Annotated in this window: 39 protein-coding genes and 1 riboswitch; of the genes, 15 read left to right on the top strand and 24 right to left on the bottom strand. The window is 45.4% G+C overall.

Annotated features, from left to right (window positions below; all coding sequences use genetic code 11):
- Nucleotides 1-80: 80 nt before the first annotated feature.
- Both IQQ51_RS25230 and IQQ51_RS25235 read right to left on the bottom strand, forming a co-directional pair.
- Nucleotides 81-575, bottom strand: coding sequence for a DUF2780 domain-containing protein (locus IQQ51_RS25230; RefSeq protein WP_017058875.1), 495 nt, complete (start codon nt 573-575; stop codon nt 81-83).
- Nucleotides 576-709: 134 nt separating this feature from the next.
- Nucleotides 710-1330 carry an FKBP-type peptidyl-prolyl cis-trans isomerase gene (locus IQQ51_RS25235; protein WP_008220519.1) on the bottom strand — a complete coding sequence of 207 codons (621 nt, stop codon included), beginning with the start codon at nt 1328-1330 and terminating at the stop codon, nt 710-712.
- 213 nt (nt 1331-1543) lie between these two features.
- On the opposite strand from IQQ51_RS25235, the gene IQQ51_RS25240 reads away from it, so the two are divergent.
- Nucleotides 1544-2128: a LysM-like peptidoglycan-binding domain-containing protein gene (locus IQQ51_RS25240; protein WP_048605967.1), complete on the top strand. Its 585-nt coding sequence runs from the start codon at nt 1544-1546 to the stop codon at nt 2126-2128.
- A 59-nt stretch (nt 2129-2187) separates the two neighbouring features.
- Here IQQ51_RS25240 and IQQ51_RS25245 read toward each other — a convergent pair whose 3' ends face one another.
- The 11 genes from IQQ51_RS25245 to IQQ51_RS25295 form a co-directional block, all read right to left on the bottom strand.
- Nucleotides 2188-3036: a DMT family transporter gene (locus IQQ51_RS25245; RefSeq protein ID WP_193842467.1), complete on the bottom strand. Its 849-nt coding sequence runs from the start codon at nt 3034-3036 to the stop codon at nt 2188-2190.
- A complete protein-coding gene (locus IQQ51_RS25250; protein ID WP_193842468.1) occupies nt 3036-3488 on the bottom strand; it encodes a GNAT family N-acetyltransferase in 453 nt (150 codons plus the stop codon). Before IQQ51_RS25250 ends, IQQ51_RS25245 begins: the two co-directional genes overlap by 1 nt.
- Nucleotides 3489-3545: 57 nt before the next feature.
- Nucleotides 3546-4112: a Crp/Fnr family transcriptional regulator gene (locus tag IQQ51_RS25255; protein WP_193842469.1), complete on the bottom strand. Its 567-nt coding sequence runs from the start codon at nt 4110-4112 to the stop codon at nt 3546-3548.
- A 71-nt stretch (nt 4113-4183) separates the two neighbouring features.
- On the bottom strand, nt 4184-5938 hold the full coding sequence (locus IQQ51_RS25260; protein ID WP_050643265.1) for a lysophospholipid acyltransferase family protein: 1755 nt from the start codon (nt 5936-5938) through the stop codon (nt 4184-4186).
- 12 nt (nt 5939-5950) lie between these two features.
- A complete protein-coding gene (locus IQQ51_RS25265) occupies nt 5951-6394 on the bottom strand; it encodes a hypothetical protein (protein WP_193842470.1) in 444 nt (147 codons plus the stop codon).
- 10 nt (nt 6395-6404) lie between these two features.
- On the bottom strand, nt 6405-6842 hold the full coding sequence (locus IQQ51_RS25270) for a YHS domain-containing (seleno)protein (RefSeq protein ID WP_048618618.1): 438 nt from the start codon (nt 6840-6842) through the stop codon (nt 6405-6407).
- A 12-nt stretch (nt 6843-6854) separates the two neighbouring features.
- Complete coding sequence (locus IQQ51_RS25275; RefSeq protein WP_193842471.1) at nt 6855-7604, bottom strand: NRDE family protein; 750 nt, start codon at nt 7602-7604, stop codon at nt 6855-6857.
- Nucleotides 7605-7606: 2 nt separating this feature from the next.
- Complete coding sequence (locus tag IQQ51_RS25280; RefSeq protein WP_048618622.1) at nt 7607-8149, bottom strand: hypothetical protein; 543 nt, start codon at nt 8147-8149, stop codon at nt 7607-7609.
- Between the two features lie 19 nt (nt 8150-8168).
- On the bottom strand, nt 8169-9302 hold the full coding sequence (locus IQQ51_RS25285) for an ATP-grasp domain-containing protein (protein ID WP_193842472.1): 1134 nt from the start codon (nt 9300-9302) through the stop codon (nt 8169-8171).
- Nucleotides 9299-9886 carry a DedA family protein gene (locus tag IQQ51_RS25290; RefSeq protein WP_193842473.1) on the bottom strand — a complete coding sequence of 196 codons (588 nt, stop codon included), beginning with the start codon at nt 9884-9886 and terminating at the stop codon, nt 9299-9301. Before IQQ51_RS25290 ends, IQQ51_RS25285 begins: the two co-directional genes overlap by 4 nt.
- Before the next feature lie 284 nt (nt 9887-10170).
- Nucleotides 10171-12147: a bifunctional 2',3'-cyclic-nucleotide 2'-phosphodiesterase/3'-nucleotidase gene (locus tag IQQ51_RS25295; RefSeq protein WP_048618628.1), complete on the bottom strand. Its 1977-nt coding sequence runs from the start codon at nt 12145-12147 to the stop codon at nt 10171-10173.
- A 414-nt stretch (nt 12148-12561) separates the two neighbouring features.
- On the opposite strand from IQQ51_RS25295, the gene cysD reads away from it, so the two are divergent.
- The 4 genes from cysD to cysC all read left to right on the top strand — a co-directional run bounded on the left by cysD (nt 12562) and on the right by cysC (nt 17390).
- On the top strand, nt 12562-13506 hold the full coding sequence (gene cysD / locus IQQ51_RS25300; RefSeq protein ID WP_258954156.1) for a sulfate adenylyltransferase subunit CysD: 945 nt from the start codon (nt 12562-12564) through the stop codon (nt 13504-13506).
- An 18-nt stretch (nt 13507-13524) separates the two neighbouring features.
- The gene (gene cysN, locus IQQ51_RS25305; protein ID WP_048605942.1) at nt 13525-14955 is read left to right on the top strand and encodes a sulfate adenylyltransferase subunit CysN; all 1431 of its coding nucleotides are present in this window, start codon (nt 13525-13527) and stop codon (nt 14953-14955) included.
- A gap of 65 nt (nt 14956-15020) precedes the next feature.
- Nucleotides 15021-16745, top strand: coding sequence for an SLC13 family permease (locus IQQ51_RS25310; protein ID WP_017067554.1), 1725 nt, complete (start codon nt 15021-15023; stop codon nt 16743-16745).
- A 24-nt stretch (nt 16746-16769) separates the two neighbouring features.
- Nucleotides 16770-17390 (top strand): adenylyl-sulfate kinase, encoded by a 621-nt coding sequence (gene cysC, locus IQQ51_RS25315; RefSeq protein WP_193842474.1) that lies wholly within the window; start codon nt 16770-16772, stop codon nt 17388-17390.
- A gap of 165 nt (nt 17391-17555) precedes the next feature.
- Here the strand turns inward: cysC and IQQ51_RS25320 are convergent, their stop codons facing one another.
- The 7 genes from IQQ51_RS25320 to IQQ51_RS25350 all read right to left on the bottom strand — a co-directional run bounded on the left by IQQ51_RS25320 (nt 17556) and on the right by IQQ51_RS25350 (nt 23373).
- Complete coding sequence (locus IQQ51_RS25320) at nt 17556-18464, bottom strand: TIGR03899 family protein (protein ID WP_193842475.1); 909 nt, start codon at nt 18462-18464, stop codon at nt 17556-17558.
- A gap of 514 nt (nt 18465-18978) precedes the next feature.
- The gene (locus IQQ51_RS25325; RefSeq protein WP_017058892.1) at nt 18979-19494 is read right to left on the bottom strand and encodes a DUF3299 domain-containing protein; all 516 of its coding nucleotides are present in this window, start codon (nt 19492-19494) and stop codon (nt 18979-18981) included.
- 14 nt (nt 19495-19508) lie between these two features.
- Complete coding sequence (locus IQQ51_RS25330) at nt 19509-20768, bottom strand: ABC transporter permease (RefSeq protein WP_193842476.1); 1260 nt, start codon at nt 20766-20768, stop codon at nt 19509-19511.
- The gene (locus IQQ51_RS25335) at nt 20765-21481 is read right to left on the bottom strand and encodes an ABC transporter ATP-binding protein (RefSeq protein ID WP_017058894.1); all 717 of its coding nucleotides are present in this window, start codon (nt 21479-21481) and stop codon (nt 20765-20767) included. The genes IQQ51_RS25330 and IQQ51_RS25335 overlap by 4 nt, the downstream gene beginning before the upstream one ends.
- A 140-nt stretch (nt 21482-21621) precedes the next feature.
- A complete protein-coding gene (zrgA, locus tag IQQ51_RS25340; RefSeq protein WP_193842477.1) occupies nt 21622-22398 on the bottom strand; it encodes a zinc uptake protein ZrgA in 777 nt (258 codons plus the stop codon).
- A 41-nt stretch (nt 22399-22439) separates the two neighbouring features.
- Nucleotides 22440-22730, bottom strand: a complete 291-nt coding sequence (locus IQQ51_RS25345) for a DUF2607 family protein (protein WP_017063722.1) — start codon at nt 22728-22730, stop codon at nt 22440-22442.
- Between the two features lie 91 nt (nt 22731-22821).
- Complete coding sequence (locus IQQ51_RS25350; RefSeq protein WP_048605931.1) at nt 22822-23373, bottom strand: YtfJ family protein; 552 nt, start codon at nt 23371-23373, stop codon at nt 22822-22824.
- Nucleotides 23374-23626: 253 nt separating this feature from the next.
- Here IQQ51_RS25350 and IQQ51_RS25355 point away from each other — a divergent pair, with 253 nt between their 5' ends.
- The gene (locus IQQ51_RS25355; RefSeq protein WP_048612597.1) at nt 23627-23827 is read left to right on the top strand and encodes a DUF1107 family protein; all 201 of its coding nucleotides are present in this window, start codon (nt 23627-23629) and stop codon (nt 23825-23827) included.
- 110 nt (nt 23828-23937) lie between these two features.
- Here the strand turns inward: IQQ51_RS25355 and msrA are convergent, their stop codons facing one another.
- Complete coding sequence (gene msrA, locus IQQ51_RS25360; RefSeq protein ID WP_193842478.1) at nt 23938-24567, bottom strand: peptide-methionine (S)-S-oxide reductase MsrA; 630 nt, start codon at nt 24565-24567, stop codon at nt 23938-23940.
- A 195-nt stretch (nt 24568-24762) separates the two neighbouring features.
- Between msrA and IQQ51_RS25365 the strand changes: the two genes are divergently transcribed.
- The 3 genes from IQQ51_RS25365 to IQQ51_RS25375 are packed head-to-tail and all read left to right on the top strand — an operon-like array spanning nt 24763 to nt 30601.
- The gene (locus IQQ51_RS25365) at nt 24763-26475 is read left to right on the top strand and encodes an autotransporter assembly complex protein TamA (RefSeq protein WP_193842479.1); all 1713 of its coding nucleotides are present in this window, start codon (nt 24763-24765) and stop codon (nt 26473-26475) included.
- Nucleotides 26472-30230 carry a translocation/assembly module TamB domain-containing protein gene (locus tag IQQ51_RS25370; protein ID WP_193842480.1) on the top strand — a complete coding sequence of 1253 codons (3759 nt, stop codon included), beginning with the start codon at nt 26472-26474 and terminating at the stop codon, nt 30228-30230. Before IQQ51_RS25365 ends, IQQ51_RS25370 begins: the two co-directional genes overlap by 4 nt.
- A gap of 17 nt (nt 30231-30247) precedes the next feature.
- Complete coding sequence (locus tag IQQ51_RS25375; RefSeq protein ID WP_017058902.1) at nt 30248-30601, top strand: gamma-glutamylcyclotransferase family protein; 354 nt, start codon at nt 30248-30250, stop codon at nt 30599-30601.
- A gap of 89 nt (nt 30602-30690) precedes the next feature.
- On the opposite strand, the gene fbp is transcribed toward IQQ51_RS25375, so the two are convergent.
- Nucleotides 30691-31701 carry a class 1 fructose-bisphosphatase gene (fbp, locus tag IQQ51_RS25380; protein WP_017097551.1) on the bottom strand — a complete coding sequence of 337 codons (1011 nt, stop codon included), beginning with the start codon at nt 31699-31701 and terminating at the stop codon, nt 30691-30693.
- Nucleotides 31702-31972: 271 nt separating this feature from the next.
- Here fbp and mpl point away from each other — a divergent pair, with 271 nt between their 5' ends.
- The 5 genes from mpl (at nt 31973) to thiQ (ending at nt 37603) form a co-directional block, all read left to right on the top strand.
- Nucleotides 31973-33331 carry a UDP-N-acetylmuramate:L-alanyl-gamma-D-glutamyl-meso-diaminopimelate ligase gene (gene mpl / locus IQQ51_RS25385; protein WP_193842481.1) on the top strand — a complete coding sequence of 453 codons (1359 nt, stop codon included), beginning with the start codon at nt 31973-31975 and terminating at the stop codon, nt 33329-33331.
- 38 nt (nt 33332-33369) lie between these two features.
- A complete protein-coding gene (locus tag IQQ51_RS25390) occupies nt 33370-33993 on the top strand; it encodes a flavin prenyltransferase UbiX (protein WP_016787846.1) in 624 nt (207 codons plus the stop codon).
- Between the two features lie 43 nt (nt 33994-34036).
- Nucleotides 34037-34156: riboswitch (TPP riboswitch) on the top strand.
- A 53-nt stretch (nt 34157-34209) separates the two neighbouring features.
- Complete coding sequence (thiB, locus tag IQQ51_RS25395; protein ID WP_048618648.1) at nt 34210-35202, top strand: thiamine ABC transporter substrate binding subunit; 993 nt, start codon at nt 34210-34212, stop codon at nt 35200-35202.
- Between the two features lie 83 nt (nt 35203-35285).
- Nucleotides 35286-36899, top strand: coding sequence for a thiamine/thiamine pyrophosphate ABC transporter permease ThiP (thiP, locus tag IQQ51_RS25400; protein WP_193842482.1), 1614 nt, complete (start codon nt 35286-35288; stop codon nt 36897-36899).
- Complete coding sequence (gene thiQ / locus IQQ51_RS25405) at nt 36899-37603, top strand: thiamine ABC transporter ATP-binding protein (protein WP_193842483.1); 705 nt, start codon at nt 36899-36901, stop codon at nt 37601-37603. Before thiP ends, thiQ begins: the two co-directional genes overlap by 1 nt.
- Before the next feature lie 125 nt (nt 37604-37728).
- On the opposite strand, the gene yjgA is transcribed toward thiQ, so the two are convergent.
- Complete coding sequence (gene yjgA / locus IQQ51_RS25410) at nt 37729-38253, bottom strand: ribosome biogenesis factor YjgA (protein ID WP_017058909.1); 525 nt, start codon at nt 38251-38253, stop codon at nt 37729-37731.
- A gap of 118 nt (nt 38254-38371) precedes the next feature.
- On the opposite strand from yjgA, the gene pmbA reads away from it, so the two are divergent.
- A complete protein-coding gene (gene pmbA / locus IQQ51_RS25415; protein WP_017058910.1) occupies nt 38372-39715 on the top strand; it encodes a metalloprotease PmbA in 1344 nt (447 codons plus the stop codon).
- Between the two features lie 128 nt (nt 39716-39843).
- On the opposite strand, the gene IQQ51_RS27665 is transcribed toward pmbA, so the two are convergent.
- On the bottom strand, nt 39844-40470 hold a 627-nt coding region (locus tag IQQ51_RS27665), incomplete at its 5' end, for a magnesium transporter (RefSeq protein WP_228013249.1).

Raw genomic sequence — 40470 nt, forward strand, 5'->3', positions numbered from 1 at the left:
AAATATCTTTTCTTCCACGCAAAAAAAAAGAGCACCGAAGTGCCCTTATCAAATTTTAAGCTAGCTATTAATACTAACGATTATTGCCATATAGCTGAAAGTGAATCCATCAGGCCGCTCGTTGCACCTTGTGACTGCAGTGCTTGAAGAATAATTGGCGCAAATGTTGTAACCATTGATGGATCCATACCTAATCCAGAAAATGCACTTTCAACGGCACCTTGTGAGCTTAGTAGCGATGATAGACCCGTAGACTCAAGGCTCGACATACCCGGAATTAGTGTCGCGAGTTCTTTGTTGTCGGCTGTGCCAAGTGAGTTTTGTGCAAGGGCCAACATTGAACCAATACCGCCAACTGCTTGGTCGCTGGTAACAGAAGCTTGGTCAGCTACCGTATCCACTAGTGGCGTTGTTTCGTTCTGCTGAGACCACATATTCACTGCTGCCATTAGTGCAGTTTGTGATAGTTGGGAATAGTTGGTATCTGATGATGAACTGGTTTGTTCAGAGTCGCTAGTGCTAGCGCAAGAAACAACAGCTAGGCTGCTTAAAACTGTGATGAGTACTTTCTTCATTATTCGTCCTTAAGTAATAAAGTAATTTACTCTTTCACTATAAACGAAAAACGGCGATGTAGTGACATCGCCGTTGGATTATTTCAATTTTATTTGCCTATAGTATTTTGTTTTACTAAAGGTTTTTATAAAAATTAAAGAATTGCTAGAAGTTCTACTTCAAATACTAGAGCAGCAAATGGTGGGATTGCAGCACCTGCGCCACGCTCACCGTATGCTAGATCTTGAGGGATGTATAGCTTCCACTTAGAGCCAACAGGCATCATTTGTAGAGCTTGTACCCAACCTTGAATTACGCCAGTTACTGGGAATTCAGCAGGTTGACCGCGAGATACAGAGCTGTCGAAAACAGTACCGTCAGTTAGTTCGCCGTGGTAGTGAACACGTACTTGCTTGTCTGCAGTTGGGATTTCGCCAGTACCTTCAGTTAGTACTTCGTACTGAAGACCAGACTCAAGAACCGTTACTTCTGAACGAAGAGCGTTGTCAGCTAGGAAAGCTTCGCCGTCAGCAGCAGCAGCTTTAGCTAGTTCTTGACGTGCAGCTTCACCACGAGTGTGTAGCTCTTGTAGTGCGTTGTTGATTTCGTCAACTTCGATAGCTGGCATGTCGCCAACTAGAGCTGTTGCGATACCAGCAGCGATTGCGTCAACGTTTAGGCCTTCAAGACCAGAACCAGCAAGTTGTTGGCCCATTTGTAGACCGATACCGTAGCTAGCTTTTTGCTCTACAGTTTCAAATTTTACTTCAGACATGAAAAGTCACTCTTTTTGTCAGTACGAAAAGGGTAAGAATACCAGTATTAGCAGCGTGAAGAAACGGCTAGTCCCTGATCACTTGCGCTTTACCGTGCCCAAATCACAGCCATGTCAATTTTCTCGCTTTGGGCCTTGTTGTGACGGAAAGATCTATACTGTTGGTACTTTGGTTTTTATACTGTAGTTATTCAATGTATAGGACGCAGTGGTATGAATCGTCGTCAAAAGAAAAAACAGAAAGTTGACCACTTAGCAGAATTCAAGGATCGACTGAATCAGGTCAAAGAGAAATTGAGTTCGATCGATGTGAAGAAAATGAAAACCTCGACAGCGCAAACTTGGGGTTCATTGCCGAAGTTACACCAAAGACTGTTGATGGTGATTTCTCCGATCGTACTGATATTACTTTTTGTGCCACTACCAGAACCTAAAGTAGACACAGCTCCAACAACATCGCGCGTTGAGCTTGAAATAAACACCGTCGGCTTAAGCGAACAGCAAAATGCCAAGAGCAGTTCATCAGAACCGAGTAACAAAAATTGGCAGGAGTACCTTGTTAAGCAAGGGGATACGTTAGCGCAGGTTTTTCGAAACAACGATTTGCCATTGTCTGACTTGAATGCGTTAGTGCGTATTGAAGGTGCAGATAAGCCACTTAGTCAGATTCGTAAAGGCCAGCTGGTTCGTTTCAAACTTGCTGAAACTGGGCAGTTGGACATTCTTCAGCTAGAGAAAGGCGACACTTCGGTGATGTTCTTCCGCTTATCCGATGGTGGCTTCGGTCGCAGTAAGTAGATGAACAGTAAGCCTGAGTTAGAGCACTTCACCAGACACAGATAAACGATAGAAAAGAGCTAAGCATTAGCTCTTTTTTTTGGTCGCTTGAAAGGGGCGAGTGGCAAGATGATAAGCATGATACCGATAAAGGTTAATGTATCTGGAATCTCATCGAACCATATTGCACCTATTAGCGCGACAAACACCAATCCTGAATACTCAGCCAAGGCAATTTGGCTAGAGTGTGCTTTTTGATAGGCAGCAACCGCAAGGCCGTTGTAGCTTAAGATTAGTGTCGCACTTAATGCTATGTACCCCAAATGCTCCACAGACACCGGCTGCCAGTATAAGAAGCACAGTACTAATGAGGCTGGAATAGAGAATAAGGTTGTCCACCACAGCGTAGTGACCACCGTTTGCTCACTAGGAAGCCTTCTTACGAGTACATTAAATAGCGCGAGAGTGAGTGCTGTCCCCAAAGCAAACAATGCTGCCCAATGAAATTGCGATGGTCTCAAGACAATCAATGCACCAATAAAACCTATGGTTGTGGCGATAACCTTGCCGAGTGCCGGTTGCTCTTTCAATAGCAACATTGAGAGCGGCAACATCAGTAAAGGCGCGACATAAAATACTGCGTTGGCGGTTGCCAAAGACAAGTGAGTGATCGCGACCACCATACATCCACTGCCGATTAGAATTAACTGACCTCGAATGAAGGTTACCTTAGCCTGCTGTAAGCGCCGTTGTTCTTTTTTCTGTTGTAGCCACAAAGGGGTGATGATGAGCAGAGATATCAACTGTCGGAAAAAAATATACTGCAAGGGCGGTACTTCGCCATTTAACAGCTTTACCGCTACGTCGGAAAGCGAGGCAAACAAGTTACCTGCAACCAACAATAGAATACCGGCAGTGATATTCGTCATTATTTTTCTAATCTCATGTCTACATGAGGAATGTCATCTTCGAGGTACATATCCGAGATGGTCTTGAAGCCGTGGCTCGCATAGAAGTTTTCTAGGTGCTGCTGCGCGCCAATATCAATGGCCGTATTTGGCCAAAGAGCCTCGCAGCGTGTTAATGCTTCTTTGACTAATTGATGCCCCAAGCCATCACCTCTTGCTGATTGCTTGGTTGCGACTCGGCCGATGCTGGTGTTGTCGTAAGAGGTACCTGGTGGTAATAAACGTGCACACGCTACCAACTCTTCATCAGAATAGCCAAGCAGGTGCTCAACACCTGCGAGTGTATCTTTACCGTCGAGTTCTGGATAAGGACAAGTTTGCTCCACCACAAATACATCGACTCTTAATTTAAGTAGTTGATAAAGCTGTTGTGTTGAGAGTTCAGAAAACGGAATTGAGTGCCAAGTGATCATGTTTACATCCAGAGGTTATCGATGCTCTGAATGTACTATGCGCGATGATTGTTGGCATTAACTATTGTTAATTCGACCTTTAATTCTGCTAAGGCTGATTGCAGTTATTCCTAGGTAGGCTGCAATTTGATTGTCGTTCAAGCGCTGCTCAAGGTCGGGATAGTGCTCGCAGAACAGCTGATAGCGTTGCTCTGGTGTATAGAGCAGCATGAAGCGTTCTTTATTTTCCTTATGCATCAGCTGTGTTTCTAACAGCTTTAAATACAAAGGATTATTTGATGCTCGCCACTCGATAACCGCATTCATTGGCAGCTCTAACATGGTGATAGGGGTGAGGGTTTCAAGCAGGTAAGGAGAAGCTTGGTTCTTTATCAGACTCTCAAAACCGATGATCCAATCTTGTTCCCAATAGAACTCTTTGCTGTATTGCTTACCGTCATTGGTGAGGTAGCAGGCGTGGCACAAGCCTTCAAGTACAAAGTAGATTGAACTCGCCATCTCACCTTGATTGATCAAGATGTGTCTTGTTGGCAGTTCAAGTGGCTTGGCGACAGCAACTAGAGATTCAATCTGGCTTTCTGAGAAGTCGAAGTTTTGTAGTTGTTCGATAAAAGAGGTGTGCATGAAAATAACCTAACCCAAATAAGTGTCGAAATCATCGCACTTATTTGAGTGTAGGTACAGAGTAGGCGAAATCAGCGTTGAGCATGTTGCTCTAGATAGTCTTGAGCAAGCTCTCTGCCCATGTATTTACCCAGGGTTTTCAGTGGTACCTTTTTAAGGTTTACCACAATCAAGCCATCCAAGGCATCATTAAATGATGGGTCAACGTTAAAACACACCAGTTTACCGTTCATCCCTAGATATTGGCGCAGCAGTACTGGCAGGCCTTTACCTTGCTCCATACGTGCTAACACTTTAGAGAGCAGGGGCACACTCGCCAGTGAAGAGAGCAGGTGATTCTGCCAGAACACATGACTGCTGGTATTGAGTGGTGATGAAGGTGAAACCAAATTCGCCTTTTCCTCGTCGTAGTGATGGATTGATAAGGTGGTCGCGATCAACAGACGCGCATTGTGGCTGTAATCATTACTGATACTGACAGGGCCGAACAGATGGGTGTATTGAGGGTGACGAGACACAAAGGTCGCGATGCCTTTCCACAATAGTAACAGTGAGTTCAGGCTCTTTTGGTAAGGCTTACTTACCACTGATCGCCCAAGCTCAATGCTGTTTTCTAGAGTATCAATGAATTCTTGGTTGTAGTTAAACAGGCTACGAGAGTAGAGCTGATCAAGCCCGTGCTCAGCGATGAGTTTGTCGACCATACCGAGTCGATACGCGCCAACCAGTTCTGCCTTGGTTTTATTCCACACAAACAGTTGATGGTAGTAAAGGTCATACTCATCTAAATCACAGGCAAGTCCGCTGCCTTCTCCGACTTCTCTAAAGCTCTCTTCTCTTACTCGACCAATCTCGCGCATTAAGTTAGGAATAGATTGGCTTGGCGTGCAGTAGACCTCAAAGTCCCCTTGCTCAAGTAACTTCATCTCTTCCGGAAGAGAGTCGACCTCTATTGCCAACACTTCTGGTGGAATAGGCGCAATCACTTGGGTATCAAAAGAGGGGGCGTGGATGGGCGTGTTCGGGCTGTCTTGTTGACTCATTAGGTAGGTATTGAGTCGTAGGTAGTTGACGATATCCATCTCTTTTTCAAACGATTTGATCTCTGAATACGGAATCGATGAGCCAATCGAGATAGAGATAGTCGTCGCCTGTTTATTAAGAAGTTCACGGCCGAGTAGAGCGGTTCTTAATAGTGGATGAACCCGTCCTGCTTGGTAGAACAGCTCGCTATTTTTACCATTGATAAAGATAGGCACCGTGGTGGCTTGGTGACGTTTGACGAATTTCGCTACCGACTTGCTCCACTCGATGTCTGTCAGTGTTTTTGCCCCTTTACGGTAGCTCGATACTTCACCTGCTGGGAATACAATCAATAGCCCACCATCAGCCAAATGACGATTGGCATCTCGAATCGCTTTGGCATTGGTGCGTTTCGATTCTTTACTGTTAAAGACATCGACACCGATGAAAAGATCATCCAGTTCAGGCAGGCGTTTAAGTAGTTCATTGGCCAACACCTTCACATCCTTCCTTACTGATCCTACTAGATCGGCAAGGATCACGCCTTCAATAGCACCAAGTGGATGGTTAGCCACAATCACCACTGGCCCTTCTTCCGGGATATTCTCTGTGGTGCCAGATGAAACCGAGTAGTCGATATTGAGCGCCGACAGGGTGTGATGCATGAATTCAAAGCTAGATAACTCGTTTGGTCGATCTTGATAGAGTCGGTCTAGCTTAGATAGCCCAGTTGCCCACTCGACAACAGACTCACCTAAGCCAAAAGGCGTGTAACGTGGTAAACGAAAAGGACTATCAATCATAATGAAGCTACCTTATTGACTAAAGTTGTTTAGGAAACCGTCTTGATTCTTGAAATCTTTCACACTTAAAAACGCACCGCATAACCACACTAGGCATGCCATGCCAAACAATAATCCGCCGTCGTAACCGATAATTTCACCCGCTGCATTGAACTCAGGCATCTGAATACCGAGCGGCGTAAACAGGTGGAAAAATATCGCGCCGCTCATAATCCCCACGCTCATAATGGCACCCAGGCCATGCCAACGAGTGAACAGAAAAATGGCTGCAATCAATTCAGCGAATCCAATCAAGTAGCCGCCAAACGAGCCGAACCAACTGAGCCCTGACCATGCCGCGAGCGTGCCAAAGATATGCTCTGTCTCGTATGAGCCAGTGAACTTAAAGAACAGCGACTGAATAAACACAAACGCGATAAATGCCGCAGGGATATGTTTGGCTGGAGTGAATATCATCGTTATTCCCTTACTTAATCAGTTGCGGCCAAACTTTATCGGCTTGTTGAATGTGCTGTGCTTGGTCTTGTTCCCAACGCTGCTTAATCTCTTGGTCGTAGTTGAGGTAAAGCTTGTTATCAACAATCGTCCATTGATGTGGGTCACCCGGTGCAAAGTCACTCTTCGCTGATACTGCCCAAGCGCAATAGCCACCATATTGAGGGGCATATTTTTCAGGATTATTAACAAATAAAGTCAGATTCTTTTCAGAAGAGAAATACCAATCCGCCCCTTTGTACTCAGTGCTGAATTTTTTACTACCTTCAATGGGCTTACCGGAAGTGAAATATGCGACGGTATCGTAGCCATCGAGCGCCTTACTGCTAAAGAACCCAGTGTAGATTTCATCGGCGGCAAATACGTATGGGCTAACAAGTAGCAGAACCATGGTGAATAGTTTTCTCATGATGGACTCCATCTATAGATTGATTGCGGGTGATAAATCAAAAGTAAAGCGTTGCTGATTTATCTGGCATGGTTTAATGGGTTCGCATGGTGAGCCGGGTGCATAAAACATAGAGGCTTGGTCATGCAGATTACGTAAGTGTGTAAAGCTCACGGTATGTGCGTCTTCGCGATGCATACAGGTTGCTAAATGAGGTTGTTCGTTGTAATGGTGAGAGTGAAACTTAAGTAAGTTCTGTTGATTCTTACCTGTTGCCATAAGCTGATCGTATTTTGCTTGTCGGTAGGCTTGCACTCGCTCTAAATCAACACCGGATGAGAAGAGTGGAGAATCAGTGTCGACTATTTGATGTTGAATACCATCCCACATGTAGGCGATAACCAGACCATTGTGTTGGGTTAGATTGGGCGCGAAAGCCAGCAAGGTAAATGGGGCAAAAGAGTGTAGGTCTAGCTTGTGAAATGCTTCAGAGAGCTGACTGATATTACGACTCGATGATAGGTTTTTAAGTAGCAAACCGCGGCTGACTAAAGGCCCAACGGGCACTGTGCCTTGATAGTTATTGAGTAGGCATAGCGAAAGCCCGAACTCATTAATACTTATCCAGCTACCGCCGCCAGTTGGGTCGAGTGGCATGATGATATCGACACCGTTAACTCGATATTGTTTAGGCGGCATCGCTAGCGCCCGTGTCTTCTGTTCATCACGATTAAAAAAGACCTGATAGCCATTGTCTTCAAGCAGCCAAGATACTGAACACATGATTATTGTTCCCTCAGATAGCTGTTGGTGGTTGGGGCATAACCAAAGGTGTTGCAGGTCTCGACGTCTAGGAAGGTGGTGATCACCTTGATCATCGCGTAATGATGATTGGCATGCAGTGCGGCAAAGGTGACCTCTCTTTCGAGCGTTGAAGGCAGGCTTGCGAACACTTGAGCGTCCATCGAAACTTCGGTTTGGATCATGATAGGCGCTTCGAGATCTCGACGGTCTAATCGTTCAAGCCAGTTGATCACATAGTGGATCTCTTTGACTGCAATAGAGCGGTCGTATTCGACGGGATGACCACGACGACGAGTGTTGTAATCAACGGTCTCATCCTCTTTTAAAATCAAGGCGTGAAAAAGATCCAGTGTGTGACGAGTATGTTCACCGATAGAGCTTGTAACGTGTGGCTTTGCTCGTGTTAGGTAATCGCTGTCAGAAATCGCTAACAAAAACTCTAGACCCTGATTCAATATCTCTACCGCTCCCTTGATGCTAGGAGAGAAAGAAGTAAGGGCGCTCGGTTGGGCTATGGGGTTCATTCATGATCCTCGTGCAAAGTTAGTCGGTAGTCGGATATTGTTGAACAAGACGTCGCTCTTCTTGCCACGCCGCAAATAAGCTCTTGAAAGGAGGGGATTGGTGACCTCGTTGTTTTTGCTGAGCGCCAATATCAAAAAGAATGCGGTATTGCAGGAGTAGCGTAGAAAATATCTCTCGTAATGGGGTGTCGCGATCCCAGATATGTCCAGCCTCACTGCTTGCGCCATTGACCTCAAGAATCGTGAAATCCTCACCGTTCATTAGGCTGTACATGTCTTTAAACTTGACGTCGAGTCGACCAAAGTGAAAGCCATCGAAGTCGTCGAATATCTCGTCTAAGCGTTCTGTTAAAGCCTGAGTGATGTATTGATTACCGTCTCGGAAGATACAGCCACGGCTATGGCTGCCTGCAAACGCGAGTTGGAACTCTTCGTCCTCTGCGAGCACTTGATCCAATTTATCTTGATGTCTCGGTAGATACAGGTGACTAAGCTGCCCAGCACGCGGGCTATTTTCAATTAACTGCTTGAGTGTCGACTTGCCATCACCCATCACCATTGGCGCATATTTGAGTGTGATCGAGATGATCTCACCTTGCTTTTTGTTTGGGTAACGAACGTAGAAAACACCCGCTTCGGCTTGATAAGGCGCCTTTTTCTGCAGTAGAAAGCGAGCATTATTTGGGAAAGATTCAACATACTGCTCAAGTTGATCTTGTGTGTTGATCAGCTTAACTCCGACACCTCGACAGCCAAGATCCGGCTTCGCCACGATTGGGAAATCAAGATCTGATTGTATGAGTGCGCTGCGTGCGTCTTCGGCTTGTTTTTTACTGCTGAGATCCGTTTTGGTTAGGGTAATAAACGGAGAGATCCAACGCTGACTTGAAGATCCGGCAAGGCTCAATATCTCGTGCTTTGATTCGCCGACCATGCCACTAAGTTTGATGCTTGGATTGGCGATGAGTGGCAGCGCCCAGTCAAAGTGCCGTAACCCTTGCATCAGGCTTTGAATGACCACTGGCGTGTAGAAGAACCAAGTCGGAAGAAACTCATAAGGAGAGACACTGCGCACGGTATCTTTTTCAAGCAGAGGCATACCTGCATTAATTTGATGTGCGGGAATGATGCGAATATCTTGCGGTGAACTCATGATAGCCCTCTAGAGTAGGTTTTATTCATTAATCGATTGCCGATAAACAGCAAAACGATGGCACACGGAATGACGATCCATTGATATTCAGAGGCTTGCAGCCACGCTGATGTCCCTAAATAGTAGATGGCAGAGAAGACAATGCCAGTCCAGAGCGCAGTTGCGCTGATGACGGCAAATAAGAAAGTAGGCAGTGGGATGGCGAAAAAGCCACTCAGGGTAAAACCAACGGTGCGTAGCCCAGGAATAAAGCGGATAACAAAAAGGCTGCTGAATGCGTTTTGGCGTAATTTGGTACGAAGCGAACGAAAGTACTTATTGGTGAGGGCTTTATATCGAACGCCTCGGAAGTAACGTCCTGATTTTCCAAGGTAGTAGAGGCCCAAGTCACCTGTGGCAATACCGATGAAAATGGCAAGCAGCGCATATTGAGGAGGAATGAGCCCTTGAGTGGCTAAACCGGCAGCGGTAACAATCGCAAGATCTTCAAGCAGGTAAGAAAGCGCGATAATGCCAAGCATCAGCCATAGCAGCGACTCCTCCCCTGAATGTAACCATGCTTGAATGCTCTCGACCGTGCTCATCAAATGTCCTTTTCTATCCTATAGATGAATGGCTTAATGACCATTCATTGAGTGTAGTAAATTAAATAGACACGAGGAGCAGAGAAAAACTTACAGACAATTAGCGCTTTTTTGTGCTGATTGAATGCAATGAGTGGTTTGAGGTATGCGGTTTCGGTGCAGCATCAGAGGATGTTAAAGGGTTAGAAACGTAAGGTTTTGGAGTGAATATTGAGAAGAAAAGAAAAAGGCTGAGTCGTTAAACTCAGCCTTTTAGAAGGTTAACTATGGATTACTGAAGCAATCTATTTAGTTAGATCAATCTGGTAAACAGCGAAACCAACATCGTCAGTCGCAACACGTTTCATCGGGTATTGACCCTTCTCTTTGATGAACTCTGCTGCTTTCTCGCTTGGCGACGTTTCAAAGCGGATATCTAGTTTGTTATCTGTTTTGATTGGTGCAAATGACCAGTTGTTGTCAGCCGTTGGGCTTACTTGACCTTGCTCTTTGCTTACGCGAGAGATGTAGTTTGCAAGAACAGTACGGTTCTCATCTGGTGCATCAAATGCGATGAAATCTTCACCTGTACCTGGGAATTTAGCACTGTATGCACGGTAGTTGTTGGTTGCGATCAGGAAGTCTTGCTTCATGTCGATTGGCTTACCTTGGTAAGTTAGGCCAACAATACGCTGTGAATCAGGGTTAACCACTTTACAGTTTGCATCGTATTTCGCAGGTTGAGTTACGTCGATTTGGTAATCAACACCGTCGATAACATCGAAGTTGTAAGTACGGAAGTTATCCCACTCGATCAACTGTTGTGGTGCCGTTGAGTTAACATCCACTTGGTTGAACTGACCAGCAGAACACTCAAGCCACTCTTTTACTTCGTGACCTGTTACCTTCATTGCAACTAGCGTGTTCGGGTAAAGATACAAGTCAGCTGCGTTACGGAATGTCAGTTGGCCAGATTCAACTTCAGTGAAGTTCGCTGGGTCATTCTTACGACCACCCGCTTTGAATGGTGCAGCGGCTGAAAGTACTGGCGTACCATCTAGGTCAGGGTCACCTTGGATGAACTGCTCAACGTAATCTTTCTGTGCAAGGTTAACGATTTGAACTGTTGGATCGTCTTGTACTAGAGACAGGAAGCTGTACATCACGTCGTCTGCTTTACCAATCGGTTGGTTAACAAACTCACGAGTACCTGCGTGGTCTTTTTCTAGTGCTGTTACGATGCCTTCATCAGCTGCAGCAAGCGATTTCTTCTCGATCTTGTCGTAGATAGGGCGCGCTTCTGATTGGCCTTTCACCACTTCCCATTTACCGTCTTTTTGTGCAAGTGTTAGATCCATAACACCAACGTGGCTACCCCAACGACCTGGCATTACTGCCGCAACGCCGTTCATTGTACCCGTTTCGTTGTCGATGCCTTGGATGTCATCAAAACCTTTACCTGGGAACACGGCGTGAGAGTGGCCGAATGCGATTGCATCGATGCCGTCTACTTCAGATAGGTAGAACGTTGAGTTCTCTTCGCCATTTTTGTATGGGTCCGTTGATACACCTGAGTGAGGGATAGCAACGATAACTTCAGCGCCTTCCGCTTTCATTTGAGGCACTAACTCGTTAGCTGTCTCAATGATATCGCGAGCGATTACTTTACCTTCAAGGTTCTTCTTATCCCACGTCATGATTTGTGGTGGAACGAAACCGATGTAGCCGACTTTTACTTCATGCTCTACGCCTGCAGTATCTTCAAACGTGTGCGTCTTGATGATGTAAGGCGTGAAGTAGTGTTCTTTGGTTTTTGCGTCGTAAACATTAGCACTGATGTACGGGAAATCAGCATCGTTGATTGACTCTTCTAAGAACTCAAGACCGTAGTTGAATTCGTGGTTACCTAGGTTTGCAGCGTCGTAGCTTAGCTGGTTCATAGCTTTGTATGCAGGGTGAACCTCACCAGCTTCGATGCCTTTGTCTGCCATGTAGTCACCCATTGGGCTACCTTGCAGCAAGTCACCGTTATCAACTAATACGCTGTTGGTTACTTCGTTTTGAGCTTCTTTTACTAGAGTTGCAGTACGTGCTAAGCCGATTTTTTTCGATGGCTTGTCTTTGTAGTAATCGTAATCCATTAGGTTGGTATGGATGTCCGTTGTCTCTACGACACGTAGTTTAATCACTTCATCGGTATCTGGTGTTGTTGTACAGCCTGCTAGAGTCAAACCAAGACCTGCAAGTACAGCCAATGACAAAGGTTTCATTGCAACTTTCATTTTGTAGCTCCAAAGTGGATAGTAGAAAATTCGTTGCGTAATGTAACAAAATGGAATGAAACAATGATTACAACGAATGTGAATTCGTGACTTAGATCGATTACTTTATGGTGTTCTGCAAGACGCCTCCCAAACCTGCTTAATCGATGCGCAACTGATATCGATAATATTAGTCCATTCATTTCACCTGCTTATCGATAAATTAAATCCCTTATCAGCTTTTCGAATAAAAAATGAAATTTTAGAATTTCCAGTAATATGAGAGGCTCGTCATAATGCTTATATCAAGGACGTATCAGGCAGACGAATAGCAAGGATAGCTCAACACGAAGCTTCTGTTTTCTTCTAGTGCCAATACTCCCATTCACTCAAGTGGATGAGTTAAATCCCATGCTTGGCAAGACCAAGTAATGAATTGCTCGTAACGCGAGCCTTAAAGGAAGCACTGAAATGGACCAAGAACGTTTAACCCACCTAAAACAGCTCGAAGCGGAAAGTATTCATATTATCCGTGAAGTGGCGGCTGAGTTTGATAACCCAGTGATGATGTACTCCATCGGTAAAGATTCTTCTGTGATGCTTCATTTAGCTCGCAAAGCGTTTTACCCAGGCAAGATTCCATTCCCACTATTACACGTTGATACAGATTGGAAATTCCGCGAGATGATTGAGTTTCGTGACCGCACTGCAGAAAAGTACGGTTTTGACCTTTTGGTACATAAGAACCCTGAAGGTATCGAGATGGGTTGTAGCCCATTCGTACATGGTTCTTCGAAACACACAGACATCATGAAAACTCAGGGCCTTAAGCAGGCGTTAAACAAGTATGGGTTCGATGCGGCTTTCGGTGGCGCGCGTCGTGATGAAGAGAAATCTCGAGCGAAAGAGCGTGTTTACTCTTTCCGCGATAAGAACCACACATGGGATCCAAAAAACCAACGTCCAGAGTTGTGGCACACCTACAACGGTCAGGTGAATAAGGGCGAAAGTATTCGTGTATTCCCTTTATCAAACTGGACTGAACTGGATATTTGGCAATACATCTATCTAGAGAGCATCGATATTGTTCCGCTTTACCTTTCTGATAAACGCCCAGTTGTTGAGCGTGATGGCATGCTGATCATGGTTGATGATGACCGTATGGAGCTGCAAGAAGGTGAAGTGATTGAAGAGAAAAGCGTTCGTTTTCGTACTTTAGGCTGTTACCCACTAACCGGAGCGGTTGAATCTGAGGCGAATACGCTAACAGGCATTATTGAAGAGATGCTGGTGGCGACGTCTAGTGAGCGTCAAGGTCGAGCGATTGACCATGATCAGTCGGGCTCTATGGAGCTGAAAAAGCGCCAAGGTTATTTCTAAGAATCTAAGGAAAGAAAAATGAATAGTGCAGTAGAAGCCGAATTGGCTGAACTAGGGATTGAAGGTTATCTAAGTCAGCATCAGCATAAATCTATGCTTAGATTTTTAACTTGTGGCTCGGTAGATGATGGTAAAAGTACGCTGATCGGTCGCTTGCTCCATGATACAAAACAGATTTATGAAGATCAGCTAGCAGCGGTTCACTCAGATAGCCAACGAGTGGGTACCACAGGTGAGAAGCCTGATTTGGCACTGCTTGTTGATGGTCTGCAGGCTGAGCGTGAGCAAGGCATCACGATCGATGTAGCTTACCGCTACTTCTCGACTCAAAAACGTAAGTTCATTATTGCTGATACTCCAGGGCATGAGCAGTACACGCGCAACATGGCGACAGGCGCTTCAACGTGTGATCTAGCGGTGATCTTGATTGATGCTCGTAAGGGCGTTCTGGATCAAACCCGTCGTCACTCGTTTATCTCTAACCTACTTGGTTTGAAGCATTTCATCGTCGCTGTAAATAAGATGGATCTCGTGGATTACGCACAAGATCGTTTTGAAGAGATTCGCGATGAATACCTAGAGTTTGCAGAAAACCTAGAAGGAGAAACTAACATTCAGATCTTGCCAGTATCGGCGCTTGAAGGCATCAACGTTGCTGCACCAAGTAAAGAGCTTGCATGGTTCGACGGCCCATCTCTACTCGAAGTGTTAGAGAACGTCGACATTGACCAAAAGCGTTCTGCGGGTGAATTCCGATTCCCAGTTCAGTACGTCAATCGTCCTAACTTAGACTTCCGCGGTTTTGCTGGCACCGTTGCTTCTGGCCGTGTCAGTGTCGGTGATGAAATCAAGGCGCTGCCGTCAGGCAAAACTTCTAAGGTTGCACGTATTGTGACTTTTGATGGTGATTTGGAATCTGCGCAAGCGGGCTTGGCGGTAACACTGACCCTTGAAGATGAGATTGATATCAGCCGTGGTGATTTAATTGTGCTAGAAAACGCGCAGATTGAATCCACTAACCACGTATTGGCTGACATCGTGTGGATGACAGAGCAACCATTGCAACCGGGCAAAGCTTACGACATCAAGATCGCAGGCAAGAAAACCGTTGGCCAGGTTGAAACCGTTCGTCACCAATACGACATCAACAACCTATCGACTCACGCTGTCGATGAGTTGCCATTGAATGGCATTGGCTTGTGTGAATGGTCACTGAATGAGACTGTCGCGCTGGATAAATACCGTGAGAGTGCGGATACCGGTGGCTTTATCGTGATCGACCGACTAACCAACGTGACGGTTGGCGCGGGTTTGATTCGAGACCGTTTGGACTCTGTTGAACAACAAGTCGGTAACTTCTCTGCATTTGAACTTGAGTTCAACGCATTGGTCCGCAAACATTTCCCTCATTGGGATGCCAAAGATCTAAGCCAATTACTGAAGTCATAAACGACCAAGTAACAGCTTATTGAATCAGGCGGAAACCCATCGTTTCCGCCATAAAGGACGGGTATATGTGGCAACAAGGATTTGTATTAGCGATTTTGCTCGGCATCATTACTTGCCTGCTCGTTACCCGTATTAAGCCAAGCTTTATCTTTGCTGGCGCGGCGTTTATTGCTTTTATGGCTGGCATGATCGACTTGTCGAGCTTAGCTAATAACTTCACTAACTCCTCGTTACTGACTTTAATTCTTCTGATCCTCGCATCAAGTGCGTTGGAGAAAACTCGCTTAATCAGCTGGGTTAGCCGCAATATCTCTGAAGGTAGGCTAGGAACCGTGGTTGCGAAGTTGGGTATTTCCACAGCGTTACTTTCTTCTTTTACCAATAACACGGCAGTAGTTGTCTCTTTGATCGGGGCGATCAAACGTAATCAACAGCATGCGCCATCTAAGTTACTTATTCCTTTGTCATACGCTGCCATTTTAGGTGGCACCCTGACATTGATCGGCACCTCTACCAACTTGATCATCAATAGCTTTGTTGAAGATGCAGGACTACCGAGCTTAAACTTTTTCACACCTACCTTGATCGGTTTAGCCGTTTTGGTCGGCGGTGTGTTGATCCTGATTCCTCTAAGCTACTTTCTACCTAGTTACGATGATGGATCGCAGGACGATCTGCCTTACTTTTTAGAAGCAAGAGTGGAGCCGGGTTCACCTTTAGTTGGCCGCAGTGTTAGTGAGAATAACCTCAGAGCATTGAGAAAACTGTTCTTAGCGGAAGTGATTCGTGACGGTAAAACCACGGCTTCGATTGACCCTGATTTTATTCTTCAAGCTCGTGACCGATTGCTGTTTTGTGGTGATGTCGAGAGCGTGGCGACACTGCAAGAAATCCAAGGACTGACTCTATTTGGTCAGCACCATTTGAACGGTCAGAGCTTCGTTGAAGTTGTGGTGAGTTCATCGGCAAGCTTCTGTAACAAAACTCTGAAAACCAGCCAATTTAGAGACCGTTTCGATGCGGTTGTGGTTGCTATTCGTCGTGGCCATGAACGCCTTGAAGGTGGCCTTGGAAACATCACATTAACCGCTGGTGATACCCTAATTTTGGTTCCCGGCAAACGCTTTGAAGAACAGCGCCAACAACACAACAAAGAGTTTGTGTTGATGAATGACTTAGATTCGAGTGCCAAGCTTGATGCCGATAAATCGACATTTGTGTTGCTTGGTTTTGCCAGTGTGATTGGCCTCGCTCTTATCGATGCAGTACCAATTATCAAAGGCTTAGCAGGTTTTCTACTGTTGCTGGTGGCATTTGGCGTGGTGCAGCTGGGTGAGCTCCGTCGCCGTTTTCCGGTTGATATTGTGGTGATCGTGGGCTCTGCACTTTCTATTGCTCAACTGATGATTTCATCGGGTTTGTCTGAGCGCATGGGGCTGATGTTCATGGAGGCGTTTAATGGTTGGGGCGTATTCGGTGCGTTAGTTGCTACCTACTTTATGACTTTGGTTTTGACAGAGCTGGTGACCAATAATGCGGCCGCAGCACTCTCATTTCCGATTGGCTACAGTATGGCAGTAGGTTATGGCGTTGACCCTATGCCGTTCATCATGGCGGTACTGTTTGGTGCCAGTGCCAGTTTTATCTCTCCATACGGCTACCAAACCAACTTACTTGTTTATAGCGTAGGTAATTACCATTTAACGGATTATCTGCGTATCGGCATTCCAATCTCGATTGTTTATTCGGGTTTGGTATTGACCCTAATTCCTTATTTTTTCCCATTTTAATGCTGTTTATTTAAAGGACTAATTATGACCGCAGTACTCAAACCCAAAGATGAGAATGTTGTGTGGCATCAACACTCGATTGATAAAACATTTCGCGCGGATCTGAAATCACAAAAGCCAGCAGTGCTCTGGTTCACGGGGCTGTCTGGTTCTGGTAAATCAACAGTCGCTGGCGCATTAGAACATCGCTTGGCACAGCTTGGTTACCATACTTATTTACTGGATGGCGACAATGTGCGTCATGGATTATGTAGTGACCTTGGCTTCTCTGAGCAAGATCGTCGAGAGAACATCCGTCGTATTGGTGAGCTTGCTAAATTGATGGCAGATGCAGGCTTGATCGTGTTGTCTGCTTTTATCTCCCCTCATCAAGCGGAGAGACAGTTGGTGCGAGACTTATTGCCGGAAGGTGAGTTTCTTGAGGTGTTCGTCAATACACCGTTAGAGGTTTGCGAACAGCGTGATCCCAAAGGTCTGTATAAGAAAGCACGTGCCGGAGAGATCCCGAACTTCACAGGTATTAGTTCAGTGTACGAAGCGCCTCAGAACCCTGAGATTGATCTACCTGCAGGTGAGAAGACACTCGATGAATTGGTCGAACTGTGTATTGATGCGTTGGAGAAGCGAAATATTTTAGCCAATTGAGATCGTTGGTATGACTAAGGCTGTTCACTTACTTATCGACTTATTCATGACTGATAAGTAGTACAGCCTTGGTTTACCGAGACAAGAAACCTATCCTCTAGATTCTCTTTATTCCTCTCAATACTCTTCACTTTTTACACCGTCTATTTTAGCTCCGTAGAGTGTCTAGACGGTGTAATTTACGCTGCTTTTCACTTCGGTCTGTACCGTAAATTTCTGGCTCAATAGTGCAATCAGTTGGTCGTAATACTGCGTGTTTGGCTTGTTGCCAAGCAAGGTACAAAGCTCATTGCCTGTAGGGCTGAATCGATAGTAAACCAGCTTCACGCCTTTTGATAACGGTGCCAGCGACATGCTCTTACCTTGATAGGTTAGGTGCAGGGCTGGATCGAAATCAATCTCTCCGGATTCTAATTCTGTACCCAGAATAATCCCGAGCTCTATCAAGTGGAGCAGGCTAGAGTAGGGCAGGTTGTGCCCACCAAGGTTGATGGTGTTGGTGGTGTCCCTTTTGCCAAAGCTGAATAGCCCAGTATGAGATTTAAAACCGAGTAAGAGCTTTCTGCTGCTATCGCTACCAAAGCTACAACCCAGTGATGCCGCTCTTTGTAGGGTTAACGCTTCTTTTGGTGTCATGTCTTTTAAGATTTGCAGTGCCTTCATCGACGTCGAGCCTGGGTTGGTGACTTCTCGTTTCAGTACTTGAGCCCATAGCCTCTGCATGGATGTATTGTGGATCTCTTGTGCCATATCGAAGAAACGGTATAGCCAGTCCTGATCTGGGTCTCCAGCCGCTTCATCCTTACACGAAGAGTGTGCCAACTTCAGAATCTGTTCTAGATTCTTTTGGCGAAGCTCTCTACGTTTCTTCTCTCGCAATAGTGCCCGTTCGATAAGCGTACTCCCAGCTTTATCGTTTGGCTTTGCACTATGACTAATTAAGGCATCGAGGCCGAAGCTTTGTGCGATGTGCAGCATTCTGCTGGCACTGTCGGCAATATGAGGCTTTTTCTCATGCTTTTGCTGTGTATCGCTAGCATGCTCAATGATCACTGGCTGTTTAGTTTCTGACATAAGAGTACCGTTAGGAGACGACTCAATACCAATCGTAGTAAATAATTGCTCGCTCTAGCTTGTTAAAACGCTCGATAACGGCGTTAGAATTTTTGATTGTAGAATAACTACTTATCAAAAAGCTCCGCCTTGTTCTCAAGCCTTTTTCCTACGCTATTTCTGAACACTTACTTATTGTGATTGGTATAACTGTCTAAAATGTAACTCTTTATTTTATTGGTGGCTAGATTTTGCGTGCAGAGTTGAAGGTTTCAACAAAATTTTACTTTTGCTAATGATAATAAAATGTTAAATTTGTTGTAATTCTCAAGGAGGAGTTATGAATCAAGTCAATGATAACAAGCTGAAGAAACAGCTTAGTATAGGGTTATTACTCGCGACTTATGTCGCTGTTCTAGCTTACTTATCTAATTACATCGCGTAATTCAGAAGAAAATTATCGTTATTAAACTGTTATTGAATGATCACACTCGTTCAGTGACGGCAGCTCATCCTTGAGCCACCCTTCTAATGACTACATGTCGTCATATTCTTCAATCGCAGTACCTTCAATAAGATAACCGGTTTGGGCTAAGTCATGGCTGATTGACTCAGTTTTCAGCGTTCCGACCAAATAGATCACATCCCATAACTGCTGTATTGGTGCACCTTTCGGGAACTTCACGTAGATGATTTGGTTCGGTGGCGGCGGTGGCACGTGGATACATGCGCCAAAGTACGGTACCAGCAGAAACTCAGTGATCATATTCTCATCACCTTCCAATGGAATCACAAAGCCAGGAATCTTTACTGTGCTGCCATTCAGCTCTGGGCGAACAGCACCAAGTGTCGATTGTTGAGGTTTGTCCATACTATTGTGGTCAACCATCGGCATACCAAATGAGTCTAGCTGAGCGCGCTCTGATTCTGGAATCAAATCAATCCATTCAAGTGTTAATACCGATTCGTCATTCTGAGTGGTTTCAGCGTGAGCTGTACTGATAAATGGGAACAGAAGTAGCCCAAGTATCAGTAGGAATTTGCGTTGCATCGTAGGTTCCTATTTTAGATTCGAATCGTCATGCCATCAGACAATGACTGGCGGTAAGCCCTGAAAGCGGGAATAAAGCCGATAATGATTCCGGCAACTTGTACCAGCATAAGCAGTTTCCACTCATGCGGTGTGATTGCGGATATCGATATGTTGATACCATAACTTTGTTGCACAATAGGAGCAACCACTGCGATCAGCGCAAACAACACTGCAACACCTAATGTAATGCCAAGGAAGGTTAGCGCACTGGCTTCACTGATCAGTAAACCAAACACATGACGAGGTCTTGCGCCCATCGCACGTAGGATAGCCATCTCTCGACGCCTTTCTTGCAAACTAGTGAGTAGGCTACTGAGCATGCCCAATAAACCGGCGACAACAACAAACCCTGAAACAATCAGTAGTGCTTGTTCTGCTACAGCCATCATTCCCCACAATTCGTGAAGCGCAATGCCCGGCATAATGGCGCTCAAAGGTTCTTGGCGGTAGTTATTGATTTCTCGTTGCAGTGCGAAGGTTTGAATCTTCGAATTCAGCCCGAGCATCATCGCGGTAATCTGCTTCGGTTGGAAATCAAAAGTCTTTAAGGTTTCGGCATCCGGCGTATGTCCTAGGTTAGCACCTGATTCCCAGCCAACATGAATCGCTTCAATAGCCTCTAACGAAACATGCACGGTTTTGTCTACGGGTGTCCCGGTTGGTGCCAGTATTCCGACAATTTTGAAGGGCAGATTATCGTGACGGCTAAACGCAACATCACTGATACCGTGCGCAAGAATGATTTGATCACCGATTTTGTAATCTAGCTTCTTCGCGACATCAGCACCAATCACTACATCAAATAGCTGTTCAAACTCTTTACCTTGCTGAAAAGTAAGTGGTTGCTTACTTCCATAGCGATAGTTTTCAAAGTAACTATGATTTGTACCCATCACACGGAAGCCTTTATGTGAATCGCCCAATGAGATTGGTATCGCCCACTTTACTGCGTTGTGCTGACTAAATTCTTCATAGCTTTTCCAGTCGATGTTGTTAGTCGCATTACCTATTCTGAATACTGAGTAAAGCAGCAGGTTTACCTGACCAGAACGGCCACCAACGATAAGGTCAGTACCTGAAATCGTATTGGCGAAGCTGCTTTTTGCTTCGGTTCTAACGCGTTCTACGCCGAGCAAGAGAATGACAGATACCGCCACCGTGAGAATGGTGAGAATAGCCGTGGCTTTACGGTTGAGTACGCTTTTTAAGGCTAAGTGAGTAATTACTTTCATACGACAACCTTAGCTTGGTTAACGGTTTTTAAATCTATGGTTCGAGTGAATAATTTTTCTAGTGTTGGATCATGGCTAACAAAGATAAGAGTAGAACCTGCCTGGTTGGCTTGTTCTAACAACAGTTCGATAAAAGCTTCTCGGTTGTCATGATCCAAAGCCGAGGTTGGCTCGTCGGCAATAATGATTTTGGGTTGGCCGATCAAAGCACGAGCGGCAGCAACACGTTGTTGTTGACCGATGCTCAACTCGGTAACGGGCTTGTCCATTAAAGCTTGAGGTAGTTTTAATCGGAGTAACAACTCTCGAGCCGTCTCTTGTAAGCTTTTCTGGCTTTCAGCGACTTGCTGTTTACGTATCTGTGAAAACTGGCAAGGAAGCGTCACGTTATCGATAACTGATAGATAAGGAAGCAGGTTAAATTGTTGGAAAATATAACCAATATGATCGGCTCTGAATTTATCTCTTTGACGAGGTGTAAGCTGAGTGAGGTCTTGATCAAGGATAGAGACTTCTCCTTGCTCAGCTTGGTTGATTCCGGTCAGTAGCCCTAACAAAGTTGATTTTCCACAACCACTTGGCCCTTTAATAAAAAGGTGCTCTTGGGCTTGGATGTGAAGAGAGGGGATCTCTAGCGTTGGTGGTAATTCAGGCTTCCAACGAAAGCTGATATTTTCGAGTTTGACCACAAGTGATGAACTGTCAGAAGACATGCTAGCTCCAATAATTAAAGCGGTGTATCTACTGGACAGTAATTTGAAGCATAAATTCCCCAGACACACCGATTTGAACAGCCAAGTAAGCGATGACTTACCTGACTGTTTATTTTACGTTTAATCCGATCTAGGAGTGATTAGAATCGGAAACTAATACGCTCTGCGTTAAGCACTTCTTGTACTTGAGCTGTGTCTGTTAGTAGGTTCACCGTCATTTTTTCAGTGTTGCTGAACTTAGAGAACCATTGAGTGCTAACTGTGTCTAGCTTAGCAACGTCTGAACATTGGTAATGGTACTCAACGGTGAATTCGCCGTGGCCACCTTCAGAGTGGTCATGACCTTCGTGGTCATCATGATCGTGTTCAGCGTGGTCATGGTCTTTGTGGTCGTCATGATCGTGCTCAGCGTGGTCATGGCCTTCGTGGTCGTCATGACCGTGTTCCGCATGGTCATGGCCTTTGTGGTCGTCATGACCGTGTTCCGCATGGTCATGGCCTTTGTGGTCGTCATGATCGTGCTCAGCATGGTCATGGCCTTCGTGGTCGTCATGACCGTGTTCTGCATGGTCATGGCCTTCATGGTCGTCATGATCGCCTTCTAAGGTGTTTGCCACTGACTTGAACTTCAGAGTACAACTCGCATTGTTAAAACTAAACAGCTCTTCTGGCTTGTTTAATTGTGCGATAGCCTGCTCAAACACTTTCTTCTGTTCTGCAGTTTCTGGAGCATGTTCAAACCCAACCACATCCGCGCCTGGAGCTGTTACTTCAACAAGCAGTTCTTGCCCATCTTGCGCGATGTTTACTTCAACTTGACCATGTACGTGTGCATCATGAGAGCGGAACTCTTCGTTAGCTAGAACATTTGTAGAGACAGTCATGCCGATAACAACGGCTAAAATAGTAGGTTTCATGTTTTTTTCCTGAATAAAGGTTAATTAAAAAGTAGTGGTAATTAAGCGATATTTACAGGAGGTGAGCGTGCCAAATAAGCGAAATATAGCCGCTGTAGTGAAGTTACTGACTCTGTGATAGCGACAGTAAATTCCGAATGGAACTCTGGAATCTGTGGTAGTGAGTGCGCTGTGATGAACTGATTAAGCGAAAACAGCTCACAATGGTGTGAGGTGTGGTGCTCTGGTGCGATATCCACGATGTGTGTTGCGGCTAACACGCTTAACATGAGCATAAGCCCAAGCAAGAAGCCTGTTTTGCGTTTCACATTGTTGGGTGTGTTTTGCCACATCAGGATTATTAACCACAGAATTAAAAAAAGGATACTGTTATAATATAACAATATCCTTTGGTTAGGTCTCGAAAAAGACGCGAATATCTTATTAAAGACTCGCTTTAATCAACTCAATGACTTGAGTGACTTCTGATTCGTTTAATGCACCTTCTTTTACAAACAAGATTTTACCTTGCTTGTCTTGAACGATAATCGCTGAGCTTTCTTCTTTTAGAGCCCATGATGACGCAACGGCGCCGTCTTCATCTAGGACCATAGAAGACCATGGGAATTCTTCTTTGCTGCTTTCGGCAGACGACTTAACAAAAGACCCAGTCCCCCAAATCGCATCATCTTGGTTGATGATGGTGGTGGTTTGGTAGCTGTCTTCTGAGAACTTCGATGCGGTAATGGCTGCCATCAGTGGTGCGTTGAGCTCTTTAGAGCTGCTGCGGCCAGCGATAGCTTGAACGACGCGAACTTTACCTAGAAGATCATTGGTTGCCCAAGCTTGATATCCAGTATTTCCGTCGTTTAGAACAATCTCACCATAGTTACTCACATCGACGGCAGGCAGGGTAGCGCCTACTGATAGGTTGTGAGCATTGGCGAAGAGTGGAGAGGCTGCGGCTAAAAAAGCCAGTAGAGTTTTGTTTTTCATTATATTTTTGTTCCGCTTATTGGTTTGCACAGGAAGTATAATATGAAATTTGAAAAATGCCTCTTTAACTTTTTTATCGTACGACGTAGAAAGAAGTTGCAGGCTTGTTACCAAAAGGTATAATGCATCAATATCAAGATGAACAATAGATTATCTTGCTGTTTGCTAAAGGAATTAGCGATTAAATGTGCTTTGAACAGCGATGCTGTTCAGGTATGTGACTGTAGTACTCAAATGGAATTGAGGTTGTATTATGTTAAGAAAATTTTCTACTTACCGTCCACATCAGGTGGCGCGTTTCGTTAAAGTCCTGTTCAAAGGCCAATTTGCTATTGAAGGTGTTGGAGAGTTTCGCTTCGACCAAGGCAAGGTGCTTCTTCCTGAAGTTTCAGACAAACAAAAGCTCATTATTTTTAAAGAAGTTAACGGTACGATTGCTGCGTTGCCGGTGTAACTGCGCTTTATCGATTTGTTTGCACCGAATAGATTAACAATGAAAAGGGCTTCCTAATGGAAGCCCTTTTTTAATGCGTGTACGTTCTCGCTGGTATGTCGAACGGCACTTTATTGTGGAGGGAAGCAGACACCTGTTCCACCCAACCCGCAATACCCATTCGGATTTTTAGCCAGGTATTGCTGGTGGTAGGTTTCAGCGAAAAAATATTTTCCAGCAGGCAGAACTTCCGTCGTGATCTCGTTGCCTAAAGATTCAGTCATTGCTCGTTGATATTCACGTTTAGAGTGCTCAGCGATAGATTGTTGTTCTTCACTGAAGGTGTAAATCGCAGAACGGTACTGAGTCCCTAAATCGTTACCTTGGCGCATTCCTTGAGTTGGGTCATGACGCTCCCAAAAGGTCTCAAGTATTCGAGCTAGAGAGGTTTGTTCACTATCAAATATGACACGAACGACCTCGGTATGGCCGGTTTGCCCAGTACATACTTGTTCATAAGTGGGATTAACCGTGTATCCGCCAGCGTAACCAACGGATGTTGAAATAACGCCATCCAATTGCCAAAACAAACGCTCAGCTCCCCAGAAGCATCCCATACCAAACAGGACTTCTTGTTGAGAGCCCGTAGGCGCATCGAGCAGGTCGGTTTGGTTGACGAAATGACGCTCAGTGATTCGAATTGGGTCAGCATTTCCCTGTAGTGCGGTTGCTGCAGAAACCAGTTGTTGTTTGTTTAGCATGTTATATTCCTTTTCGCATACGTTTACCGCGCTGGCTTTTATTTAACGTGGGTTCATATTAACTGTTGGTCAATATTGAATAAGTCTTTAAATTAGACCGTGTTATTCCAGGATTTATTACAGACTCAATGCCTATTTAGCGGTATTATTTCTTTTCACTTATTAACGTATTGATAACTTCTTCACCAATTAAACATGATAAGAAAAACTTTACCAGTTCTGATTGGCACTCTATTGTCATCGACGCTCGCTTTCGCTGACGTTTCCCTTGAAATCAAAGGGCTAGATGGAGCGCTTGAGGATAATGTTGATGCTTATCTGAGTGCGATCCCTGAAGAAGAGTATTCGGTTTCACTAAGATTCCAATCCCGCTTGGAATCTATGATTAAAGAAGCTATGAATGCGTTAGGCTACTACCACCCTAAAATCACATTTACTCACTCCGAAGATGATACCGAAATGACCGTTACGGTTGAGCCGGGAGAGCCTGTTGTTATTTATACTTCAGATATCGTCCTGACGGGTGAAGCCAAAGATGACCCAGACTTTTTAGCCTTGATAGCGAAGAGTAGCTTGTCTAAAGGTTCGACTCTGAATCATGGTAATTATGACTCTTTGAAATCGTCGATCCGCAACCTTGGCTTAGCGAAAGGCTACTTCGATGGTGCTTATGATCTTAGTAAGCTAGAAGTCGCTCCTGAATTGAATCGCGCTTATGTTCGTCTTCATTATAACAGTGGTATCCGCTATCACTTTGGTACTACTCAGGTTACTGGTAGCCAGATAGAAGAAGATAAGGTGCAGTCACTTAAACCATTTGAGGATGGCGAACCTTACTCAATCACCAAAGTCGGTGAGTACAACCAAAACCTGTCTAATACGGATTGGTTCTCCTCGGTATTTGTTGAACCAAATTTAAGCCAGTTAGGCGAAGGCCGAGAAATCCCGATGAAGGTTAGCCTTGCTCCGCAAGCTCGTAACCAAATCGAAACGGGTATCGGTGTCTCAACCGACCTTGGTGTGAAAGGCACTCTCAAATGGAAAAAACCTTGGGTTAATGATCGAGGCCATAGCTTTAATAGTAGCTTGTCGATCTCAAAGCCTGAGCAGACGATCACGGCGGCTTATAAAATCCCATTGGATGACGTACTGAATGACTACTACCAAGTTAAGTATGGTATGAAGAATTTGGATAATCGTGATACCAAGAGTTTGGAATCAAACCTTGCCTTAGAAAGATATTGGCGTCTGGATAATGGCTGGCAACGCACGGTGTTCATTCGATACTTGGTCGAAAACTATGAGCAAGGTTTGCAGGATGACTTGGCGCAATTTGTGCTGCCGGGTATTGCTTTCTCACGCACTCGAACACGAGGTGGTTCGATGCCGATGTGGGGCGACAAACAAACCATTATGTTTGAAGCTGCTGATGATACCTTGTTATCTGCAACTAAGGTTGTCCGTTTTCAAGGTCAAACCGCTTGGATTCGAAGCATTGGCGACAATCACCGAGGCTTAACTCGACTTCAATTTGGCGGCAACTTTGCTGACGAGTTTGATAAGCTATCTCCCTCCCTAAGATTCTTTGCTGGTGGTGACAATAGCATTCGTGGTTATGGTTATGAGTCGATCTCTCCTCGAGATGAAAGTGGTGCACTAACGGGTGCAAAATTCATGGCAACCAGTTCGTTTGAATACCAATACCGCTTGGTTGGAAACTGGTGGGGAGCGGCATTCTACGACATTGGTGATGCATTTAATGATAAACCTGAATGGAAACACGGCACTGGTGTCGGTGTTCGTTGGGCGTCACCTGTTGGTCCAGTGAGTTTAGATTTTGCTTGGGGTCTAGATGCAGCAAAAGGTGATGAGTTCCAGTTACACTTTAGTTTAGGGCCAGAATTATGATCAAAGTGATGGGCAAATTCATTAAGTGGACGTCGATCTCATTGACGTCTATTTTGCTGTTGTTGGTAGCCCTGCTAGGTTTTGTTTTGTTCACCAACCCAGGGTTGAACACTGTGCTGTGGGGTGCTGAAAAAGCATTGCCACAACTTAAAGTGGAAAGCACCAAAGGGGCACTTTTTCCAAGTTTTACGCTTAATAATGTCCAGTTCAAAGATGATAGCCTTCATATCGACACCAAGGTTAAAAAGCTGAACTTGGCTATTAATCCTCGCTGTCTGCTCGACCCTAAGCTGTGTGTCGATCGTTTAGCGATTCAAGGGTTGGACTTCGCATTTACTGAACTGCCTCCTGCCTCTACGGAAGAAACAGAACCGACTCCGCCCGTAACATCGGTAAAAACACCGCTGCCAATCGTAATCAACCGTATCGCTTTATCTGATATCAAGTTGAATATCTTAGGGCATGAAATTGAATGGAGCCTGTTCTCGACGGCTTTGAGCATGCAGGGCGAGAAGCTAACGGTATCGCCAACCTTATTCAATGATCTTAAGGTTAAACTCGCGGAGTCGACAGAAGAACCGCAAGCAGAAAAGGTTGAGCCAGAAGCTACCGAGAAAACGGCTATTGAATTGCCGGAAGTCTGGATTCCTTTACAGGTTGTGTTGGAGCGTTTTGATCTTAACCGTTTCACCTTAGAACAAGAAACACCAATCGTTGTGAACCACCTTGGGCTAGAAGCTCGCGCGGGCAAACACACGGTTGATGTTTCAACTCTCGAACTCGATATGCCACAAGCCAGTGCAAACCTAACGACTAAGGTTGAGCTCAAGAGCGGTTATCCGTTAGAGCTTTCTTTGGATGCGTTAGTGAAAGAAACCGACCTTGCTGGTCAGAAGTTGTCTCTGAAAGCACAAGGCAGCGTGGCTAAGCTAAACCTAGATTCCCAATTTTCTGAGCTGATTGAGGCAAAGTTGTCTGGGGATATCGAACCCTTAGAGCCGACTTTACCATTTGACCTTCTTTTAGAGGGCGGGCAAGCGCAATGGCCCCTTACAGGAAAAAGCGATTACCAAGCGACAATTGAGCAATTCGAAGCTGATGGCTCACTAGATGGTTTCAATGTTCTTCTTAAAGGTGAAGCCGATGGTAAGGAAATCCCTGAATTAGCCATCGATCTACAGGGTAAAGGCACGACGGAACAAATTGAGCTCGAGCGTCTAAATCTCAACACGCTAGGCGGTGAGCTTAACGGCGTCGTTAAAGCGAATTGGAAGAGTCTCGTTAACTGGCAAGCTGACGTGACACTCAAAGACATTCAGCCGGGCCTGCAATGGCCAGAAGCCGAGGGTAACATTAGTGGAAGCATCGTCACCTCTGGTGAGTTGACGGAAGCGGGCGGCTGGGCGATTGAACTGCCTAAATTGGATATTGAAGGGATCTTGCGAGAATACCCTCTGGATATCGAAGGTCAGTTGTCAGCGTCGGATCGCAGCGCGAGCGGTGAACCAAAACTGAAAACCAGTGGTTTGAGCTTAGCTCACGGTGTTAACTCGATTAAGGCTCAGGGTGAGCTTGATAAGAAATGGGATATGGGCGTTGAGATTAATTTCCCTGAGCTTGTAAAAAGCGTCCCTGATTTGAAAGGTAAAGTGATTGGTAACATCCAGCTCAGTGGTCCAACGAAAGAGCCTGAAGTCGATCTCGCTCTAAATGTGGATAAGGTAGATTGGAATAACGAAGCAACACTAGAATCCTTGTCGCTTAATGGTTCTGTGGTTCCTCTGCCATTGCCTGAAGCTCAAGCTGATCTTGAATTAAAAGCTAACAACCTAACCTATCAAGATCAGAGCGTAGAAAGCATTGATCTCACGGTGAGTGGTGGTGAGAAGAAACACACAGTGACACTTGATGTGATATCCGACATCGTGTCTACAAGCTTAGCTATTTCCGGAGAGTTGATTCAAAAGCCTTCTCTTATTTGGGATGGGTCGTTAGATAGAGTCAAAATCACCACTCAGCAAGGCCCTTGGGTATTAGACCAACCTGTCGCGATAAAGGCGGATGTTGATAAACAGTTTGCCGATGTTCAAGCGCACTGTTGGAAACAATCGGGTTCGAGCGTGTGTTTGGATGAAGACGTTCGTGTCGGAAAATCGGGTGAGGCCAAGGTAGCCATCAATCAATTCGATTTCGATCAGATTAAAGCCTTTGTGCCTAAAGAGACGCAATTACAGGGCTTAGTCAATGCGACCGCTCATGCTAAGTGGTCTGAACAAGGTGAGCCTGAGGTTACGGTAAGCGTTGATATGCCGAAAGGTCAGGTTGTTCAACAAGTGGGTGAGCCAATTACACTGGGTTGGGAAAGCGTTGCATTGAATGCCCAACTGAAAGACAACAAACTGGATGCCGACTTTAAGTTGGATGTTTCCGACAATGGTGACCTGTCTGGCACGGTGTCGTTACCGAATATTCTTGCCGAAGACAAAATGGTCGATGCAGCAATTAAGTTGACCACGTTCCATCTTGATTTCTTACAACCCATTCTAGGTGAATACAGCCTATTGAAAGCCGACCTGGAGAGTGATCTTCAAGTTAAAGGCTCTTTGATGCACCCTCAAGTCTTTGGTCAGTTCTCGGTTGATGGAATTCAAGTGAAAGGCGATGTTACGCCTGTTGATGTGAAAGATGGCCGCATTGACCTCGACTTTGATGGTTATAGTGCAAAACTGGATGCGAATGTCGAAACGCCTGATGGTCACCTTGATATTGAGGGAACCGGAGATTGGCAAGATCTTACAGCATGGCACTCTAACGTTAGAGTTTTCGCTGATGAGTTGATGGTTGATATCCCACCTATGGTTAAGGTGAAAGTCGTGCCTGATATGACTATTGATGTCACACCAGAACTGGCGAAAATTACCGGTGATATTGCCTTACCATGGGGACGCATTGTTGTTGAAGACTTACCACCGTCAGCGGTTGGCGTCTCTTCTGATCAGGTTATTTTGAATAAAGATCTAGAGCCAGAAAACGAAGATACGATCCCATTCAATGTGATGACCAACATTAATATCTCCATTGGTGATGATTTTAAATTGTCTGCCTTCGGTCTTGAAGGTGATTTGGTCGGTAAGCTCAACGTAGCTCAAAAAGACCAAGGTCCATTTATTACAGGTGAAGTGAACATCGTCGATGGTACTTACCAATCATTCGGCCAAGACCTCTTGATAGAAGAGGGTAAGATTCTAATGAATGGTCCACCGGATCAGCCATATGTAGCCATCAATGCGATTCGTAATCCTGATAATACTCAGGATGATGTGACCGCAGGTATTCGAGTGACAGGCCCGGCGACAGAGCCGACCATCGAGATTTATTCTGACCCTGCGATGCCACAAGCGAACGCGCTGTCTTATATTTTGCGTGGCCAAGATATCGACGGTGAGTCGAGCGGTTCGATGACAACGACCTTAATCGGTTTGAGTTTGGCGAAGAGTGGTAAGGTTGTTGGTGAAATCGGTGAAGCCTTTGGTGTACAGGATTTGCAACTGGATACCGCAGGCTCTGGCGATGACTCTCAGGTGACGGTAAGTGGCTACATCCTGCCAGGCTTACAGGTTAAGTATGGTGTGGGTATCTTCAACTCGCTCGGTGAATTTACTGTTCGTTATCGATTGATGCAGGATCTCTATGTTGAAGCTGTTTCTGGCCTAGATAGTGCCGTAGACCTTCTGTATCAATTTGAGTTCGAGTAAAGCCGCATGGAGGGCGTATGCAGCATCTTGTTTTTGTCTATGGAACCTTGAGGCAAGGTCAGTCAAATCACCATTATTTGCAGGGCTGCGATTTATTAGGGCAGTTTGATACACCTAAGGAATACGCACTTTTTGATTTAGGTGCCTATCCGGCGATGATTTTGGGAAAGAAAAGTGTCGCTGGTGAGGTCTATATCATTAACGACGAAATTTTAGAGTCGCTCGATCGGCTAGAAGATGTTCCTGTTGAGTATCGTCGCGAGCAAATAGAGACTATATTTGGATTAGCATGGGTATATTTGTATCAGCTTGATCTAACAGCTAATAAAGAAATACTTTCGGGTAACTGGTGTAAGCGGAACAACGCTTAGTCGTTATATATTCTGAGTTATCAAACAAAAAGCCAGCATGTGAATGCTGGCTTTTTTAATGACGCTATTTTGAGAAATGAACGAGAGGTTTAGTCTCGGTTCAACTCAAGAAACTCTTCTACTTTGCGAACCATGTCTGTTGAGCCAACAAAGAAAGGTACACGTTGGTGTAGCTCAGTTGGTTTGATATCCATGATACGTTGAGCACCGTCTGAAGCGATGCCACCCGCTTGTTCCATAAGGAAAGCGATTGGGTTGCACTCGTAAAGCAGGCGCAGTTTACCTTGAGGGTGACTTTGCGTGCTTGGGTACAAGTAGATGCCGCCTTTCAGCAGGTTACGGTGGAAATCTGAAACTAGAGAACCGATGTAACGTGATGTGTAAGGGCGGTTGTCGCTTGGCTCATTCTCTTGGCAGTACTTGATGTACTTCTTAACACCCGTAGGGAAGCGGATGTAGTTACCTTCGTTGATTGAGTAAATCTTACCTTCGTCTGGAATCATCATGTTTTCATGAGATAGGCAGAAGGTACCCAGTGATGGGTCGTAGGTGAAGCCATTTACGCCAGCACCTGTTGTGTATACAAGCATGGTTGAAGAACCGTAAATCACGTAACCCGCGGCTACTTGCTTGTGTCCTGGCTGTAGGAAATCTTCTTGTGTTGGTGGAGTACCGATCGGTGATACTCGACGGTAGATAGAGAAAATTGTACCAACCGATACATTCACATCGATGTTTGAAGAGCCATCAAGTGGATCCATCAGTACAACGTATTTTGCGTTTTTGTTGAGCTCTTTATTGAAGGCGACAGCTTCGTCTTCTTCTTCACTTGCAACACCACAAACTTGGTCACGAGCTTCTAGAGCCGCTTTAAATTTGTCGTTCGCGTAAAGGTCTAGCTTTTGCTGCTCTTCACCTTGCACGTTGTCTGTACCAACAGCGCCAGTGATGTCGACTAGGCCAGCCTTGTTGATCTCACGGTTAACAATTTTTGCAGCAAGTCGAATAGACGACAAAAGGGATGATAGATCACCGCTTGCATGGGGGAAGTCACTCTGTTTCTCAACAATGAACTCACCAAGGGTGCGCATCTCAGACATGTTATTTCCTTAAACTTCTCTCAATATTAGGGGGGATTTGAGCACTGTAGATTCGGCCTCTTGAGTGGGCTTTATTCATCTAGACGCTTACCTAAATTCTAAAGGTTAGATCTTTTTAATGGTAATGAACTAAGCGACACAGATCTCACTTACTATGTCGACTCAATTTGTTTTGCATTGCCGCTCGCTTTTAATCGCCATTTAATGATAATGAGTGCAAGCCGTTTTTAATTAGGCATCGTTTATTTAGCCAAGCGTTTGGAAGCAATTTATGCATATTCATATCTTAGGAATTTGTGGCACCTTCATGGGTGGTGCTGCGGTATTGGCTCGTCAATTAGGTCACAAGGTTACGGGTAGTGACGCGAATGTTTACCCACCAATGAGCACCTTGTTGGAATCTCAAGGGATTGAAATTATTGAAGGGTTCGACCCTAGCCAATTAGAGCCAAGGCCGGATCTCGTGGTTATCGGTAACGCAATGAGCCGCGGTAATCCGTGTGTTGAGTATGTGTTGGATAACAACCTTAGATACACCTCTGGTCCTCAGTGGTTGCAAGAGTTCCTGCTGCATGACCGTTGGGTGTTAGCGGTATCGGGAACGCACGGTAAGACCACGACATCAAGCATGTTGGCTTGGATCTTGGAAGACTGTGGCTATGCACCGGGTTTCTTAGTTGGTGGTGTGTTGGGTAACTTTGGTATATCTGCTCGCCTTGGTGAAAGCATGTTCTTCGTGGTAGAAGCCGACGAATACGACAGTGCTTTTTTCGATAAACGATCTAAGTTCGTTCATTACCACCCAAGAACCTTGGTGATGAATAACCTAGAGTTCGATCATGCGGACATCTTTGACGATCTTGAAGCAATTAAGCGTCAATTCCATCATTTGGTGCGTACTGTGCCGAGCAATGGCCGTATATTCTCACCTAAGCAAGACACCGCTATTCAAGATGTTCTAGCTCGCGGTTGCTGGAGTGAAACTGAATCGAGTGGCGAGCAAGGCGACTGGGATGCCAAGAAACTGGTCAAAGATGGCTCTCAATTTGAGGTTTACTTCCAAAATGAATGTGTTGGAACCGTAAATTGGGATTTAGTGGGCGACCACAACGTAAATAATGCTTTGATGGCGATAGCAGCTGCACGACACGTGGGCGTAACACCAGACCTCTCTTGTGAATCGCTAGCTACCTTTATTAATACTAAGCGCCGTTTGGAGTTTAAAGGCGAGGTGGCAGGTGTTTCTGTTTATGACGATTTTGCTCATCATCCAACGGCGATTGAACTTACTCTGGGCGGATTACGTAATAAGGTCGACACTAAGAAAATCATTGCCGTTTTAGAGCCTCGCTCTGCCACCATGAAACGTGGTGTGCACAAAGAAATTCTGGCTGATTCGTTGAAGCTGGCGGATTCTACCTACTTATTCCAACCGGATAACATTGATTGGTCAGTTCAAAATGTTGCAGATGCTTGCCACCAACCTGCACACGTGAGTGATGACATGGATGCATTCGTTGCTAAAATTGTCTCAGAGGCACAAGCGGGCGACCAAATCTTGGTAATGAGTAATGGTGGCTTTGGTGGCATTCACCAAAAACTGTTGGATGGATTGGCACTCAAAGGCTAACGGCATCCAAGACCTTATAATTTGAAGTAATTGAGAACATGACAAAACACGATAAAGCGATAACTCTTGCTTTCACTGGTGCATCCGGTGCGCCTTATGGCCTGCGTTTACTTGAATGCCTTTTGGCAGCCGATTATCAGGTCTACTTGCTGATTTCATCGGCAGCGCGAGTGGTATTGGCGACCGAGCATGAACTTAAGTTACCAGCTGGGCCAGATGCGGCGAAACAAGCTTTGGTTAAACATCTTGGCTGCGACCCTGAAAAGCTGGTGGTGTGTGGCAAAGATGATTGGTTCTCACCGGTTGCCTCTGGTTCAGCAGCACCGAAGCAGATGGTCGTTTGTCCATGTTCAGCGGGAAGCTTGGCTTCGATTGCACATGGCTTGTCGGATAACCTGATTGAGCGAGCAGCAGATGTGGTCATGAAAGAGCGAGGCCAACTGTTGTTGGTGGTTCGTGAGACGCCATTTTCGACGCTTCATCTAGAGAACATGCACAAGCTTTCGACCATGGGCGTAACGATTATGCCAGCGGCTCCGGGTTTTTATCACCAACCTAAGTCGATCGAAGATCTGGTCGACTTTATGGTGGCGCGCATTCTGGATCATCTTGGTATCGAGCAAGGTTTAGTGCCACGTTGGGGTTACGATCAACGTAATTGATCCAAACTTGATAGCTTATTGTTAAAATTCGAATTACAATTCTGAACACTCATCGGGGAGCGAACCATTCAAACAATGAATGCCAGCTGAGATCAAGCACACGCTTGGGACCCGTAAACCTGAACCAGATAATGCTGGCGTAGGAATTGAGTTAGGAACAACCTCTACCGTTCTCCTCCCTCAAACCTGTGCCGCTCAGACCATGGAGAGCGTCCAGTGAAATTCACATTAACTACCCTTGCTGTTACTACAGCTATTTCTTTTTCTGCCTTTGCTGCAGACAACACTTTGACTGTATACACCTATGACTCTTTTGCTGCGGATTGGGGCCCTCGTCCTGCCGTTGAAAAAGCATTCGAAGAGAAGTGTGGTTGTGATGTGAATTTTGTCGCTCTAGAAGATGGCGTGTCTATTCTGAACCGTTTACGTCTTGAGGGCGGCAACAGCAAAGCCGATATCTTGCTAGGTCTCGACAACAACCTGATGGCTGAAGCGAAAGCGACGGGTTTATTGGCTGAGCATAATGTTGATACTTCATCAGTAACACTGCCTAATGGTTGGAACGACAGCACTTTTGTACCCTATGACTTTGGCTACTTTGCTTTTGTTTACAACAAAGAGAAGTTGGCAAACCCACCGAAGAGCCTTAAAGAGTTGGTTGAGCAGCGTGACGATCTCAAGGTTATCTACCAAGACCCACGTACATCAACACCAGGCCAAGGCATGATGCTTTGGATGAAATCAGTATACGGTGATGAAGCGACAGCAGCATGGAAGAAGCTTGCTCAGAAAACAGTGACTGTAACCAAAGGCTGGTCTGAAGCTTACTCAATGTTCCTAGAAGGCGAGTCGGATTTAGTCTTGTCTTACACAACGTCGCCGGCTTACCACATTATTGCTGAGAGCGATTCTAAGTACGCAGCAGCAAGCTTTGAAGAAGGGCATTACACTCAAGTGGAAGTGGCCGCTAAGGTTAAAGGCAGCAAGAACGAAAAGCTTGCTGATGAGTTTATGGCGTTTATCCTAAGTGATGAATTCCAATCGGCGATGCCAACAGGTAACTGGATGTACCCAGTGACGGATGTTGAGTTACCAAAAGGGTTTGAGCAACTTACGGTTCCTCAGAAAGCGCTGAGCTTTAGCTCAGAAGAGATCGCCGAGAAGCGTAAGCCTTGGATTCGTGAATGGCAGAGTGCACTTACTTTCTAACTTACTTTAAAAAATAGGCTTTCTGTATTTAAAAGTTCGTTCGATATACTTTGAGTGAACTGTTTACGGTAAAAAATCAATTTATGATAAAGAAAACACCTAAGGTAGGTATCTGGGTTGCGATACTCATTACCGCCTTCGTGGTTTCAGCAGTTGGGGCATTGCTTAGCAATGCCCCTTCTCTTGATATCAGCCAAGTATGGTCAGATCCCTACTATTGGCATGTAACGAAATTCAGTTTTTATCAGGCGACACTCTCAACGGTGCTGAGTGTTGGCTTTGCTATACCTATTGCTCATGCGCTGTGTCGTAGACAATTTTTTGGACGCGCTTTGTTGTTAAGGCTGTTCGCGTCGACCTTAGTCCTGCCAGTGTTAGTGGGTGTATTTGGCTTACTTGCGATCTATGGCAATAGTGGTTGGTTAGCTAAGTTTTTGGCGAACTTCGATATTGAATTGCCATTTTCCATATACGGATTGAATGGTATTTTGCTGGCGCACGTTTTCTTCAACTTGCCTTATGCCAGTCGCTTACTTCTGCAAGCGTTAGATACCGTGCCTGCCGAGCAACACAAGCTTTGTGCTCACTTGGGTATGAGTCATTGGAACAAATTCAGATGGGTTGAATGGCCACGTTTAAGACAGCAATTGCCTCATGTGTGTGGCTTAGTCTTCATGCTGTGTTTTACCAGCTTTGCTACCGTGATGGCACTAGGCGGTGGACCTAAATCAACCACTATCGAACTCGCCATTTATCAGGCGATTAAATTCGACTTTGACCTTCAAGCTGGTGCCTTGCTCGCGATATGGCAAATGCTGTTGTGTGGTGTGCTAGCGGTGAGCATTCAACGGCTATCGAAACCTATTTCAGTGACAGCCAGTCAATTGTCGGAAGAAAAATATTTGGTTAAGGACAGCTGGTGGTCAAAAGCTTGGGATAGCTTTTGGATCATCATAGTCTCAATGCTGGTATTGCCGCCATTAGCTATGGTTATCGTCAGTGGAATTAACTCGCAGGCATTAACCGTACTCAGCAGCGAGCCGTTTTGGGCGGCGTTAATGACCTCGGTTAAAGTCGCGTCATTAGCAAGTGTTATCGCAGTTGGTATTGGTATCGCCATACTGCTGACTAGCCGAGCATGGCGTTTACAGAACAAGAATTTTCGAGCCGATAAAATCGAGCTGATTGGCACTATTATCTTGGTGACTCCGGGGCTTGTGATCAGTACGGGGATCTTCTTATTACTGCGTTCATTCACCGATGTCTTTAGTTTAGCTTTCTTTATCGTGATTGCCGTCAACAGCTTAATGGCGCTACCTTACGTAGTTAAAACCTTAGCTCAACCTATGCTGCATTTGTCTCAGCAGTACCAGTATGTGTGTGCAAGCTTGGGAATGACAGGTTTCACGCGTTTTAGGTTGGTGGAGTGGCGAGCACTGCGTAAGCCGATGGCGCAAGCCTTCTCGATTAGCTTTATGTTGGCGATGGGTGACTTAAGCGCGATTGCTTTGTTTGGTAGCCAAGATTTTAGAACGCTGCCTTTGTACCTATTCCAATTGTTAGGCAGTTATCAAATGGAAGCGGCGGCGGTAGTTTCTGTGAGCTTACTGTTATTGAGTGTCGGTAGCTTTAGCTTAATAGAATTCTTATTTACTCGAAGATCTAAGCTCGATGCTAAAGAATTAAGGAACCGATGATGTTAGTGATGAAAGATGTGGATTACCACTATCACAGAGAGTTGTTTAGCTTTGATTTTCAAGCTGAGCAGGGCGATATTGTTGCGCTTATGGGGCCGAGTGGTGCGGGTAAGTCTACACTGTTGGCGCTAGTTGCTGGTTTCATCGAGCCTACATCGGGTGAGATCTCAGTGGCTGGGCAATCGCTTATTGGTAAAGAGGCACACCAACGTCCGTTGGCGATGTTGTTTCAAGAGCATAACCTGTTTGCTCACCTTACGGTGCGAGAAAATATTGGTTTAGGTCTGCACCCAGGTTTAAAGCTTACCGCAACCCAAAAGCAAGCTGTGGAGCAAGCCGCAGCACAAGTTGGCGTCTCTGAGTATTTGGATAGATTGCCTGAGCACTTATCCGGCGGTCAACGCCAGCGTGTCGCACTAGCGCGTTGTTTTGTTCAGCCACATGACATTTGGCTGCTTGATGAACCTTTCTCTGCGCTTGACCCTTTGCTTCGCGAAGAGATGCTTAGCTTAGTGAAGCGATTAGCGACAGAGCGAAATATTACGGTTTTGATGGTGACTCACCATTTAGGTGACGCACGCAGTATCGCGAATAAGTTTGTGTTTGTGGCGCTAGGTAAGGTGTTGGTTGAAGACTCGATAGAGGCACTGACGGCGGATCATCCGCAGACAGAATTAAGCTCATTTGTTAAAGCGGGTGAGTGACGACTCATCACTCCTGTGAGTACTTATTGATATTGAGTGTTTCTTGATATCGAGTGCGTCAAAAACAAAAAGACCTAGCATGTGCTAGGTCTTTTATTCACTCTATGAGTAAAGCGAGATAACGATTAGTCTTCTAGCTTTAGCTCTTTTAAGATTTGGAAGATCTCACGAGAAGACTTTGCAGGCTTGTTCGCTGATTTCTCTTTGTTAGCTTGGCGAGCTAGCTGACGAAGACGCTGACGGTCTGCTTCAGGGTACATTTCCATTACTTCTGAAATAGCCGCATCACCTTCAGCAACAACACGATCACGCAGTTGCTCAAGCTTATGTAGCTCAGCTGTTGCTTGTGAGTGTTTGTTACGTACTTTATCCAAAGCCGCTTGAATTGGCTCAGGATCGACATTGCGCATTACTTTACCAATGTATTGAAGTTGACGACGCTTCGCTTCATTTTTAAAGCGTTGTGCATCTTTAATCGCTTGTGCCAAATCTTCAGACAGCGGAAATTTGTCTAATACAGAAGGCTTTAGACCAACAAGCTCTTCTCCCAGCTTTTGCAGGGCATCCATGTCCGTTTTCATTTCTGTCTTACTTACCCAGATGATTTCTTCTTCTGGTTCCCATGGGGCTTTTTGGTTTTTGCGAGCCATCTTTTCTGCCTATGTCACTATCTCAAACGAATATATTGCCTATTTTAGCAAGAATCTTGGGGAGAAAGCGAAATTCTTGTTATCCTACGTAATATTGACCTAAAAAATTAGAATAGATATGGATGTAAAACAGCAAGTCGCCCAGCAAAGAGTTGAGCTAGAAGCCGCAGTAGCTAAAGCGTTGGATATGGCATCAGTGAGTGCAGACGCAGCTGAGGTCGCTATTACTAAGTCAACGGGTTTAAGTGTTTCAACACGTATGTGTGAAGTGGAAAACGTTGAATTTAATAGTGATGGTGCGCTAGGTATTACTGTTTATCGCGGCCAGAAAAAAGGCAGCGCATCTACATCTGATCTGAGTGAAAAGGCGATTGCTCAAACAGTCGCGGCTGCGCTTGATATCGCTCAGTACACGTCTGAAGACCCATTTGCAGGTCCTGCAGCAAAAGAATACATGGTAAAAGAAATTCCAGACTTGGATCTTTTCCACCCTGATGAGCCAAACCCTGATTATGCTGCTGAGATTGCGATTGCTGCTGAGAAGCAAGCGTTAGCTTATAGCGATAAGATCAAACAGAGTGATGGCGCAAGCTACGACAGCCACTATGGCGTTAAGGTTTATGGTAACAGCCATGGCTTGCTAGCAAGCTACGCTTCAAGCCGTCATAGCACGAGCTGCTGTGTAATTGGACAAGGCGCTAACGGTGAGATGGAACGAGACTACAGCTACACCGTTGCACGTCACCGTGATGAGCTATGGACGCCTGAGCGTGTAGGTCAAGAAGCAGCAGAAAAGACCATTAGCCGCTTGGATGCGAAAAAGCTACCAACAGGCCAATACCCAATTATGTTCGCTAACGATGTTGCTACTGGCTTGATTGGTCACCTTGTGATGGCAATCAGTGGCGGTAATCTTTACCGTAAATCATCGTTCCTATTGGATCATTTAGGTCAGAAAATCCTACCTGACTGGTTTAATATTTCTGAGCGACCACATATCTTGCGTGGTTTGGCTTCAAGCCCATTTGATAGCGAAGGTGTGTTCACTCAAGATCGTGAAATCATCACTGATGGTGTTCTGGCGACTTATCTACTGACGAGTTACGCAGCACGTAAAATGGACATGACACCAACAGGCCATGCGGGTGGTATTCATAACTGGTTCGTTAAATCGACTGGCCAAAACTTTGAGCAGATGCTAAAAGAGTTGGGTACGGGTTTCCTAGTGACTGAAGTGATGGGCCAAGGCGTTAATACCGTAACGGGTGATTACTCTCGTGGCGCTGCGGGCTTCTGGGTTGAGAACGGAGAGATCCAATACCCAGTATCAGAAGTCACAATCGCCGGTAACCTAAAAGACATGTTTACTCAGATTGTTGCTGTCGGTAACGACGTAGAAACACGTTCGCAAATTCAAACGGGTTCTATCTTACTTGAGTCGATGAAAGTCGCGGGTGAGTAATTTTGCCTAATTTGCTTCAGTTTAAACATGAGGTTTAAATATGAGGTTTAGACCTGAAGCTAAAATCTGATGCACTAAAAAAGGGAGCCAATGGCTCCCTTTTTATATTTACCGAGTCGGTAATCAAGCTAGATAAGTATGGTTGCTAAGCCTAAGAACACCGATAGGCCAATAACATCGGTTACTGTGGTCAGTGCCATACCGCCAGCAAGGGCTGGATCGATATTCATCTTCTTCAACATCACTGGGATGGTTACACCAGCAATACCTGCGACAATCAAGTTGGTCATCATCGCCGCTGATATGATGCCTCCCAGTATCCAGTTACCTTTCCAAGCAACCACAATACCACCAATGATAACAGCCCATAACACGCCGTTTAGGAAGCCGATGGCCGCCTCTTTGAGTAGTAGTTCGCGTTTGTTACTGTCACCGATATGACCGAGTGCCAAACCACGAATCACAAGAGCAACGGTTTGGTTACCGGCAACACCACCCATCGAAGGTACAATGGTCATCAGTACTGCAATCGCTGCCATTTGGTCGAGCGTTGCTTCAAACATATTCGATACTGATGCGGCAGCCAGCGCAGCAAGAACATTAGCACCAAGCCACACACTACGACGACGAGCGGATTTTACGACTGGTGCGAAGGTATCTTCGTCATCGTCCATACCCGCCATACTCATCATTGAGTGCTCGGCATCTTCACGGATAACATCAACCACGTCATCGATGGTGATACGACCAACAAG

The sequence above is a fragment of the Vibrio sp. OPT18 genome (assembly GCF_015163615.1).
GTDB lineage: Bacteria > Pseudomonadota > Gammaproteobacteria > Enterobacterales > Vibrionaceae > Vibrio > Vibrio coralliirubri.

Excerpts from the sequence above, each read along its gene's own strand:
- IQQ51_RS25230 (WP_017058875.1), bottom strand. The coding sequence starts at position 575 with ATGAAGAAAGTACTCATCACAGTTTTAAGCAGCCTAGCTGTTGTTTCT.
- IQQ51_RS25235 (WP_008220519.1), bottom strand. The coding sequence starts at position 1,330 with ATGTCTGAAGTAAAATTTGAAACTGTAGAGCAAAAAGCTAGCTACGGT.
- IQQ51_RS25240 (WP_048605967.1), top strand. The coding sequence starts at position 1,544 with ATGAATCGTCGTCAAAAGAAAAAACAGAAAGTTGACCACTTAGCAGAA.
- IQQ51_RS25245 (WP_193842467.1), bottom strand. The coding sequence starts at position 3,036 with ATGACGAATATCACTGCCGGTATTCTATTGTTGGTTGCAGGTAACTTG.
- IQQ51_RS25250 (WP_193842468.1), bottom strand. The coding sequence starts at position 3,488 with ATGATCACTTGGCACTCAATTCCGTTTTCTGAACTCTCAACACAACAG.
- IQQ51_RS25255 (WP_193842469.1), bottom strand. The coding sequence starts at position 4,112 with ATGCACACCTCTTTTATCGAACAACTACAAAACTTCGACTTCTCAGAA.
- IQQ51_RS25260 (WP_050643265.1), bottom strand. The coding sequence starts at position 5,938 with ATGATTGATAGTCCTTTTCGTTTACCACGTTACACGCCTTTTGGCTTA.
- IQQ51_RS25265 (WP_193842470.1), bottom strand. The coding sequence starts at position 6,394 with ATGATATTCACTCCAGCCAAACATATCCCTGCGGCATTTATCGCGTTT.
- IQQ51_RS25270 (WP_048618618.1), bottom strand. The coding sequence starts at position 6,842 with ATGAGAAAACTATTCACCATGGTTCTGCTACTTGTTAGCCCATACGTA.
- IQQ51_RS25275 (WP_193842471.1), bottom strand. The coding sequence starts at position 7,604 with ATGTGTTCAGTATCTTGGCTGCTTGAAGACAATGGCTATCAGGTCTTT.
- IQQ51_RS25280 (WP_048618622.1), bottom strand. The coding sequence starts at position 8,149 with ATGAACCCCATAGCCCAACCGAGCGCCCTTACTTCTTTCTCTCCTAGC.
- IQQ51_RS25285 (WP_193842472.1), bottom strand. The coding sequence starts at position 9,302 with ATGAGTTCACCGCAAGATATTCGCATCATTCCCGCACATCAAATTAAT.
- IQQ51_RS25290 (WP_193842473.1), bottom strand. The coding sequence starts at position 9,886 with ATGAGCACGGTCGAGAGCATTCAAGCATGGTTACATTCAGGGGAGGAG.
- IQQ51_RS25295 (WP_048618628.1), bottom strand. The coding sequence starts at position 12,147 with ATGAAAGTTGCAATGAAACCTTTGTCATTGGCTGTACTTGCAGGTCTT.
- cysN (WP_048605942.1), top strand. The coding sequence starts at position 13,525 with ATGAATAGTGCAGTAGAAGCCGAATTGGCTGAACTAGGGATTGAAGGT.
- IQQ51_RS25310 (WP_017067554.1), top strand. The coding sequence starts at position 15,021 with ATGTGGCAACAAGGATTTGTATTAGCGATTTTGCTCGGCATCATTACT.
- cysC (WP_193842474.1), top strand. The coding sequence starts at position 16,770 with ATGACCGCAGTACTCAAACCCAAAGATGAGAATGTTGTGTGGCATCAA.
- IQQ51_RS25320 (WP_193842475.1), bottom strand. The coding sequence starts at position 18,464 with ATGTCAGAAACTAAACAGCCAGTGATCATTGAGCATGCTAGCGATACA.
- IQQ51_RS25325 (WP_017058892.1), bottom strand. The coding sequence starts at position 19,494 with ATGCAACGCAAATTCCTACTGATACTTGGGCTACTTCTGTTCCCATTT.
- IQQ51_RS25330 (WP_193842476.1), bottom strand. The coding sequence starts at position 20,768 with ATGAAAGTAATTACTCACTTAGCCTTAAAAAGCGTACTCAACCGTAAA.
- IQQ51_RS25335 (WP_017058894.1), bottom strand. The coding sequence starts at position 21,481 with ATGTCTTCTGACAGTTCATCACTTGTGGTCAAACTCGAAAATATCAGC.
- zrgA (WP_193842477.1), bottom strand. The coding sequence starts at position 22,398 with ATGAAACCTACTATTTTAGCCGTTGTTATCGGCATGACTGTCTCTACA.
- IQQ51_RS25345 (WP_017063722.1), bottom strand. The coding sequence starts at position 22,730 with ATGTGGCAAAACACACCCAACAATGTGAAACGCAAAACAGGCTTCTTG.
- IQQ51_RS25350 (WP_048605931.1), bottom strand. The coding sequence starts at position 23,373 with ATGAAAAACAAAACTCTACTGGCTTTTTTAGCCGCAGCCTCTCCACTC.
- IQQ51_RS25355 (WP_048612597.1), top strand. The coding sequence starts at position 23,627 with ATGTTAAGAAAATTTTCTACTTACCGTCCACATCAGGTGGCGCGTTTC.
- msrA (WP_193842478.1), bottom strand. The coding sequence starts at position 24,567 with ATGCTAAACAAACAACAACTGGTTTCTGCAGCAACCGCACTACAGGGA.
- IQQ51_RS25365 (WP_193842479.1), top strand. The coding sequence starts at position 24,763 with ATGATAAGAAAAACTTTACCAGTTCTGATTGGCACTCTATTGTCATCG.
- IQQ51_RS25370 (WP_193842480.1), top strand. The coding sequence starts at position 26,472 with ATGATCAAAGTGATGGGCAAATTCATTAAGTGGACGTCGATCTCATTG.
- IQQ51_RS25375 (WP_017058902.1), top strand. The coding sequence starts at position 30,248 with ATGCAGCATCTTGTTTTTGTCTATGGAACCTTGAGGCAAGGTCAGTCA.
- fbp (WP_017097551.1), bottom strand. The coding sequence starts at position 31,701 with ATGTCTGAGATGCGCACCCTTGGTGAGTTCATTGTTGAGAAACAGAGT.
- mpl (WP_193842481.1), top strand. The coding sequence starts at position 31,973 with ATGCATATTCATATCTTAGGAATTTGTGGCACCTTCATGGGTGGTGCT.
- IQQ51_RS25390 (WP_016787846.1), top strand. The coding sequence starts at position 33,370 with ATGACAAAACACGATAAAGCGATAACTCTTGCTTTCACTGGTGCATCC.
- thiP (WP_193842482.1), top strand. The coding sequence starts at position 35,286 with ATGATAAAGAAAACACCTAAGGTAGGTATCTGGGTTGCGATACTCATT.
- thiQ (WP_193842483.1), top strand. The coding sequence starts at position 36,899 with ATGTTAGTGATGAAAGATGTGGATTACCACTATCACAGAGAGTTGTTT.
- yjgA (WP_017058909.1), bottom strand. The coding sequence starts at position 38,253 with ATGGCTCGCAAAAACCAAAAAGCCCCATGGGAACCAGAAGAAGAAATC.
- pmbA (WP_017058910.1), top strand. The coding sequence starts at position 38,372 with ATGGATGTAAAACAGCAAGTCGCCCAGCAAAGAGTTGAGCTAGAAGCC.